Origin of the sequence: Arthrobacter sp. ISL-85 (assembly GCF_018613675.1) — a bacterium.
Classification (GTDB): Bacteria; Actinomycetota; Actinomycetes; order Actinomycetales; family Micrococcaceae; genus Arthrobacter.
Genome location: NZ_JAGGPQ010000017.1, coordinates 112,866 through 170,536 on the forward strand (window position 1 = coordinate 112,866; position 57,671 = coordinate 170,536).

General features: G+C 63.2%; 46 protein-coding genes (1 of these 46 only partly in view). 24 read left to right on the forward strand and 22 right to left on the reverse strand.

The genetic code is table 11. The features are described from left to right. Positions 1-116: 116 nt before the first annotated feature. From J7I84_RS13735 to rpsF, 6 genes are all read right to left on the reverse strand, one after another. Entirely contained in the window at positions 117-743 is a 627-nt protein-coding gene (locus J7I84_RS13735) for an FMN reductase (RefSeq protein WP_214945114.1), read from the reverse strand. Between the two features lie 107 nt (positions 744-850). Further along, positions 851-1,699, reverse strand: coding sequence for a PhzF family phenazine biosynthesis protein (locus tag J7I84_RS13740; RefSeq protein ID WP_214945115.1), 849 nt, complete (start codon positions 1,697-1,699; stop codon positions 851-853). Between the two features lie 81 nt (positions 1,700-1,780). Further along, a complete protein-coding gene (gene rplI / locus J7I84_RS13745; protein ID WP_214945116.1) occupies positions 1,781-2,233 on the reverse strand; it encodes a 50S ribosomal protein L9 in 453 nt (150 codons plus the stop codon). A gap of 17 nt (positions 2,234-2,250) precedes the next feature. Then, the gene (gene rpsR / locus J7I84_RS13750; protein WP_003800144.1) at positions 2,251-2,490 is read right to left on the reverse strand and encodes a 30S ribosomal protein S18; all 240 of its coding nucleotides are present in this window, start codon (positions 2,488-2,490) and stop codon (positions 2,251-2,253) included. 125 nt (positions 2,491-2,615) lie between these two features. Continuing rightward, on the reverse strand, positions 2,616-3,191 hold the full coding sequence (locus J7I84_RS13755) for a single-stranded DNA-binding protein (RefSeq protein ID WP_141158852.1): 576 nt from the start codon (positions 3,189-3,191) through the stop codon (positions 2,616-2,618). 73 nt (positions 3,192-3,264) lie between these two features. Continuing rightward, positions 3,265-3,570, reverse strand: a complete 306-nt coding sequence (gene rpsF / locus J7I84_RS13760; protein ID WP_013602900.1) for a 30S ribosomal protein S6 — start codon at positions 3,568-3,570, stop codon at positions 3,265-3,267. Positions 3,571-3,855: 285 nt separating this feature from the next. Between rpsF and J7I84_RS13765 the strand changes: the two genes are divergently transcribed. The 8 genes from J7I84_RS13765 (at position 3,856) to J7I84_RS13800 (ending at position 11,548) form a co-directional block, all read left to right on the forward strand. Further along, the gene (locus J7I84_RS13765; protein ID WP_214945117.1) at positions 3,856-4,653 is read left to right on the forward strand and encodes a family 16 glycosylhydrolase; all 798 of its coding nucleotides are present in this window, start codon (positions 3,856-3,858) and stop codon (positions 4,651-4,653) included. A gap of 372 nt (positions 4,654-5,025) precedes the next feature. Then, positions 5,026-6,069, forward strand: coding sequence for a hypothetical protein (locus tag J7I84_RS13770; protein ID WP_311381143.1), 1,044 nt, complete (start codon positions 5,026-5,028; stop codon positions 6,067-6,069). Between the two features lie 13 nt (positions 6,070-6,082). Continuing rightward, the gene (locus tag J7I84_RS13775; RefSeq protein ID WP_214945119.1) at positions 6,083-6,901 is read left to right on the forward strand and encodes a glycosyltransferase; all 819 of its coding nucleotides are present in this window, start codon (positions 6,083-6,085) and stop codon (positions 6,899-6,901) included. Continuing rightward, the gene (locus tag J7I84_RS13780) at positions 6,891-8,180 is read left to right on the forward strand and encodes a lipopolysaccharide biosynthesis protein (protein ID WP_214945120.1); all 1,290 of its coding nucleotides are present in this window, start codon (positions 6,891-6,893) and stop codon (positions 8,178-8,180) included. The genes J7I84_RS13775 and J7I84_RS13780 overlap by 11 nt, the downstream gene beginning before the upstream one ends. Next, positions 8,177-9,958 carry a glycosyltransferase gene (locus tag J7I84_RS13785; RefSeq protein ID WP_214945121.1) on the forward strand — a complete coding sequence of 594 codons (1,782 nt, stop codon included), beginning with the start codon at positions 8,177-8,179 and terminating at the stop codon, positions 9,956-9,958. The genes J7I84_RS13780 and J7I84_RS13785 overlap by 4 nt, the downstream gene beginning before the upstream one ends. Positions 9,959-9,984: 26 nt before the next feature. After that, the gene (locus J7I84_RS13790) at positions 9,985-10,296 is read left to right on the forward strand and encodes a hypothetical protein (RefSeq protein WP_251046601.1); all 312 of its coding nucleotides are present in this window, start codon (positions 9,985-9,987) and stop codon (positions 10,294-10,296) included. Then, on the forward strand, positions 10,293-10,499 hold the full coding sequence (locus tag J7I84_RS13795) for a hypothetical protein (RefSeq protein WP_214945123.1): 207 nt from the start codon (positions 10,293-10,295) through the stop codon (positions 10,497-10,499). The genes J7I84_RS13790 and J7I84_RS13795 overlap by 4 nt, the downstream gene beginning before the upstream one ends. Next, the gene (locus tag J7I84_RS13800) at positions 10,496-11,548 is read left to right on the forward strand and encodes a hypothetical protein (RefSeq protein WP_214945124.1); all 1,053 of its coding nucleotides are present in this window, start codon (positions 10,496-10,498) and stop codon (positions 11,546-11,548) included. Before J7I84_RS13795 ends, J7I84_RS13800 begins: the two co-directional genes overlap by 4 nt. 372 nt (positions 11,549-11,920) lie before the next feature. Here J7I84_RS13800 and J7I84_RS13805 read toward each other — a convergent pair whose 3' ends face one another. Both J7I84_RS13805 and J7I84_RS13810 read right to left on the reverse strand, forming a co-directional pair. Continuing rightward, entirely contained in the window at positions 11,921-12,916 is a 996-nt protein-coding gene (locus J7I84_RS13805) for a glycosyltransferase family 2 protein (protein ID WP_214945125.1), read from the reverse strand. Continuing rightward, positions 12,909-13,811 (reverse strand): glycosyltransferase family 2 protein, encoded by a 903-nt coding sequence (locus J7I84_RS13810; protein ID WP_311381144.1) that lies wholly within the window; start codon positions 13,809-13,811, stop codon positions 12,909-12,911. The genes J7I84_RS13805 and J7I84_RS13810 overlap by 8 nt, the downstream gene beginning before the upstream one ends. A gap of 597 nt (positions 13,812-14,408) precedes the next feature. Here J7I84_RS13810 and J7I84_RS13815 point away from each other — a divergent pair. From J7I84_RS13815 to J7I84_RS13885, 15 genes are all read left to right on the forward strand, one after another. Next, a complete protein-coding gene (locus J7I84_RS13815; protein ID WP_214945126.1) occupies positions 14,409-17,096 on the forward strand; it encodes a LuxR family transcriptional regulator in 2,688 nt (895 codons plus the stop codon). A 153-nt stretch (positions 17,097-17,249) separates the two neighbouring features. Next, positions 17,250-18,842, forward strand: coding sequence for a sugar transferase (locus J7I84_RS13820; protein WP_214945127.1), 1,593 nt, complete (start codon positions 17,250-17,252; stop codon positions 18,840-18,842). A 24-nt stretch (positions 18,843-18,866) separates the two neighbouring features. Then, positions 18,867-20,009, forward strand: a complete 1,143-nt coding sequence (locus J7I84_RS13825; RefSeq protein ID WP_214945128.1) for a Gfo/Idh/MocA family protein — start codon at positions 18,867-18,869, stop codon at positions 20,007-20,009. Further along, positions 20,006-20,998 (forward strand): NAD-dependent epimerase/dehydratase family protein, encoded by a 993-nt coding sequence (locus J7I84_RS13830; RefSeq protein ID WP_214945129.1) that lies wholly within the window; start codon positions 20,006-20,008, stop codon positions 20,996-20,998. Before J7I84_RS13825 ends, J7I84_RS13830 begins: the two co-directional genes overlap by 4 nt. Continuing rightward, complete coding sequence (locus tag J7I84_RS13835; protein WP_214945130.1) at positions 20,998-22,164, forward strand: DegT/DnrJ/EryC1/StrS aminotransferase family protein; 1,167 nt, start codon at positions 20,998-21,000, stop codon at positions 22,162-22,164. The genes J7I84_RS13830 and J7I84_RS13835 overlap by 1 nt, the downstream gene beginning before the upstream one ends. Beyond that, on the forward strand, positions 22,161-22,820 hold the full coding sequence (locus J7I84_RS13840; protein WP_214945131.1) for an acetyltransferase: 660 nt from the start codon (positions 22,161-22,163) through the stop codon (positions 22,818-22,820). The genes J7I84_RS13835 and J7I84_RS13840 overlap by 4 nt, the downstream gene beginning before the upstream one ends. Continuing rightward, positions 22,817-24,100 (forward strand): glycosyltransferase family 4 protein, encoded by a 1,284-nt coding sequence (locus J7I84_RS13845; RefSeq protein WP_214945132.1) that lies wholly within the window; start codon positions 22,817-22,819, stop codon positions 24,098-24,100. The genes J7I84_RS13840 and J7I84_RS13845 overlap by 4 nt, the downstream gene beginning before the upstream one ends. A 1-nt stretch (position 24,101) precedes the next feature. Continuing rightward, a complete protein-coding gene (locus tag J7I84_RS13850; RefSeq protein ID WP_214945133.1) occupies positions 24,102-25,601 on the forward strand; it encodes an oligosaccharide flippase family protein in 1,500 nt (499 codons plus the stop codon). Further along, positions 25,598-26,707 carry a DegT/DnrJ/EryC1/StrS aminotransferase family protein gene (locus J7I84_RS13855; RefSeq protein ID WP_214945134.1) on the forward strand — a complete coding sequence of 370 codons (1,110 nt, stop codon included), beginning with the start codon at positions 25,598-25,600 and terminating at the stop codon, positions 26,705-26,707. The genes J7I84_RS13850 and J7I84_RS13855 overlap by 4 nt, the downstream gene beginning before the upstream one ends. Then, positions 26,707-27,813: a glycosyltransferase family 2 protein gene (locus J7I84_RS13860; RefSeq protein ID WP_251046630.1), complete on the forward strand. Its 1,107-nt coding sequence runs from the start codon at positions 26,707-26,709 to the stop codon at positions 27,811-27,813. Before J7I84_RS13855 ends, J7I84_RS13860 begins: the two co-directional genes overlap by 1 nt. Before the next feature lie 331 nt (positions 27,814-28,144). Continuing rightward, positions 28,145-29,080, forward strand: coding sequence for a glycosyltransferase family 1 protein (locus J7I84_RS13865; protein ID WP_251046603.1), 936 nt, complete (start codon positions 28,145-28,147; stop codon positions 29,078-29,080). Then, positions 29,077-30,000, forward strand: a complete 924-nt coding sequence (locus J7I84_RS13870) for a DUF6492 family protein (protein WP_214945136.1) — start codon at positions 29,077-29,079, stop codon at positions 29,998-30,000. The genes J7I84_RS13865 and J7I84_RS13870 overlap by 4 nt, the downstream gene beginning before the upstream one ends. 128 nt (positions 30,001-30,128) lie before the next feature. Then, positions 30,129-31,367, forward strand: a complete 1,239-nt coding sequence (locus J7I84_RS13875; protein ID WP_214945137.1) for an O-antigen ligase — start codon at positions 30,129-30,131, stop codon at positions 31,365-31,367. After that, entirely contained in the window at positions 31,355-32,251 is an 897-nt protein-coding gene (locus tag J7I84_RS13880; protein ID WP_214945138.1) for a chain-length determining protein, read from the forward strand. Before J7I84_RS13875 ends, J7I84_RS13880 begins: the two co-directional genes overlap by 13 nt. Positions 32,252-32,276: 25 nt before the next feature. Then, on the forward strand, positions 32,277-33,596 hold the full coding sequence (locus J7I84_RS13885; protein ID WP_396020071.1) for a hypothetical protein: 1,320 nt from the start codon (positions 32,277-32,279) through the stop codon (positions 33,594-33,596). A gap of 78 nt (positions 33,597-33,674) precedes the next feature. Here the strand turns inward: J7I84_RS13885 and J7I84_RS13890 are convergent, their stop codons facing one another. The 14 genes from J7I84_RS13890 to J7I84_RS13955 all read right to left on the reverse strand — a co-directional run bounded on the left by J7I84_RS13890 (position 33,675) and on the right by J7I84_RS13955 (position 57,450). Further along, positions 33,675-34,511, reverse strand: coding sequence for a glycosyltransferase family 2 protein (locus tag J7I84_RS13890; RefSeq protein ID WP_214945140.1), 837 nt, complete (start codon positions 34,509-34,511; stop codon positions 33,675-33,677). Beyond that, positions 34,499-36,115, reverse strand: a complete 1,617-nt coding sequence (locus J7I84_RS13895) for a WecB/TagA/CpsF family glycosyltransferase (protein WP_214945141.1) — start codon at positions 36,113-36,115, stop codon at positions 34,499-34,501. The genes J7I84_RS13890 and J7I84_RS13895 overlap by 13 nt, the downstream gene beginning before the upstream one ends. 316 nt (positions 36,116-36,431) lie before the next feature. After that, on the reverse strand, positions 36,432-41,948 hold the full coding sequence (locus J7I84_RS13900) for a DUF4082 domain-containing protein (RefSeq protein WP_214945142.1): 5,517 nt from the start codon (positions 41,946-41,948) through the stop codon (positions 36,432-36,434). 297 nt (positions 41,949-42,245) lie between these two features. Next, the gene (locus J7I84_RS13905; RefSeq protein ID WP_214945143.1) at positions 42,246-43,547 is read right to left on the reverse strand and encodes a M18 family aminopeptidase; all 1,302 of its coding nucleotides are present in this window, start codon (positions 43,545-43,547) and stop codon (positions 42,246-42,248) included. A 22-nt stretch (positions 43,548-43,569) separates the two neighbouring features. Continuing rightward, the gene (locus J7I84_RS13910; RefSeq protein ID WP_214945144.1) at positions 43,570-44,976 is read right to left on the reverse strand and encodes an amino acid permease; all 1,407 of its coding nucleotides are present in this window, start codon (positions 44,974-44,976) and stop codon (positions 43,570-43,572) included. 273 nt (positions 44,977-45,249) lie between these two features. After that, entirely contained in the window at positions 45,250-46,149 is a 900-nt protein-coding gene (locus J7I84_RS13915; RefSeq protein ID WP_214945145.1) for an ABC transporter permease, read from the reverse strand. Further along, positions 46,149-47,072, reverse strand: coding sequence for an ABC transporter ATP-binding protein (locus J7I84_RS13920; protein WP_214945146.1), 924 nt, complete (start codon positions 47,070-47,072; stop codon positions 46,149-46,151). The genes J7I84_RS13915 and J7I84_RS13920 overlap by 1 nt, the downstream gene beginning before the upstream one ends. Positions 47,073-47,216: 144 nt before the next feature. Then, positions 47,217-48,713 carry a bifunctional phosphatase PAP2/diacylglycerol kinase family protein gene (locus J7I84_RS13925; protein WP_214945147.1) on the reverse strand — a complete coding sequence of 499 codons (1,497 nt, stop codon included), beginning with the start codon at positions 48,711-48,713 and terminating at the stop codon, positions 47,217-47,219. Between the two features lie 22 nt (positions 48,714-48,735). Next, positions 48,736-49,950 (reverse strand): MFS transporter, encoded by a 1,215-nt coding sequence (locus J7I84_RS13930; protein WP_214945148.1) that lies wholly within the window; start codon positions 49,948-49,950, stop codon positions 48,736-48,738. After that, entirely contained in the window at positions 49,947-50,720 is a 774-nt protein-coding gene (locus tag J7I84_RS13935; protein WP_214945149.1) for a DeoR/GlpR family DNA-binding transcription regulator, read from the reverse strand. Before J7I84_RS13935 ends, J7I84_RS13930 begins: the two co-directional genes overlap by 4 nt. A gap of 49 nt (positions 50,721-50,769) precedes the next feature. After that, positions 50,770-52,452, reverse strand: a complete 1,683-nt coding sequence (locus J7I84_RS13940) for an ABC-F family ATP-binding cassette domain-containing protein (RefSeq protein WP_214945150.1) — start codon at positions 52,450-52,452, stop codon at positions 50,770-50,772. Positions 52,453-52,477: 25 nt separating this feature from the next. Then, positions 52,478-54,466, reverse strand: a complete 1,989-nt coding sequence (locus tag J7I84_RS13945; RefSeq protein ID WP_214945151.1) for a penicillin-binding transpeptidase domain-containing protein — start codon at positions 54,464-54,466, stop codon at positions 52,478-52,480. Between the two features lie 70 nt (positions 54,467-54,536). Then, entirely contained in the window at positions 54,537-55,994 is a 1,458-nt protein-coding gene (locus J7I84_RS13950; RefSeq protein ID WP_214945152.1) for an NAD(P)/FAD-dependent oxidoreductase, read from the reverse strand. Next, positions 55,987-57,450 carry a glycosyltransferase family 87 protein gene (locus tag J7I84_RS13955; protein ID WP_214945153.1) on the reverse strand — a complete coding sequence of 488 codons (1,464 nt, stop codon included), beginning with the start codon at positions 57,448-57,450 and terminating at the stop codon, positions 55,987-55,989. Before J7I84_RS13955 ends, J7I84_RS13950 begins: the two co-directional genes overlap by 8 nt. 163 nt (positions 57,451-57,613) lie before the next feature. On the opposite strand from J7I84_RS13955, the gene J7I84_RS13960 reads away from it, so the two are divergent. Beyond that, positions 57,614-57,671, forward strand: partial view of a hypothetical protein gene (locus tag J7I84_RS13960; RefSeq protein WP_214945154.1) — the 5' portion only. 260 nt of this gene lie beyond the right edge of the window; 58 of the gene's 318 nt are visible here — the first part of the coding sequence; the start codon lies at positions 57,614-57,616; its stop codon lies beyond the right edge, outside the window.

Consider the following 57,671-nt stretch of genomic DNA (forward strand, 5'->3'; position numbering starts at 1 on the left):
CCCCACTCCCTAACCCCCCAAAAGAGCCCCGCGCCCTACCCAGCGGGGCAATGCACCCGGCTGGGTAGGACGCCGTTTCCCTACTGCACGGGACCAAAACCCTATGCTGCAGAGGGTCAGACATTGCCGGCAATGCCGGCGAGCAGCTCCTCGAATGGGAGGGATTGCAGCGGAGCGGACTTCCGGCCCGGCTGTGGGCCCTCCAGCAGGCGGGTGAATTCGCCGGCAGCGCGCTCGATCCGGTCCGCGAGGGACGCCCCGCCCTCATCGCCGGTTCCCCAGTCCTGCGGGCCCGCGAAGACGCCGGTCGCAGCCATGCGCGTCCGAAGGTAGCTGAACAGTGGCCGCAATGCGTAGTCCAGGACCATCTGGTGCCTGTCCGTTCCGCCGGTTGCCCCCAGCAGGACTGCCTTGCCGTCCATCGACTTGGGATCAAGGACATCGATGAAGGACTTGAAGAGGCCGCTGTAGGAGGCGCTGAAGACCGGAGTCACGGCAATAATCCCCTCCGATGCCTCCACCCCGGCGATAGCGTCCGCCAGCCGCGGCGAAGCGTAACCGGTGACAAAGTTGTTGGCGATGTCCACTGCCAGGTCGCGGAGCTCGACGACGTCCACCGCCGCCTCGTAACCGGCCGCCGCAAGCTGCCGCGTGGCGGCGACTGACAGCTGATCGGCCAGCAACCGGCTCGATGAGGGTACGCCAAGTCCTGCGGAAAGGACGGTGATGCGGCGGGTTTCCATGGCAATCTCCTGGTGCTCGGTCAATCCATCATATATGCATTTGCATCTATACCCATGAACTCTTGCCGGGAGCGGAGTATTCCCGGCCGAGCGCTGGCGGGCCGGGATTAGAGCAGGACGGTTCCCCGGATGCAGGTGGTGGACTCGCCGCCCACCCAAATCTCCCCCTCTTCGGTATCAATGTGGATGCGGCCGGCGCGGCCCAGGACAGTCCCCTGCGAGGCCACATACTTCTCCGGCGCCCGGCCGGTTCGAATCAGCCACTCGGCAGCACCGGCGTTGAAGCTGCCGGTTACGGGATCTTCCGCCATTGCATCGCCCGGCAGGAACGTACGGACCTCAAAGTCGGTGGCGGCACCGGGAGCGTGCGGGCCAATGACCCCGATTTTCAGGTTGCCCAAGGCCGCCTGGTCCGGCTCCAGGGCCAGCACCTGCCCGGCGGATTCCAGCAGGACAGCGATCCATTCGGGACCGTTCACCAGCCAGGATGAGTCCAGGATGTCCTCCTCAGGCACGCGAAGAGCGACGGCCAGTTGCCGGCGCACAGGTTCTTCCACCGCTTCGAAGCGGGTCAGGGGCGGTGCGGCAAAGGCCAGCCTCCCGCCGTCGCGCTTTATCCGGACCAGACCCGCGGCGCACTCCTGCACCAAGTAGCCGCCGGACTTCGGCACTCCCCCGCCCTCCAGCCATGTGTGGGCGGAGCCCAGGGTCGGGTGACCGGCAAACGGGAACTCCTCGGTGCCGGTAAATATCCGGACCCTGTAGTCAGCCCTGGGATCCTGCGGAGGCAGGAGAAAGGTGGTCTCCGAGAGGTTGGTCCAGTTGGCGAATCCCTGCATGGTTGCCGCGTCCAGATCCTGGGCGTCAAGCACGACGGCGAGCGGATTGCCGCGATAGGCCTGACTGGAGAAAACGTCTACTTGATGGAAGGGGCGGCTGCGTGGGTTCGGATTCACCGCAGCAGGCTACCACCGCCAAAACGAAAGACCCCCGCCGCCGGAATCCGGCAGCGGGGGTCTTGGCGTGGAGTGGGGAAATTACTTTCCTGCCACCACGTCCAGTTCGATCACAGCGGCAACGTCAGCGTGGAGGCGGACGTTGGCCTGGTAGGAACCAACCGACTTGATGTGGGCGGGCAGTTCAACCTTGCGCTTGTCGATCGTGCCAAGGCCAGCGGCCTCAACAGCGTCGGCGACGTCGCCCTGCTTGACGGTGCCGAACAGGCGGCCGGACTCGCCGGCCTTGACGACCAGCTTGACCGGCTTGGCGGACAGTGCAGCGGCCTGCTTCTGAGCATCTTCCAGGGAAGCGTGCTCGCGGGCAGCGCGGGCAGCCTTGATGGACTCAACCTGCTTCTCGCCACCCTTCGACCAGGTCAGGGCGAAGTTGCGGGGCAACAGGTAGTTACGTGCGTAACCGTCCTTGACCTCGACAACATCGCCGGCAGCACCGAGACCAGTGACTTCGTGGGTCAGAATGAGCTTTGCCATGTTAGTTAATCCCTTCCTTAGCCGCGGCCAGCGCCGGAGTAAGGCAGCAGGGCAACTTCGCGGGCGTTCTTGATTGCCTGGGCGATTTTGCGCTGTTCCTGCACCGTGACGCCAGTGACGCGACGGGCGCGGATCTTGCCGCGGTCGGAGATGAACTTGCGCAGCAATGCTACGTCCTTGTAGTCGATGACAGTGATGTCAGCGGCCTTCAAGGGGTTGGACTTTGGTTTGGGCTTACGGAGTTCAGCCTTAGCCATCGTGGAGCTCCTATTCTATGGAGCCCGTGGATATTGATCCACGGGATGGTGGTGGTCCGACGGCGGCAGTGCCCAGGGTGCGTGGCGCACCCGGACAGCCCCGGCGCCGGGCCGTTGTTTGGGTTTTAGAAGGGAGGTTCAGAATCGGGGCCGTTGCCCCAGCCGCCTGCATTGGACACACCGGGCGTAGCCCAGGGATCGTCCTGTGCAGCCTGCTGGTTGCCGCCGCCCCAGCCGCCACCGGAGTTGCCGCCCTGGTTTCCACCAGAGTTGCCGCCTCCGAAGCCACCGCCGCTGTTGCCGCCACCGAAGCCGCCGCCACCCTGTCCGCCGGAGCGCTGGGTGCGGTTGACCTTGGCATTGGCGTAGCGCAGGCTGGGGCCGATTTCGTCGACCTCAAGCTCGATAACGGTGCGCTTTTCGCCTTCTTTTGTTTCGTAGGAGCGGCTCTTCAGGCGGCCGGTAACGATGACGCGCATGCCCTTGGTCAGGGATTCGGCTACGTTCTCGGCCGCTTCACGCCAGACAGCGGCGCGGAGGAACAGGGTTTCCCCGTCCTTCCACTCGTTGGACTGGCGATCAAAGGTGCGGGGGGTGGAAGCGATGGTGAAGTTCGCTACTGCCGAACCTGACGGTGTGAACCGCAATTCCGGGTCATTGGTGAGATTACCGATGACCGTAATGGTGGTCTCGCCTGCCATCTACTGCCTCCTTGTTCGATCCTGGGTGAAGAGTGCGTTTCCTGCGGGGTAAAGAATGAAGACTGGTGCTGAACTACTCAGCAACAACCTTCTGCTCTTCGGGGCGGGTGATCTTGGTGCGCATGATGGTCTCGTTAAGAGACAGCTGGCGGTCAAGTTCCTTGGCGGTTTCCGGCTTGGCGGTGAAGTTCACCACGGCGTAGATACCTTCGGACTTCTTCTTGATTTCGTAAGCCAGACGGCGACGGCCCCAGATGTCAACCTTTTCGATGGTTCCACCATCGTTGGTGATGACGTTCAGGAACTTCTGAAGCGACGGCTCAACGGTACGCTCTTCGACCTCGGGGTCGATGATTACCATCAATTCGTAAGGACGCATATGTGAACCCACCTCCTTTGGGCTAAGCGGTTACGGCATTTCCGTAACAGGAGGTTCATTTGCGATTCCGTGCAATGCCTGGCCACCGGAACGGAGGCAGGACGCAGCACAGACTTCAACATCTTAGTGCATTTGGACCCGATAGGCGATTCGCGCCTGACCCAAGGCTAAGTGCCATGGCCGCAGGAGGAAGCAGTGCCCGGAGGCTATGTGGAAAACCCGGCGTCGGCAAACTGGAAGCAACTCCCATAGGCACCGCCCGGCAGGGGCCCTATCATCTGACATATGCGTCGACAGTTGATCGCCGTCTCCGTGGCGGCAATGTTCTTGTCCGGCTGCTCCTCCCCTCCTGCGCAACCGGCAGCTACCGGGGCGGCCCTGGGCTCCGGTCCGGCATCAGCCGTGCCGGCGGTTACGCCAGTCGCAGACTCGGCGGCCGCGATGTTGGACTGGGGTACCCCGATCGCCGGCGACGAGTTCGACTACACGGGCGAGCCGGACGCCACGAAGTGGACCGTGTACGACAGTCCGGGGCATGCAGGGAATGGCATCCGCAGCCCACGGCAGGCCAGGGTCGATGGCTCCAAATTGGTCATAACTGGAACACCGAAAGGGACTTCAGCCGGGATGAGCGCCAAGTTTGGCCTCCAGAAATACGGCCGCTGGGAAGTCCGGGCAGCGGGTTCCGGTGACGACGAATACCACATGGTGTCGATTCTGTGGCCCGACACTGGAAACTGGCCGTGTGACGGCGAGGTTGACTACATGGAGACCAGCGGTGACTGGGGCCTCATCAATTTCTTCCACCACTTCGGATGTTCGAACTCCAAGACGTCCGTGTCCAGGGCCCTGGACCTTACTCAATTCCACAACTACGCCGTTGACTGGTCTCCCGGTGCCATAGTCGGTTACGTCGATGGGGTGAAGTGGTTTGAGGACGACGATCCCACGCACCAGCCTCCTGGTTCGATGCACCAGACCCTGCAATTGGACTGGTTTCCAGACAAGACCGCTAACGGGCCTGGCGAGATGCGGGTCGACTGGGTTCGCGTCTATGCAGCAAGTGGTTCTACTCCTCCCTAGCCGCCGTCCCCCAGGTTGGAGCGTCAATCGGCGTAGGTACCCCCTATACCCCACGCGTGGCTGGGGAAAACCCCCAATGCACCTAACACCGCTCTGAGAGCTGTCCCTCCACCCCTATCTCCCGCGTAACTACGAATTTCCCCACGTAGGACCCGGTGCAAAAGCGAGTACCTACTACCGGTGTTTACCTAGCGGCCCTACCCTACGCTCGATTCTGCTGGCGGAGTCACACGCCGGGGTTTTCGAGTCCGCATAGGGGGCACCTGCGGACTTGTAGCCCAGGTAGAGACATCGCGGCTGACACCAATCAGACAGGGGAGGACCATGAGCACCAGGCGAACGAAGGCATTGCACTTCGACATACACGGCCGCGTGACGATCAATGTCGACGCGAAGGCCCCGGCCGCGAGGCAGCTTCAGAGCATGCTGGCATGTTTTGCCTCTGATACTGAACAGCAGGCCGAAATCGTCGTCGACGACAAACCGGAATCCATGCCGAATGCGGGTCATGTTGAGCACGAACTGTCGTACACGGACAACAGCGTGCGTTTCCAGGCCGACCGGGTCCAGGTGGTAAGGGATGCAGACCACTGGCGCATCCACGGACCGGGCGAGCTGCTCACCACCGTTGTGCCTGTTCTTGATGCCGCTATGGTCGCTCGGGGAGCAGCAATGATCCACGCAGCAACGATGGCATATCGGGGCCACGCGATCGCTCTTCCTGCCGCCGGAGGAACCGGTAAGACGAGCACCGCCGCAAAGTTGATGCGGCGCGAGGGGTGGTCGTTCATGGGAGACGACTGGGCATTCCTCGCTGAGGACGCCACGTTGCTCGGCTACGCGAAACCGATGTTCATCAAGCCTCATCACCGGGCCATCTACCCGCACTTGTTTGAAGGTGCCAGGAAACCCCTCGTCCCCTCAAGGTTTTCCGGAAGCGTCGGCCGGCTGACCACAGTGGTGCACCCATTCGTTATCCGCTATCCGCGCCTGGCAGACTTCTCCCGTCGCTGGTCACCGGAGCACCGCATGGTCACCCCCGCGGCCGCGTTCCCGGGGCGGGAAGTAACCACCAAGGCCCCGCTCGCCGCTGCAATCTATATCGAACGCTACGACGGCGCACGGTCCAGGGTTCTCGAGCGGACGAGCGATTGGATGGTGGACCGGATGATCGGAAACTTCCACATCGAGATGGCCGGATTCTCGCAGCAGGTCGTGACGGGCCTGGCGGCCACGTCCGTCCTCCCGTGGCGCGAGCACTTCGCGGCCAAGGGGCTCGTGCTGAACAAGGCTCTGGACGGGCGGCCCTGCCACCTGTTGCAGGTGCCCGCGGCCTACTCGGCGGACCAGGCGTCGGACGACATAGTCCGGCATCTTGAGGAGCTGTTGCCTTCAGTCCTCGATGAGCAGGTCTGAAGGGGGTAAGACCGTGGCCCACAGCACAGCAGACATCACAGCGGTGGTTCCGGCCCGCAACGCGGAGCACCTGCTCCCGGGTTGCCTCGAAGCCCTGCGTCAGTCCGGTGTCGCCGAGATTATCGTGGTGGACGGACTGTCCACCGACCGAACTGTCGATATTGCCCGTGCGGCCGGCGCCCGCGTCCTGAGCGACGAGGGCCGTGGCTTGCCTTGGGCTCGAACACTCGGTGTCCGCAGCAGCACGACGCGGTGGGTCCTGCTCGTGGACGCCGACGTTGTGTTCGGAGCCACCGGCGTTGCGGACCTGCTCATTGAGTTTCTGGAGGACAAGTACGACGCCCTCCAGGCCGGCTTGGAGAGCGTCGCCGGCCCTGGCTACTGGGGGCAGGCACTGGCGCATCACCATCGCACCGGCCGCAGCCGCAACTGGTTCGGGCTGGTGGCAACGCTGGTCAATCGGGACCTGATGATGAACCTGGGCTTCGACGATTCATTCAAGTCAGGGGAGGACATCGAACTGCGGTGGCGGATGAGGCAATCGGGGATGAAGACTGGCGTGTCACAGCGGGTGTTCGTTGAACACAGGTTTGCCGCAGATGACTTCGATTTCGCGCTCGACCAGTTCCTGATGGACGGAACAGGACTTGGACGGATGGTCCGCAAGCACGGCTGGCGCGGTGCGCGGTTGGCGCTCCTGCCCGCGGCGGCGGCAGCCCGGGGCACCGCTTTGAGCCTCGCCGCCGGCCAGCCTCAGTGGTTGCGATACTACATTGCCTTCTGCTGGTACAACTATGCGGGAATGGCTAGGGGTTTAGGTCGTGACGGCTGAACGGGAGATCGCGCCATCTGAGGCCGCAGCCGCCGTTCGGCGGCACTCTCCCCTGCGCAGCTCCATCGGTCTCGTCATAGCCAAAGGCGCCCAGACGGGTACCGGTTTCGCGTTCTGGATCTTGGCCGCACATGCGACCTTCGACCGCGAGGTTGGGCTCACAACAGCGGCCGTCTCGGCGGTGATGATATGCACCCAACTGGCTGTGCTGGGCACCGGTTCTGCCGTAATCGTCTCGGTGGGGCGCGGGGAGCCTCCGGCCCGGGTGCTGGATGCAGCCTTTGGCATAGTGGGAGTAGCCGGCACGGTGCTGGCCCTCGGCTACCTCCTGCTGGAGACGTTTGCAGCGCCGGAGACGACCTCGCTGTCGGTTCTCTTTTGGCTTACGTTCGTCGTAGCCGCCGTAACGGGGACCATGTGCACAGTGCTGGACCAGGCGCTTGTAGCCTTGGGACGCGGCGGCAGCGCGACGTTGAGGTACACGTTGGGCGGCCTGGCTTCACTCGCGGTGACAGCGCTGGTGGCTTGGCAGGCCCACGGGGCCCCTGCCGACGTGTTGATGGCCTGCTGGACCTTCGGGTCGGCCGTGTCATGCATCATCGGTGCCGTCCAGTTGCGGAAATTGGTCGGCTATCGGCCGCGTCCCACACTGCACCCCGCACACGGCCGGCCGCTGCTGATGCTGGGCATTCCGAACCAGCTCCTCACCCTCACCGAACGCGCCCCCGGACTAGTGCTGCCGCTCCTGCTCGCGCACCTGGTGTCTCCGGAGGTGGCCGCCTACTGGTACCCGGCCTGGATGATGGCCTGGGCCGCCTACACCGCTCCGATGCTGATAGGCATCGTCCAGTTTTCCGAGGGGGTCCGTGACCCGGGCCGCCTGGCGGCGACTACGTGGACAAGTTTCCGCTGGTCCCTTGTCATCGGAAGCCTGGCCGCCGTCGTCCTCATTGTCTTCGCTCACCCTCTGCTCCATCTACTCGGGGACAGGTACGCAAACGAGTCCACCGTCGCCCTCCGGCTGTTGGCAGCTGGACTGGTGGCATACGCAGTGTTGCAGGCCTACAACTCCGTCTGCCGCGTCCTCGGACGCTACACAGAGGCCATTGTGGTCGGAGTGCTGCTCGGAACCGCGCTCTGTGTCTTCGCGTTGGTGTCTGCTGAAAGTGGCTCTACCGCTATGGCCTTTGCGTGGACGTTGGTGCTCTACATCGGGGCCGTCGCGGTCGGCATCCGACTGCTCGCTATTCTCCGCCGCGCTCAAAAGGAGGCGTCATGACCAGCACGCTAAAACAACCGGGCAGTACCCACGCACGCCTCTGGGGTGCCCGTGACATCTGGTGCGCAGTCGCGGGCGCCGTCTCACTGGCGCTTGCAGTGGGTGCGGCAACCACGGTGGCAGTGCCCGTGAACAGCGACCTGGGGCTTGTAGGTGTATTGCCCTATCCATTCTGGGCAGGCGTTCTGCTCCTCAACGTCACCTTCGTGGTGGCGCTGCGGGGGGATGCCACAGGCCCCGCGCGCCGGCCGGTCATGTTGTGGCTCATCGTGGTCCTTGTGCTTATTCTTTTCGGCACGGCAGCGTTCGTAACGGATGCGCCGCGGGGTGAGGTTGCGTTCCGCCACCTTGGTATTGCTGATGCTCTCTCGAACTCCGGCGGAATCGACCCAAACATCGATGCGTACTTCAACTGGCCGGGCTTCTTTGCCCTCCTGGCAACGGTGCTCCGGGCGACCGGTGTTGATCCGGTGAGTGTGGCCTTGTGGGCGCCGGTGCTCAACATGGGCCTGTGGCTCACCGCCTTGAGCGTGCTGACCCGGTACCTTACGAAGGATCCGCGCCGACGGTGGCTTGTGCTCTGGATCTTTTGCCTTGGCAACTGGCAGGACCAGGACTACCTGTCCCCCCAAGCCTTCGGTTTCTTCCTCTACCTGGTCGTCGTCGTGCTGCTCATGGGTCCCCTCGCCGCCAAGGCGCCTGCTTTCCGCGGTTTCAAGCGCGCCGATCTAAAGGCGTGGTGGCTGGCACGGACGCCAGCCGAACCCCTGCCGGGGCGCAGGATCAGCGCCCTTGTTGTGACCCTCCTGCTGGTTGCGGTCATATGCGCAAGCCATCAACTGACGCCGTTCCTGGTGCTGATAGCGATGACTGCCCTCACTCTCAGCGGACGTGTCTGGCCCAGCCGGCTGCCCTTGATCACCGGGATCCTCCTGGTGCTCTGGCTTGTCTACCCCGCCAGCACATACCTTTCCGGACACCCGCCCCTGGCCGACGCAGGGTTGCAGACAGCGATCGCGGCAAACGTCGTCGACCGCACTACGGGAACAGCGGGGCATGTACTCGTGGTCCAGGTGCGGATAGCTCTCACCCTCATTCTCTGGGCCCTCGCCGCAGTCGGATCGATCCGCGACTGGCGCAGGCGGCGGCTTGATATCCGGGTGGTCCTCCTCGCCGTCACTCCACTGTTGCTCTTTCCCGTGCAGGCCTATGGCGGGGAGATGCTCATCCGCGTATCGCTGTTCGCGTTGCCCTTCATTGCGATGCAGGCGAGCTCGGTCCTGCTTCCCACGAAAGGCAGTGTGCGTCCCTCCACCCGCGGCGCTTTGGTCCTTGTGCCCACCTGTTTCCTACTGGCTGCGCTCACCGTGACAGGCCGGTTCGGCAACGCACAGTATGACGTATTTGCTGACGATGAGATCGCCGCTGTCGCAGCTGTCGATCGGCTCGCTCCCCCCGGCTCAGCGATCATATCGGCGGCCCACCCGACGCCCTGGCGCAGCCAGGACTACCTCGCCCACCGGTACCGGACCATTGAGGACCTATGCCCCTCCGACCTGTCGGCCGCGACATGCGGGCCACTCATTTACCGCTATGCAAAGCACAATTCCGCCGGCGGCTATCTGCTTCTCATGAGCTCGGCGGAGTCGAGTCTCGTCGTGCAGGGCCAGACCAGTCAACGCAATTTCGAGGAGTTGGAGAATTGGCTCAAGATTCAAGACGGCGTAAACCTCGCGTTCAGCAATGGCGACGCACGCGTGTACCGGGTGGCGCCATGAACGTCCGCGGGGTAAGCCGCCCCACAATGGCGCTCGGATTCGGTGCTCTCGTCCTGTCGCTGGCGACACTCCTTGGGCTGCCCACACCACTCCAAACAGTCGCCGCGCTCATCGTGCTAGTCCTGCTCCCAGGCCAGGCACTCACACGGCTTATGCGGGTAACAGATCTCGGTCTGGGCGCGCTGCTGGTCCTGGCACTTGGCCTCGCCGCGCTTACTGCGGTGTCCACCGCCATGTTCTACCTCGCTGTATGGTCGTGGCAGGCATGTGTCATCACCATGGGCGCCATCACCATCCTTGCGTGCATTGCACGCGCACGGCAGGAGGCCACGTCATGATTGATCTTGCTGGATTGCTTGCCGCTGCCGTCCTGCTCATCACCCTCGTAGCGCTCGAGGTCCGGCACGTCGGACCAACCCCTGCGCAGCACTCGAGCCCGCGACCCTCCGGCCGAGCCACGAACATCAGAGTCGCAGTCGCCGTCATGTGGCTGCTTTTCGTGATTCTCCTTTTCCCGCGTGTTCTAGGACTGCTCACTTGAGCCGGGCGGCGCGATGGGTGCTCCTCAGCGACCTCCACCTGGATGTGTCGGACAGCGACCCCCGGCACCCCGGCAGAATCCTGCCGGAGTTCCTCCGCCGCGAGGTGCCCCCAGCCCCAGGTCTGCAGCAGCACATCATGTTTCTCGGTGACACCTTCGAGCTGGTCGGGTTGGACGAGGCCGATAGCGTGGCCCGGCTCGAGTCCATCCTCAACCGACACCCCGAAACGTTCCGGGCGCTGCAGGCGTGTGCCGCGGGCGGTGTGCAGCTGCACTTCGTGTGCGGCAACCATGACGTCGAGCTGGCGCGGCCCTCGGTGGCCGCGCGGCTGTCAGCCCTGCTGTCACCTCTCGATGCCACGCGGGTCAGCGTGCACCCTTGGTTCATTTACGTCCCCCACGTGCTCGTTGCCGAACACGGGCACCTGCACCACGCGCTGCACCGGATACCCGAGGTACTCCGCACCGCGATTAACGGCACTGACGAGCTGGACCTGCCCCCGCTGGCGGCCTGGCACGCAAACCCCATGGCATCACGACTGAGCCGTGTCGGGGCCGTTGCCCGGGCCTGCCTGGCTTCGGAGCGGGCGGAACGCCGTGTCCGGGGACCCGCCTATGACGAGCTGTTGCAGACCGAGTCGCTGCGGCTCACGCTTAATGGGACGGCAGTGCGGGAACTCGCACGCTTGTCCCGGTTCCGTACGGTATCAGCGCTCCCGCTGACCGCCACCCGCATGGTGCTTGCGGCCAGCGGACACAACGTAAATGGAGGGCAACCCCCTGCTGCGGCAGCCCGCGTCGCGGGCATTCTCGAGACGCACGGCTCCAAGGTGGCGTGGTACATCTCCGCCCACACCCACCGCGCCCTTGAGTCAACGCTCGAGGCTTGTCCAACCCGGTACATCAACACCGGCACTTGGTCATCCGACATCCGCGGCCAGGGCCCCGACCAATCGGACCGCCAGGCCTTTCCCTATGCCCTGATCGATGTCGCCGACGACGGTGCCACCAGCGGTGGACTGCGGTACTGGCGGCCGGCCCTGGGCTGAGCCATACAGGCCCCACAGGCAATGGCCATTGCATTCCGCAAGCTGTGGCGAAGGTTTTGGGCATGAGTCCAGGGCCGTGCATCTTCTGCTTGAGGTCCCTTGTGTTTCGCCGCACCCACGCCTGGGCCCACTTCCCCACCCCGCTCAAGCCAACACCGTCGCGGGCGGCGGGTTCTCCACCAGCTGTGCACCACTTGCCGGTTTCACAGCCATAATCCATGAGTCCTGCGGCGTCCGGGCGTAGGTTGACGGACCGTCAGCAGTGCTGCCGCGCAGATGCAGGCAACCAACTGCCGGACAGCGCTGTGCCGGGCCTTCCGCACAGATGAAGGCCCGGCAACTCGCGTCAGATGCTGATTTGGACACTTCCGTTCACTGGACTTGCCGCCAGGGTGCATCCTCGATGCTGAGCTCACCCATCTGTGTCGACACGTGGGCCATTTGCCGTCCACGTATATAACCGGCAGATGTGAAGGCCAGAACGGCGAGGACTGACCCTGCCCGTCCCAGTCCTTGGGGGTTCGCACCCCGGCTCCAGTCGCGGATCCCGGAGAACACCGCACGCGGTAACGTACTGCTGACGTATCGCCGTTCCGGGCCAAGGGCACGCTTCTGGCCGACAATGTGGCTGACCTGGGCTTTGGAGATGCCCTCGGACCAAGACCTTGAGAGCATGTAGCGTACTGTGCCCCTTTCTGCCGGCACATGATGCCGAACCAAGGCCGCGGGCTCGTACACGATGCGGGAGCCAGGCGATCCCATTGTGGACCGGATGCAAATCTCTGTCTCCTCGCAGCCCAGGGGCAACGTGCCCTTCCTGCCGAGGGATTGGTTGAAGCCACCCACTTGGCGCAGCACCTCAAGCCGGAACGACATGTTGGCTCCTATGACGTTGCGGACTTCGGACGCGACCCGAGGCAACCCGCGGTGACTGCATCCCACAATCCAGTCCAGTTCCTCCGCGAAGTAGCCCGGCCGGCCGGATTCCCACATAGGAACAACCTTCCCGCCCACGGCAAGGACATCGGGGTCGTCGTACAACGCCACCAGTCGTTCGAGCCAGTCTGGTGCCGCCTCGGCGTCGTCATCAAGGAAGGCAACGATGTCAGACTCGGCGAGCCCTACGCCTGTATTGCGGGCACCGGACAGACCGGGCAGTCCCGTGCTTTCAACGATAGTGACGTCGTCGACAATTTCGAGGAGCCTCTCATGCAGGTCTTCGTTGTGGTCGATGACAACCAGCACCTGGTCCGGGGCGAGGGTCTGGTTGCGGACTGACTCGATGACGTCCAGCAGCATGCCCCACCGTTCCGAAGTGTAGGCGCAGATCACCACTGTCACGGACAGGGACTTGATGCGGTCAAGCATGCCGGATCACCGCCGGTGCAAGGATGTTGTCATGTGCGCTCACGGCCGGCGGGAGGACGCTGTACGGATCCACGGGCAGCCGGGGGAAGCGGACGTTGGAGTAGGTGTACTTCACACGGCGGAGAGCCTCAGGCCGGGCGCCTGCGGTTGGCGCCTCCCAAACCGTGCACTCCCTGGCCAGCGTGTGCAGGACCCGCCAGCCATCGCGGAACGTCTGGAGGTTGGATGCTCCTGAAATCCGGTCCAGCTCAAGGCTGGGGACCTCCGCGATCCGCAGGCCCGCTTTGGCAGCCCGGACAATGAGTTCTGTCTCGATCTCGAACCCGTCGGACTGCAGTTCCAGGATTTCCAGGCATTCCCGCCGGAAAGCGATGTATCCGTAGCAGAGATCCGAGTAATTGCTGTGCAATACGGCATTCGCAAGTCCGGTCAGCGCCTTGTTGCCGGCTTTCCGCAACCGGGTCAGGTCTTCGGAGCCACCACCAGTTACGTGCCGGGAGCCCTTCACGAAATCGAAATCATGCTGGAGTGGCGCAACGAACCACCCGATTTCCCGGGGGTCCATACTCCCGTCCGCATCCAGCATCACGATGATGTCCCCGGATGCTGCCGCAAAGCCGGAGCGAAGGGCTACACCCTTCCCTTTTCGGGTTTCATTGACCACCACGACATCGGCACGCACTGCCCTGGCCACTTCAACTGTCTTGTCCTGGGAGCGGCCATCCACGATGATCACCTCATCGACATAGGAGGGCATTCGGCGCAAAACCCAGGGTATGTTCTTTTCCTCATTCAGCGTGGGAATGATGACGCTGATTGACGCTTGCGGAGATAAAAGTCCCGGCTCGGAAAACAGAGCTGGAAGTTGGGGCGAAATCGACAATTGCCTCACCACTTCATGACAGTTCGGATTCTTGACAATGCAGCCGACAGTTATGACGGCGGCACTAACGCTTAATCCGGTCATGGTCTGGTCGCTGTCCCCCAGCAACCCATCGCCAATCCTCTGGCCGTTCCAGGAAGACTATCCCCTACCTAATGCAGGTATCACGAGTAGTAGGTACTCGCTTTTCACCTACTGTTCACCCCCTGTTAGGCAAGTAAGGGGCTCTCGGTTTTCGGAATTCGTTAGGTATAGGGGATTGCTGTCCCGCCAAAAAGTCGGGCAGGGGGAGGGCATGCTCCCGGAGCGGGGCCTCCAGTGGAACGAGCTGTGCAGCCGGAAACCCAACGACTCCGGCAATTATCTGGCACATGTGGGATGGAATCCGGCTTCTCGTTGTGTCCCCCGCCCCGCCAGGGGGCCCCTAATTCTGGGCCTGGGGCTTGCGCTGGCTTCAATCTTGATGAAATCCAGCGGTAACGATGTGGAGCAGTTGCTGGGTGCGGCGCTATATTCGCTTCTACCGGCTGAATCCGAACTGGGGTGAGGATACCGGGATGACCTGGTAGTGCAAGAAAGCGGTCTCCTTCTTCGAGGAATGGGGACACCATGCCACTTATCGGCCGACGCAAAGAACTGGACCGCATCCTGTCGGTCATCCGCGGTCCCAAAGACGCGGCGCTGGCGTTGATTGGCAGCAAAGGCACAGGCAAATCCGCCCTTTTATCAGAAATCCCCACGCTCTCCGATTACCGGACCGTATTCCTGGCAGCCACGGCTGCCGAATCGGACTGGCCATTGTCAGGTCTCACTGCCCTCCTGAATGACATGGACGATCCTGTCCTGAACCGGATCGCAGATGAGCTCCTGCGTGATGCAGCGGGAGCCATGACCGTGCCGGCAGTTACCAGCATGCTGCTCAACGGCCTCCACCAGCGCTCGTCATCCCGCACCATCATCGTGATCGACGACGCCGACCAGCTGGATCCCAGCAGCCAGGCGGTCATCGGCTTCGTGGCCAGGCGTTTGACGGGCACGGACATCGTCCTGTTTGTCGGCGTCCGGGAAGACCGCCCGGAAAGCCCCTTCAACGGTCTTTCTGCCCTGCAGCTTGGTCCCCTCAGCTATAGTGACACCGTGCGGATGCTGGAGAGCATCCCTGCAAAGCGGACCACGACGGCGGCCGCCCACGCGGTTGCCGCAGCTACTGGCGGCAACCCGCTTGCCGCCGTCGACCTCTATGAGCGGTTGCTGGCGAGGCATGCCGAGGGGAAGTATGCACTCCCCGTCCCGTTGTCCTCCGGGGGCAGTTTTGATGCGGACTATGCGTCCGCGGTGGGCGGGCTGACCCCCGGGGCCCGTAACGTCCTGGACCTGCTGGCACTTTCCTTCCGCAGCGACATTTCCACGCTCGAGAAAATCGACCGCGATGTTTGGACGGGCGTGGATGAGCTGCTGGCCGCAGGCCTGGCTAAACGAACCGGGCCGCACCTGGGAATCGGTGACCAACTGCTGAGGGGATACGTCTTTACTGCCATGACGCCTGCCGTACGTACCGCCAACCACCGGGCCCTTGCTGAAGCAGCCAGCGATACAGACCCGTACGCCCGCAGGTGGCACCTGAGCTTCACTGCCCTGGAACGGCAAACCCCGTTCCAACTGCTCCGGCATGCCGTCGACCTGATCCGGGGCGGTGAAGTGAGTTTTGCCGTGGAGTACATCGAGCGCGCCCTCACCATCAACCCCTGGGAAGCGGAAACGGCGGCGCGCCTCACCAGCGTGGCCGAACTGCTGTTCAACCGGGGAGAGTTCGTTTATGCACGCCGCTACCTGGAATGGGCGCAACGGGTAACCCGCAACCCTGCACTGATCCTCCGGTTGACCGGCCTGTCTTTCGAAATCCAGTTCGCGCAAGGCGCTGCCGTGCGTTCCAGCACTGTGCTGCGGCTCGTGAAGGAGTTCGGCCAGCATGATCCGGCATATTCCGCCAGCCTCTTGGCCATCGGCGCCCTCTACTTCGCCGAGCGGTGGGAACTGCAGGAGGCCTCTGAGCTGCTGCGGCACAGCAGCGCATTTCATGGATCTGCATCCGCACAGTGCCTCGGCATCGCCGAGCGCGCCAAACTGCTCATCGAATCAATCAGCGGTGATACCACCAACCTTGGCCGCAAGCACGAGCAAACCGGCACTGCCCGGATAGCTGGCCTCCTGATGCACGGCCGGGCCCTCACCTACGCGGAACACTACGAAAAAGCCCATGAAGTCTTCGCCCTGCTCCACAATTCCGCTGAGCCGGCCCACATCAACTGGCAGGAAACCGCAGCCTTCATGGCAGTGGACAATGAGATCCGTGCCGGAAACGTGCGCGCGGCGGTCAGGTTGATCGACGAGCTTGAGGCTTCCGAACCCGAAATCAAGTACCACCGAGGCACACGGCACCTCTTCCGTTTGTGGCGTGCGCATTCCCTTGGCGATGATGCCCAGGCCCGTGCTCATGCAACGGAGGCGCTCCGCTATGCGGGCACGGACGGCCACCCTGCCATTACCGCCCAGCTTGCCGCCTGCCAGGGCCACTTCGCGCTGCTGCGCGGTGACCTTGCCGAGTCCGTTGCCCAGCTGTCCCGCGCCGCCGATATCGGCATGCGGTTTGGCAACCCCACCCTCCTTCGCTGTGAGGCGGACCTGGTGGAGGTATTGATCCGCCTGGGCAGGCACCACGAGGCCACGCAGGCACTTCTGCGCCTTGAGAGCCGCTCCGTGGGGCTGCGCTCACCCTGGCTGATGATGGCTGTTGCCCGGAGCCGCGCCATGCTTGCGGACGGCGAGCAGTCGCTGCAGCTTTTCAGCCGGGCACTCGAAGGCAGGAACGGCCATGCGCTCGAAAGGGCGAGGACCCTCATGTGCTACGCGGAGCGGTTGCATGCCTTTGGCAGGCTGCGCGACGCCCGGGATACGCTGCTCCGGGCCAAAGTGATGTTCGACGAGGCGGGTGCGGATGCATGGACCCAGCATGTGGATGCCCTCCTGCTGGACGAACGCGTGGAACCGGTCCGCCCGCAGGGCAATCCGGCGATGCTGTTGCTCGCCGACCATGAGCGGTCCTTGGCCACAATGGTGGCCCGGGGCATGCGCAACAAGGAAATTGCTGCCACCTTGTACGTGTCCGTGCGTACCGTCGAGGTGCGCCTCACTGCGATCTACCGCAAGCTCGGCGTTGAGTCCCGGGCGCAGCTGACCGCCCTCGCCGCGGGCAAAGGCACCACCGGCGCCGAGCCGTACGTCCTGCCCGTCCTATAGGCCAAAAGTCCTGCAATTTGCAGGTACCGCAGTTTCCACATCCTTCTCTTGCAGGATCCACAAAGGACTTGCCGGCCCAATAGAAACCCCCGCCTCTGCGGCTAGTTTTGCTTCACAGCCAGAGAACAGGCGGCTACGCCGGAAAGGGGCATCATGGCAGAGATACCAGTAGCCAAAACCCGGCAGCCTGCGTTTGCCTGGCCCGTTGCGCCCGCTGCTGCACAGCGGGTGGCAACACAGCCGTCGGCGGCGGCGGAGACCGTAGGAACCCGATTTCCGCTGCCGCGGGCGGCATCAACCTTTCACGGGGCGAAAACCAGGAGCAGAAAGGCAACCGCAACCTGGATTTCCTTCCATATCAATCTCCTCAGGGGCGCTGACGCCGCAGTGGTCGCCGCTGCCGTCTACACCGGCTTCCTTCTTTCCGAGGATCGGTTCTCACCTGTTGGGCCGAAGGACGTTGGAGCAGCAGCTGCAGCAGCTGCACTTACGGTCACCTGGCTGGCGGCACTGGAGCTTTACCACACGAGGGACGCCAAAGTGCTTGGCATCGGGGCCGACGAATATAAAAGGGTGGCATCAGCCACCCTGCGCATCTTTGGCCTAATGGCCCTCGCCGCGGTGGTCTTCTCCATCCATGGGGCCAGCGCATTCGTAACAGTGTCCCTCCCCCTGGGCCTCGTAGCCCTGACGGCCAACCGCAAGATGTTTCGCCGGCGGCTTGCAGCCGAGAAGGCAAAAGGCCGGCATCTCTCGCGCGCGGTAGTGGTGGGTGATCCGGAGGACGTTCGCTACGTGGTGCAGCAGGTCCGCAAGTCAGGGGCAGTGTACGAGATTCTTGGGGCCTGCCTTCCAGGGGCCCGGCGGGGAGCCTGCCTGCGGATGGACGGCCGAACGGTACCGGTACTCTCCTCCACCGATGACATCGCCCGTACCGTGCGCCTGGTCGAGGCCGACTCGGTGATCGTCGCCGGGCCCCTGCCGGGCGGAAACAGGTTCATTCGAGAGCTGGGATGGAAGCTTGAGGAGTCCTCCGCCGAGCTGATCCTGGCCGCAACCCTCACCAACGTTGCCGGTCCACGCATCCACTGGCGGCCAGTGGACGGATTGCCCCTGATGCACGTGGATATTCCGCAGTACGCCGGGGCGAGACACGCCTTGAAGCGGGTCCTGGATGTCACCGCTGCGCTGGTTGCCCTCCTGATGCTCTCGCCCGTACTCCTGGTGCTCGCCTTGATCGTCCGGCTGGACAGCCCCGGCCCCATCCTTTTCCGGCAGGACCGGATCGGCAAGGAGGGCCGCGTCTTCGGGATGTTCAAGTTCCGGTCCATGGTGGTCGACGCCGAAGCGCGGCTGGCGGCCTTGGACCAGCAGAACCAGGGGGCCGGGGTGCTGTTCAAGATGAAGGACGATCCCAGAGTCACACACTGCGGACGCTGGATGCGTAAATACTCGCTGGATGAGCTCCCCCAGCTCTGGAACGTGGTGCTGGGCGACATGAGCATGGTAGGGCCTCGGCCACCGCTGGACCGCGAAGTCAGCGCCTATGAACGCCATACCCACCGCAGGCTCCTGATCAAGCCAGGCATCACTGGCCTTTGGCAGATCAACGGCCGCTCGGACCTTCCCTGGGAGGAAGCGGTCCGGCTGGACCTCTACTACGTCGAAAACTGGTCCCTTGCAGGTGACCTGCTGATTCTTTGGCGGACATTCCGGGCGGTCACCCGGCCGTCCGGCGCCTACTGACAGAACCACGGGAAAGAAAGTGACATGAGAGCATTCTCCAATCCATTCCATGCCCCCACCCATCCTCAGCCTGTGCCCAAACTCCGGATCGCCGTCGTCGGTGCCGGCTACTGGGGACCGAATCTGGCGCGCAACCTTCACGCCAGCCCGGACTGGGACCTGGTGGCCATCTGCGACCTGGACCTCGAAAGGGCCCGGATGCTCGCCGCCACGCTCGGTGAAATCCCCTGCGTAGAGTCCTTGGACGAATTGCTGGACACCTTTGACGTGGACGCGGTGGCCATCGCGACGCCGGCCCGCACCCACCACGGAACTGTCATGACGGCCCTGCGCGCCGGGAAGCACGTCCTGGTGGAAAAGCCACTGGCGGACAACAGGGAACACGGGCAGGAGATGGTGAGCGAAGCCCAGGCAAACGGGCTGGTCCTGATGGCAGATCACACCTACTGCTACACGCCCGCCGTGCTGAAGATGCAAGAGCTGATTCAGTCGGGATCCCTTGGTGAAATCCTGTTCGTGGATTCCACCCGGATCAACCTGGGATTGGTGCAGCCCGACGTGAACGTCTTCTGGGACTTGGCGCCCCATGATCTTGCCATCCTGGACTTTATCCTCCCGGGCGGACTCAACCCGGCCGAGGTTTCCGCTTTCGGCGCGGACCCGCTGGGAACGGGCCGGGACTGCGTGGGACACCTCAACTTCCGGCTTCCCAACGATGCCACTGCCCATGTACACGTGAATTGGCTGAGCCCCACCAAGATCCGGCAAATGGTCATCGGCGGATCCCTGCGGACACTGGTGTGGGACGACCTCAACCCCCAGCAGCGTCTCAGCGTGTATGACCGTGGGGTCAGCCTGGACAGGCAACCCAAATCGGCGGGTGAGAAGGCGTCCACGGCCGTTTCCTACCGGCTGGGCGATACCTGGTCGCCCGCGCTGCCGGAACGGGAAGCCCTTAGCCAGGTGGTGGCGGAACTCGCATCCTGCATCCGCACCGGCCGCGAGGCCCGGACAGGCGGTGCCTCCGGGCTCAGGGTGCTGTCCGTCCTCGAAGCAGTCACCCGCAGCCTGACCATGGACGGCCGTCCAACGTCCGTTGCCGGCGCCGACCTTGCGGGGACGGATGTTGAATTGCCAGGGACTGGCGAATTGGAGGGGGCGCGGTGAGTGCGCTGGAGGGAGCCAATGTCCTGGTTACCGGCGGGGCAGGGACCATCGGATCAACCCTGGTGGACGCCCTGCTTGACGCCGGTGTGCAACACATCGATGTCCTGGACAACATGGTCCGCGGCCGGCTGGACAACCTCTCCGGTGCTTTAGCTGGTGGGCAGGTTGACCTGGTGCGCGGCACCATCCAGGACAGGGACCTGGTGCATGACCTCACCAAAGGCAAGGACCTGGTGTTCCACCAGGCCGCCATCCGCATTACCCAGTGCGCCGAGGAGCCGCGGCTGGCCCTCGAGGTGCTGGTGGGGGGAACATTCAACGTCCTGGAAGCCGCGGCCGAGCATAAAGTGGACAAGCTGGTGGCAGCATCCAGTGCCTCCGTTTACGGGATGGCCGACGAGTTCCCCACTCCGGAACGGCACCACCACGCCAACAACGATACGTTTTACGGCGCCGCCAAGTCCTTCAATGAAGGCATGGCCCGCAGCTTCCGCGCCATGACGGGCCTGGACTACGTGATGCTCCGCTACTTCAACGTCTACGGGCCCCGGATGGACGTCCACGGCCTGTACACGGAAGTCCTGGTGCGGTGGATGGAGCGGATCATGGACGGGGAACCGCCGCTGATCTTCGGCGACGGCCTCCAGACCATGGACTTCATCCACACCGCGGACGTGGCGCGTGCAAACGTGCTGGCTGCATGCAGCGACGTCGTTGAAGGGACCTACAACGTGGCCAGCGGAACGGAAACCAGTCTTCTGGAGATGGCGCAGGCACTGCTCCGGGTCATGGGCTCCAGCCTCGACGTGGAGCATGGGCCGGCGCGCCAGGTGAACAGCGTGGTCCGACGGTTGGCTGACACCTCCGCTGCCGCACGCGACCTCGGTTTCAAGACCGGGGTGGAACTGGAAGAAGGCCTGCGGCAACTTGTCAACTGGTGGCTGCCTCTGCGTGACCAGATCGCGGCTACACGGAAGGTTAGTGCGTGATGACTGCTGAACCACTTCTTGACCGAATCAACGTCATGAAGCCCTGGCTGGGTGATGAGGAAGCCCGGGCGTTGGCTGAGGTAGTGGCATCCGGCTGGGTGGCGCAGGGACCCAAGGTCAAGGAATTTGAGTCGCGCTTCGCCGACTTCCAGGGAGTCCGCCATGCGGTTGCCACTTCCAGCTGCACCACGGCCCTGCACCTGGCCCTGGTGGTTGCGGGAATCGGGCCTGGAGATGATGTGGTTGTGCCGTCCCTGTCGTTCATAGCTACTGCCAACGCCGTGACTTACGTTGGGGCGCGCCCTGTGTTCTGCGACGTGGACCCGGCCACCGGAAATGTGACTGCGGAAACCATCCACGCTGCGCTCACCTTGGACACCCGTGCCGTGATTGTGGTGGACCAGGGGGGCGTACCGCTGGACATGGACCCCGTCCGCGAGCTGTGCGACCGCCACGAAATCACCGTGATCGAAGACGCCGCATGTGCTGTGGGGTCAACGTACAAGGGACAGCCGGTGGGTGTACGCGCGGATGTTGCCGTGTGGTCTTTCCATCCGCGCAAGATCCTCACCACCGGTGAGGGCGGGATGCTGACCACCAACCGAGCCGACTGGGCTGCGAGGGCCAGGACACTGCGTGAACACTCCATGAGCGTGTCCGCCGCGGACCGGCACGGATCGCTGCTGGCACCACCGGAATGCTACCTCGAGGTCGGGTTCAACTACCGGATGACGGACCTGCAGGCCGCCGTCGGGATTGTCCAGCTGGGCCGGCTGCCGGAAGTGCTTGCACGGCGGCGGGAGATCGCAGCGCAGTATGTTGCCGGCCTCTCCAGGGTGCCGGGCCTGCGGCTGGTGTCGGACCCGCCTTACGGCACCACCAACTTCCAGTCGTTTTGGGTGGAGGTCCTGCCCAGCTTTGGAACCACGCGGGACGGACTGATGGAGCTCCTGGCTGAAGCCGGCATCTCGGCGCGCCGCGGCATCATGGCGGCGCACCGCCAGCCTGCCTACCGGTGGCGCGACTCGGGCCGGGCCCTCCTGCAGCACACGGAACGGCTCAACGACAGGACGCTGATCCTGCCGGTCTTCCACGAACTGGACGCCGAAGGACTGGCCAGGATCATCAGCACCATCCGCGCAGCGGCTGCGGGGATGCGCACATGAGTGAGCTGATCCTGATAGCCGCCAGCGGCTTGGCCCGCGAAGTACTGGCGATGGTGCGCAGCAGCGGCCAGTACGACGTCGTCGGTTTACTTGATGACGATAAGGAAATGGCTGGCGTGACCGTGGACGGGGCACCCGTACTGGGGACCATCGATGACGCGGCGAAGTACACGCATGCGTTCGTCCTGGTATGCATCGGCTCCGGGCGGGTGCGCGAAGCGGTGGTGGAGCGGCTGACGGCGCTGGGCCTCACCGAGGCCCGTTATGCCACCGCTGTGGATCCCTCCGTCCAGTACCCGGAGGGATGCCGGGTAGGCAGGGGCAGCATCCTGCTGCGGAACGTCACGCTCACAGCCTCCGTCTCCCTGGGTTCGCATGTGGTTGCCATGCCGTCGGTGACATTCACGCACGACGACGACGTGGCGGACTTTGCGACGTTCGCTGCGGGAGTGTCGCTGGGCGGCGGAGTCCGGATTGGCCGGGCAGCCTACCTGGGCATGAACGCCAGCGTGCGGGAACGGACATCCGTGGGGGCGTACGCAACGGTGGGCATGGGAGCTGCGGTGCTCAGCAACGTGCCCGACGGGCAGACCTGGGTTGGGGTGCCTGCACACGAGATTGACGGGGAAAGTTTCCGGTTCGGGGGGATGTCATGAGCACCGGCACGGCAAGCAGCGGAACCCGATCAGCGTGGACCATCAAGACGCCAGGAGCACTCCGCGGCACTCGAAGAATGAGGATCCTGGTGCACCCGCACGAACTTGCCATGGGAGGCAGCCAGATCAACGCCTTGGAACTGGCTGGCGCCGTCCGCGATCTGGGCCATGACGTTACGATCTTCGCCACGCCTGGTGTCCTTGAAGACAAGGTGAACGAACTGCGGCTTCCCTACATAGAAGCACCGGCGGCCCGCTACGCCGCCGACCCCGGCACGATTTCCAAACTTAACGGCATTGTTCGAAGCCTGGACGTTGACATCGTGCACGCCTATGAGTGGACCGCGGTGCTCAATACCGCTTTCGGCCCCTGCCTGGGATTCCGGACACGCTCCATCATGACGGTTCTGTCCATGGAAGTCCCGGGCTTTCTTCCCCGCCATCTTCCGCTCATAGTGGGCACACCCGGCTTGGCGGCCCGTGAAATGCAGCGCCGCTGCAACGTCCACGTCATCGAACCTCCGATCGACACCGACTACAACAGATCCCGCGGCACCGCAGCCTCCCGCCGGGAACTCGGCATCAACGAAAAGGATCTCGTGATAGCCATCGTAGGACGGCTGACCACAGATCTGGGAAAGGTTAATGGCGTCCTTGCAGCCATCAGGGTCGTCGACCACCTTGCCGTCCGGTGGCACGGCTTGACCCTGCTGGTGGCGGGAGACGGAGAAGGCGCCACAAAAGTCCATGAGCTTGCGGCGGGGGTGAACAGGCGCCATCAGCGGCCCGTAGTCCAGGTACTGGGCAACATCCCGGATCCACGCCCCGTTTATGATGCCGCGGACATCGTCCTGGGCATGGGAAGCTCCGCCCTCCGAGGCATGGCGTACGCAAAACCACTCATCGTCCAGGGGCAGTCAGGTTTTTGGGTAACAGCAAGCCCGGAAACGGCAGGGCAGTTCCTTACGGACGGGTGGTTCGGGACAACGGGCAAAGGTGATGCGGAGCTGGAACAGGCCCTGCGAAATCTCCTGGACGATCCTGATCGTCGGGCAGAGCTGGGGGCATACGGACGGAGTCTGGTTGAGGAACGGTTCAGTTTGAACAGGGCGGCTGAACGGCTCCTTTCGCTTTACCGCGGAGAACTGTCCAAACCGCACCGGCCCGTAGCCACCGCGGTGTCGCTGGCCCGCACCGCAGCCGCAACTGCCAAGTTCCGTGCTGTGGTCAATTGGCAGGGGCGCCTCCCGGCCACACGCACAGCTGGGAACGGAAGCTGACGTGGCGGCACGCAATGATCTCGCCAGCCAAGTCCGCCGTGGACTGGCATGGAGCAGCATCAACAGCCTGGTCCTCAAGCTGGGGACCTTCGCCGTCGGGATAGTTCTGGCACGCCTCCTTGCTCCGGAGCAATTCGGCGTCTTTGCCGTCGCTTTGACGGTGCAGCTTGTGCTTATGTCACTTGCGGACCTAGGTATGACGGCCGACTTGGTGAGGTCCGCTGATCCCGCGAGAATCGCCCCCACTGTGGGCACGCTGGCCCTGGCCACTAGCACCGTCCTTACCACAACGCTGGTGTTGTCCGCCCAGGGCCTGGCCGATCTTCTCGGCAGCCCCGACGCTGGCCCGGTCATCGCGTTAATGGCCTTTACGCTTCTCCTCGCCGGGGCAGGAGTGGTCCCCTATGCAGCCCTCCAACGGCGTTTCGCTCAAAAAGAGCTCTTCGTCATCTCTGTAATTGACTTCACGGTGAGCACTCTTTCTACGTTGGCTCTGCTCGCCGCAGGGTTTGGCGTGATGGCTCTGGCCATCGGCCGGCTGACCGCCCAGCTGACCACACTCATTTTGCAGTACGCCTTTTCCGGCGAGCGGGTGCGGCTGGGGTTCAACAGGAAGGCCGCTCCCGAGGTCCTCGCCTTCGGCCTGCCCGTTGCCGGCGCAAACGTGCTCTCCTGGGCTCTCCTGAACGTGGACAACGTGGTGGTATCACGCCTGGCAGGTCCCGTCGCCCTGGGCTTCTACTTCCTGGCCTTCAATATTTCGAACTGGCCGATCAGTGTCCTGGGCCAAGTTGTCCGTTCAATATCGATCCCCGCTTTCGCCAGGATGGCAACCGGACGGTCGGACAAGAGTTTGTCCGCCATGATGGGTCCGGTGTGGGCCGTCTCTCTGCTGGCCGGACTCATGCTGGCCCTCCTTGCTACACCCCTGATCGAGCTGGTCTACGGTGACCGCTGGCTCCCTGCAGCCCCCATCCTCGCCTGGCTTGGAATCTTTGGTGCACTGAGGACGCTTTTCGATCTCTCCGCTTCCTACCTCCTCGCCCGTGGGGCCGCCAAAGCCACCTTGGTAGTGCAACTCGCTTGGATCACCGGCCTCATTCCGGCGGTCATCGGGGGGATGTACCTCGCCGGGACAACGGGAGTCGCAGCTGCGCACTCGATTACCGGGGTGCTGGTGGTCTGCCCCGCCTACGCAGTCGCACTCCACAGGTCCGGTGCAGACACCGGCACGCTCGTCGGCAAGATGTGGCCGCCCCTGGCGGCTGCAGTTCCCGCAGCCGCAACAACCCTGGGAGTAATGGCTTTCACGCCTGGTCCGTTGCCGGCACTGTTGGCCGGCGGGAGCGCAGGAAGCGCAGTCTACATCCTGCTCCTCGCCCGCTGGTTCCGCAGCCAGCTCGCCGGGGCCGCAGCGTCACTCCCCCGGAGTGGCGACCAGCCGCATTCCCCGCTTTCGGCGGACCAGCCGCTCCCAGCATCTTCAGGAGGTAAGTCATGACCCAGCCCACCATTCCATTGGTTGACCTGTCCAGCCAGCAGGAACAGATCAACAACCTTATCCGCGAGGGTTTCAACCGTGTGATCGCCGAGTCGAGTTTCATCATGGGGCCGCAGGTTGAAGAGTTCGAAGAAGCATGGGCTGCCTATTGCGGAGTGCCTTTTTCCATGGGTTTGGGAAACGGTACCGACGCGATCGAAATCGCCCTGCGCGCAGCAGGCGTTGGCCGTGGCCATGAGGTCATAATTCCGGCAAACACTTTTGTGGCCACGGCAGGCGCCGTGAAACGGTCCGGAGCTGTGCCGGTCTTGGCCGACTGCAACGAAAACTTTCTTCTGGATCCGGCAGAGGTGGCCCTCAAGGTGACAAAACGGACCAAGGCGGTCATCGGCGTCCACCTCTACGGCCAGGCAGCCCCCATGGAGGCAATAAGGAACGCAGTACCACATAGCGTCACCATCGTCGAGGACATGGCCCAGGCCCAAGGCGCCAGGCGACATGGAGTCCGGGCCGGCGCGCTCGGTGATGTCGCCGCTACGAGCTTCTATCCTGGAAAGAACCTCGGCGCATACGGAGATGCAGGCGCGGTTATGAGTGCCTCCAAGCCCATCGCCTCTCGAGTCCGGAAGCTTCGTAACCACGGTGGCAACGCCCGTTACGAACACCTGGAAGTGGGCTTTAACTCCCGGTTGGATACGCTGCAGGCCGTGGTGCTAAATGCGAAGCTGAACTTCCTTGATGAGTGGAACGGGCAGCGGGTTCGGGCGGCCGAGCGCTACGACCAGTTGCTGGCCGACCTTCAAATGGTGAAGTTGCCGCGGGTGGCAGCCGACAACGAACACGTATTCCACCTGTACGTCGTGCGCGTTCCTGATCGGGACCGGGTGGTTAGAGAGCTCAACGCAGTAGGTATCGGGGCAGGAATCCATTACCCGCGCCCCATCCATTTGCTGCCGGCTTACTCCCACTTGGGACACAGACGGGGAGACTTTCCCACCGCCGAACGGCATGCCGCTGAAATCATGTCATTGCCCCTGTACCCCGGAATCACGGCGCAGCAGCAGGAACAAGTGGCTTCTGCCCTTGGGAAAGTCCTGGGAAGATGATGACAGTCCAGGAAATCAAACGGAGGGCACCCAAGCCCCCCCGGCTGAAGCCACTCGAGACGCGCGCGTACAGGCCCACGGTGTCGGTGGTGATCTCGTGTTACAACTACGCACGGTTCCTGCCGCAGGCGGTACACAGCTGCCTCTCCCAGCAGGACGTCGATGTGGAAGTCATTGTCGTGGACGATGCTTCCACTGATGACAGCGCATGCGTGGCAAGGGAACTCAGCCGCAACCACGGCAATGTGTTCTTCATTCAGCACTCAGCCAACGTCGGACCGGTGGGATCCTTCAATGATGGGGCGCGGACTGCCACAGGGGAATTCCTGGTACGCCTGGATGCGGATGACCTGCTCACCCCCGGGTCCCTGGCCAGGTCCACCCTCGTCGCGCAGTCGTTCCCGTCTGTTGGTCTCGTGTATGGTCATCCCCTCCATTTCTCGTCGCAGCGGCTTCCCCGCCCGCGGCTCAATGCCAGCGGGTGGACCATCTGGCCCGGACGGGAATGGCTTGCCGGCCGTTGCCGGTCCGGAAAGAACGTAATCACTTCACCCGAAGTGTTGATGCGCCGCTCCCTTGTTGCCCAGCTTGGTTATCTCTCCCCTTTGGCACACAGCCACGACATGGAACTCTGGCTCCGGCTGTCCTCCTTCTCCGATGTTGCCTACATACACGGAGCGGACCAGGCCTGGCACCGCGAACATTGCCAAAGCCTGTCCGCTACCTCCGTGGATGAAGTCGTCGACTTCCGCGAAAGAGTCGCTGCTTTCGATGTCCTGTTTTCAGGTCCCGCCGGCGGACTGGTGGATGTTGCCCACCTGCGGGATACGGTGCGACGGACGCTTGCCATGGAGGCTCTGCGGACTGCCCGCCACGAGCTTGCCCGCGGATCTCGTTACGCGGCGCTGTACAAGCAGTGGCTGGACCTCGCGGAACAACTCGATCCCCGCGCTGCGGAAAATGCGCGCTGGGAGCGGCTTGAACCCAGCGCGCGCTTCCAGTCACTGCCCCCCTGGCTAAGACCGGAGTCCCTTGCCCTGCGGCTGCACGGGCGCATCAGATCTGAACTGGAATGGCGCCGGTGGCACCGGACAGGAGTCTCTTGAGATGCATTCAGCGACTGCTTTGCACAATCATCCGCAACCGGTGGCCCCGGGCCAGCCGTGGATCGGCACGCGGGAAGTTCTCCGCCGCCTTCGTGCCCAAGGGACCCAAGACGTCAGCCGCAGGGTAGTCCGACGTCTTGCCCGGCGCGTATGCGAATTCTTCGACACCGCTGCGCTTGACTTTCCTTTGCTGGAGCGTGACATCGCCGATTCTGTGAGACTCCGGCTGGAACTTCCGGAGCAGTCCAGGCGCCCAGGCACAGCGCTCAACCTGGCGTGGCTTTGTACCCCTCCAGGTCCCGGATCGGGCGGGCATACCACGCTGTTCAGAATGGTAAAAGGACTCGAGGACCGGGGTCATGCGTGTTCGTTGCTCCTCTATGACCGGCATGGTTCTGATATCTCACAGGCAAAAGCCATTATCCGCCGGCATTGGCCGTGGCTGCGGGCCGATGTCTCGACCGTACCCAATGTCATCGAAGGCTACGATGCCTGCGTTGCGAGTTCGTGGGAGACCGCCCACGTACTGGCTACCCGCAGTGCGGAGGCAGCCGTTCACAGGTTCTACTTCATTCAGGACTACGAGCCGTTCTTCTATCCGCGGGGAAGTCTCTACAGCCTCGCGGAGGACAGCTACAGGTTTGGCTTTACGAACATCAGCTTAGGCAACATGGTGTCAGATGCGTTGCGGGAAAACATAGGGATTACCGCGGCCACAGTTCCCTTCGGCTGCGATGGCGGCACTTATCTCTTGGAGAACCTCGGCCCGAGAGAAGGGGTGGTCTTTTACGCCAGGGAGGCCGTGGACCGTAGGGGCACCTTCTTGGGCAAATTGGCCCTGGCGGAGTTCCATCAGCGCCATCCGGAGCAACGGATTCATGTCTACGGGGACCCCCTACCGTCATGGACGGTGCCGCATCAGCATCACGGAAAGCTTGCTCCAGCGCAGCTGAACTTGCTTTACAACAACAGCGTGGCAGGCCTTGCCCTGTCCTTCACCAATATCTCGCTCGTGGCGGAAGAAATGCTTTCCTGCGGGACGACCCCAATTGTCAACGATCATCCTTTGGCACGAAAGGATTTGGCGGCGCCAGGGGTGCTGTGGGCAACAGCCACCCCCGCGGGTATTGCGAATGCCCTCTGTCGTGCCGTGGAGAAGCCTCTCGCCGCACGGGAATTATCCCTCGTTGCAGCCGGAGCACGCCGGGATTGGGTCCCGGCCCAGACAGCCACGGCGGCAATCATTGAAGAGGAGGCAACGGCATGAACACCATGGCCATTTTGACACCTTCCTATTCGCCCGACCTCCCCAGTTTCATTCGATTGCACGAATCTGTCCTGCGTAATACGGGGGAAAGTACGAGGCACCATGTCATTGTCCCGAAGCGGGATCTTTCCGTCTTCCGGGCCATAAGCTCGCCGCGACTTGATGTTTGGAGTGAATCCGAGTTCCTGCCCAAGGGATTCGTGACGACCGATGGAGTCGCTGCACTCTGGCGGCGGATCCCGATTGCGCCGCGCTCCATCAACTGCAGCGCAATCAACCTTCAAAAGCCCTGGCCGCCGGTCCGCGGCTGGATTCTCCAGCAAATCCTGAAACTATCCGCTTCTACAAAGCTGAACTGTGACGCTGTAGTTGTCATCGATTCAGACGTCGTACTAGTTCGCCCAATGCCTGTGGAAACCTTTATCCGTGACGGAGTGGTGCGTCTCTACGAGAAACCGGACGGGATTACCGCTGACCTTTCACGCCACGTGCTGTGGACAAAGACGGCTTATGACCTTTTGGGTCTCCCCTGGCGCCCGCAGTCAACCTTTCCGGACTACGTGGGCGGGATAGTGTCTTGGGACCCTCAGGTGCTTCAAGGCTGCCTCGACCGGATACAACAGGTTTGTGGCTCAGACTGGGCCAGTGAAGTGGCTGGCCGCCTGCACTTCAGCGAATTCATTCTTTACGGAACGTACCTCCGGCATTTCGGCACCGAACGCCAAGGTTCATTTGGAGCAGCCTCAACACTGTGCCACAGCTACTGGTCCCCCAGCCCGTTATCCGAAGAGGATGCTGAAACTTTCGTTGCTGCTTATCCTCCCGAAGACTTGGCAGTGCACGTCCAATCGAATTCCGGCACGCCCTCACATGTAATTGAATCGGTTGTGGCTGGTCTTGCAGTGCGGTCCCGCCCATGACATCTCCGGCCGTCCCAGGACGGAGACACCGCCCGCCGGCAGTCCTGTATATCCTGCTGGTCACCACCCTCATTCTGCCTTCCTACATGGTGCTGCCGGCACTCGGCGCAAGTGGGAGTGTAAGCCAAATGCTGGCCGTTGGAGTGTTCTTCCTATGGCTCGCCGCGTCAGCCTTTGGCCTGCACGACCCCATGGCATTCGGCCACCCGGGCAGGGGCGCCATGCTTTTCTGGATTGTTGCCTCGTGCGCGAGCTACGCAGCTATGTTTGCCGGTTTCAGTGGAGGTAACGACGCCGCCGAACGCGCTGCAGCAGACCGCTGGCTGGTCCTGGTCGTCGCAGGGGCAGGTGTCACCTTGGCTACCACCGAGACGATCAGGACGATCGATTCGGTCAAGTCCGTTACGCGGTGGGTTATGGCAGGAGCGGCATTTTGCTGCGTGGTGGCTCTGATCCAATTTTCATTCCGGATCAACCCGATGGAGTGGGTGGCGTCCCTGATGCCTGGTTTCGAAGACAATGGCGCGGGCACAGCATTCCAAGGCCGCGAGGCTTTCATGCGTGTGGCCGGTACTACGATGCATCCAATTGAATTAGGCGTGATCTGCTCAATGCTTCTGCCTCTGTCGATCTGGTGGGGCCTCTATGACACTGCAGCCCGGACATGGGTCCGTGCAGCATTGCCGGTACTGCTCTTCAGTGGAAACGTCATTACCGTTTCCCGCACAGGCCTGATTGGTCTGGCAGTCGTCGCGCTTATTCTTATTCCCTACCTACCGACCCTGTGGAGGCAGTGGGCCGTGCTAATAATTCCGGTTGCCATTGCCGGAATGTTCCTCTTTGTGCCGGGAATGGTGTCCACCTTTTTCTCCTCTGCAACAGCTGGCTCATCCGATTCCTCCATCACCTACAGAACCGATGACTACCCGCTCGCATGGCAGCTTTTCTTCGAACGGCCCTGGCTGGGCCTTGGCCCGGGAACATGGATGCCCACGAACGCGAAAGACATCTTTGACAATCAATATCTGCTGACTGTGGCAACGATGGGTGGGATTGGACTTACTGCGTTGCTGGCATATTTCCTCGCGCCATTCTTCGCGAGCCTAACCGCCGCACATCACGCCCCGACGACTGAGATCCGCAGTCTAGGGGGTGCCGTGGGCGCATCAATGCTCGTCGCGGCGGTATCGGCGGGGACCTTCGATGCCCTGTCGTTTCAGACCTTCGCCCTCATCTGCCCATTCTTCATAGGCCTCAGCGGAGTGGTGTGGCTGCTGGTCAAACAACAACTTTCCACATCGCTGCCGGTGGTGCTTCCGCCGGCCGCCCACAAACGTATCCGGGAAGGAAAATCATGGACCCGCTGACCGTCCTGACCACCGTATGGCGCCACAAGTGGGTCACTTTGCCAATAGTGGTATTGACCATGGCCGCTTGCCTGTACGTATATCTCTACGCTCCGCGCACGTACGAGGCGGACGTTTCGTACGCCTTGACGGCGCCTGACGTGCCCTCAAACCTTGAGCTGGAAAGAGACCCGGACCTGGCCAAGCTCAACTCCAATAATCCTTACCTGCGGAGCAACGATAGTTCTTTGCTAGCTCAGGTAGTGATTACGAAGCTTTCGGACCCGGCTTATCTTGACCAGCTTAAGGAGGCAGGATTCGGCACAGACTTCAAGATAGCGCCTGTTGCCAGCCTTGGAATGGGACTGGTCACCGTTACGGCGACTTCGCCCTCGGAGGCTGAGGCCGTTGGCACAGCCAAGCTTGTGGGCGAACAGTTCACCTCCACGCTCAATTCTGTGCAGAAGGTGAACGGAGCAGACGATCGTTATCTTTACTCACCCATCCTGGTTAGGGGACCGGGGCCGGCGAAGGAACTGTTCTCCAACCGGCTGCGGTCACTGATTATGGTTGGCATCGCCGGAAGTGTTCTGCTGTTTGGTTCGGTGTCCGTTGCAAGGGCAAGAATGGTGCGGCGCCGGCAAAATGCGGATAGCGCTGATGGTGACAACCCAAGCAGGACTTCCCGCATCCCTTCCGAAACCGGCCCCACTGGGCCGGAAGCTCCGGTAAGGCAGCGGAAAGGCCGACGAGCCAATACAACAATCTCTCCGCCAGAATCAGGCACCCCCTACCCGGAATCCCCATCTGTGCCGGGGGGAACAACGCCCCAAGGGAACAACGACAAGAAAGACAACCCAGACAACCATCGTTTGATAACAGCCGGAAGAACTCCAGGCGACTAGGCCGGAAGAGGTGTACGTGGAAGCCATGAAAACAACACGCACAGCAACGGCGGTCCTTGCAGTCGTCCTCGTTATTACCGGATGCCAGGCCATGCCGGCTACAACGGGAGTGAGCAGGCTGGCGACGGAAAGGAATGCAGGGGCCCCGCCACGATACCTGCGAAACGTTGATGGGGGTGCAGATTATTTTAAGAGGTTCAGCAAACCACTTCCTTTATCGCCCACCTTTTTCCCGGTTGGCGTATGGCTGGAAAGCATCACCAGCATGGATGAGATACACCGGGACGCCGACGTAGGAATCAACGTTTATGTTGATCTGACAGCCGACTCAAATCTTTCTCTTTTGGATGGATCCGGCCCCTTTGCATTGTCCAGTTCTCCATCTTTAAGAGATAACGGCGCGGTCCTGGCAGATGAGCCGGACATGTGGGCGGGTCCAGGTAATGACAAATGGACAGGAAAATGGCCCGGTCAAGGAGCTGTTTGCGAACCAGAAGCGGGCCGCTGTGGTTATACAGTTCAAGGCCAACTGGCAAAAGGAGTCGAAAACTCCAAAATGGCCTACGCGAATTACGGTAAGGGCGTCACCTTTTGGGAATCAGACGGGGAAGCAGCACGTTTCGTCAATGAGTATCAGGATGTGGTGTCTGCGGACAATTATTGGTTCACGGACCCCAATATCTGCGGCAAAAGTGAGGGCGGCTCCTTGGTCAAGGGGGAGCGGTCTTTGACCGAGTCCGAATGCCGGTTGCCGGCCAACTATGGCTGGACTGTGGACCGTGTCCGGTCGCTGGTCAGCCCGGAAGGAAGCAAACCGGTGTGGTCCTTTGTTGAGGTGGGACAACCCTTCGATGCGTCCACCGAAGCCGTCACGGGACCGCAAATCCGTGCCGCGGTCTGGAACAGTATCATTCACGGAGCGCGGGGAATCGTCTACTTCAACCACAGTTTCGGTGGCGGTTGCCGTTCCTTCCACGTCCTTCGGGAGGGCTGTGCCCAACAGACAAGGGCTGAAGTCACTGCGCTCAACCGGCAGCTTGCGGAGCTTGCGCCCGTACTCAACGCGCCATTCCTAGACAATGCCGTTATTCACAATGAGACTGTCCAGAGCGCTGTCAAGGTTTACGACGGTTCCCTGTTCATCCTCACTTCCTCTGCCCGCGCCGCTTCCCAGGACGCTGTGTTCGAACTTCCATGTCTTGCGAACGGGGGTGGAAACGTAACAGTTCTGGGCGAAAACCGAAGCCTAAATATGGAGAAGGGCACCTTCCAGGATTCCTTTCCAAATGGAAATGCCGTCCACCTATACCGACTTGACGGTGCGGCCCCGCTCTGCATGCCGTAGACGACATATACGAGTAACTAAGGCGAGTGGAGCGCCCTTGGATCCTAAGGGACAGAACGGCCGCTCCACTGCTCTTGTCTAGGGCCTGGTGTCCGTCCTACTGGTTTCGTCCCGTTCCCAAGTCGCGGTTCGGGAGGCACCACCCTTGCCATCCGGGCGACGACCCAGCAAGGCAAAGACACCGTAGACTACGGCATCGAACGCGGAGAGCAGACTGTGGACTGACCCTGCCAGTTCGCGTACTGTGCGCACGGTATGCGACCCCTGAAGGTGTTGAAGCTCACCATTTCCACGATAAATTCTCTTCAAGGTCGCAATTAGGGCGCGGGCGGTCCGCGGAGTGTGCACCGTCACGGGATGGCATGGCACCACGGCCTTCTCGTGAGCGCGATAGAGCCGGTCAATCAGGCAATCGTCCGCTGTGACCGGCGGAAACTCCCCGAGCCTGTTGTGGCCCTTCTCATTGACCCCGTAAACACCCGCTCCCCACATCGACGCTGCCGATTGGGGCAACCGGGTCCTGGCGCGGTAATAGGCGCGGACAGGCCAGGTTGCTCCCGAATAGTCATAACGAAATGCAGGACGGGCGCAGTAAACAGTCTCACTGCCTGCCAAAAGTTCCAGCGTGGCAAACAGCGCATCCAGGGTAAGTTCGATGTCGGCATCAAGATAGAGCCGAGGCCAGTGGCTTGCGGTCCTGTCTGCCGCGTTCAAGGCCGCCGTCTTTGATGCTTCACCAATTTCGATCACCCGCACCCGCGGATAGGATCTGGCTACGGCGGCTGTCTGATCAGTACAGCCGTTGCATGCCACTATGACCTCAACCGTTCCGCTGGAAATCGCTTGGGCCAGGCTGTCAAGAGTGCGGGGGAGTACGGCCGCTTCATTGTGCGCCGGTATGATCACTGTTCCCACTGGGACGCCCCTCTCCTTAGCGGCCTATTCCCGTAGTTCTCCGCGTGAGGGAGGTCCACCCACTTGCGTTCGCGGGTCACAGCGGCCAAGATCAACTGTTGCCCGTGCAGAGGTGATCTCAGCAGGGCTGAGAGAACGACAGCTGCACGGAATGCCCGGGCGTAGCTCCTGGTGTGGAATTTGCGGACGTACCTGATTCTGTTGGCCGCCATCAATGCCGCCAATGCTGTCGAGGTCCCCGATCCTGCCCTTGAATGAAACATACGTGCCTGGGGTTCGAACCAAACCTCCATGCCCGCACTCCGGACCCGGTGCATGAAATCTGTTTCCTCCGAATACAGGAAGTACTCCTCATCCCAGTCGCCCGCCATTTGTGCCGCGTCTGGACGAATCATCAACGCAGCTCCGGTTGCCCAGTCCACCCTGTGGGGATGCAGATAGCTTTCTCTGTCAAATTCGGTTTCGGCCAGCCACTCCGGCCGGCCGGGGAGCCTGCTTCCCAACACTGCATCACCAAATGCCCTGCACACGCTGGGTTCGCGGCGCAGGGAATGATAAACGGTCCTATCGTCGTCCATGAGGAGTGGGACCACTACGCCTGCCCCGCAAATCGCCATTCTTCTGCGCATCGCCCGGATGGCACCTCTCTCAAGACGCATATCCGGGTTAAGGATTAGGAATGAATCTGCAGATCCAGCCTTCTTCATTGCAACATTAATTGCTGCGGAATATCCCAGATTTCCACCCGTTGGAAACGCATATACCTCCGGAAATTTTTCCAGTTCGTTGAGTGTGCCAGGCCCGGGAGAGTTGTCCGCGACGATGACTTTAATGGTTTGGTCCCTGGTCTCAGCCTTCAGGCTGTTGAGGAGCGCCGCGACGTCGCGTTCGTTGTTGTATGTAACTACGAGTGCAGCCACATCCGTTTTCTCCCCCTTGGCAGAGAAACCCTCGCTCCGCAGTAACTCATTTTCCGTCGAGGTGCTTCGGTCCGGTTTAGGAAGCGCCTCCGCCGCCCCGCAACTCTGAGTCCTGAGCTTAAGATAGGCCTCGGGTCCTTGGACCAAGTAGCGGTTGGCCAAACGTCGTGGCTCCAGTGCAAGCCGCCACGCCCACTCCATTCCAAGGTTTTGTGCGAGTTCGGGGGCCCGGGGAACTCGGCGCGCCAAGAAATCCACGGCCGCACCAAAGGCAAGCAGAACCTTGGCGCCTGTGAACTGGCCGAATTCCGATATCCAAAGTTCCTGCCGGGGCTTACCTAGGCAAACGAAAAGAATATCTGTTTGGGCTGCGGCGATATCAGCGGCCAGTACCGCCGACGCCGACTGGTCCGTCAACTCAGCTCGGTCAGGGGCCCACCAGCCCGCTACCTGGAGGTTCGGGTGCGTCGAGGACAGGCTGGAGTGAACCAGCCGGTGGGCTTCTTCGGATCCGCCAAGGAAACCCACCCGGGTGCCTTTAGCCTCCGCCGCATCAAGCACAGGTCCTATTAGGTCGCTGCCCGCAAGCCTGGGCCACGTCCGTCCCGTGAGTTTTCCAGCCCGGGACACCAAAGGCGAGCCATCCAGCAGCGGTAGCCACTCGACTGCCGAGGGTCGCTCCATAACTTCGGCCCAGCGACTGCCTGCGCCAAAATGCTGCAGGTGGTCCAGGTTCACGGATGCGACAGCAAGAGGGACACCATGTGCGTCCTGCGCGCGGTCCATAACCGTGCGCAGGGCCTCATCGATTTCCATGAGCTTGACCGAAGCCCCGCCCAGGCGAAGCCATTGGCTACAACCTTTCTCCGGGGGGCGACTTCCTTTGTTGTTCGGCTCGCCAATGAGGAAAACGGAGCTGAGCGTTGCTGGCGGCTGGATGAAGTTACGGAAAGAACCAGACACTGTCACGATGGCTAACCTTTCGTTGGATCTTGTGGTGCTAGGAACGGTTGAAGACCACGTCAACCCAGTAATTTGTGCTTCTGAAACTGCTCGCCGGGAATCCGCTGGCGCCGTAGGCGTATACACCGTTGGGCCCGTCAAAGCCGTCTGCCAGGGCGTGCAAGGGTGCGCTGTCCACTCCTGCTGTGCTGAAGTAGTCCCGCGTGGACGAGTAGAACCCGACGGGCGCGTAGTACGACACGACGTAAGTGGTGTTCGCCGTGATGGCAACGGGAGCATCAAATAGCGCCTGCTGCCATCCCGAGGAGGATTCATTTACGAAGGTGACCGTCGCCAGCAGTGCCCCACCGCCGGACCACAGGTGCCCCACATGCGTTCCCGTATTAGAGGTGCCCTTGTAAAAACGGATTCCTGAAACAGTCCCGGCGACGTCGGACCGGAACCTCATGCCCACTTCTGTGGCCTTGCGGTCATTGGTATTGGCGGTCGCGGGAACGGACGTTGGGCTGAAGACGCTGCAAGGGCAAGCTGCCGGCGCGGCTTTGGTCGTGAACGTCCATGAATACGGTGATGCCATGGGAGTTCCTGCCGAATTTGTGGCGCCCGAAACCGTTGCCGTGTAATTGGTGCTGAAGCCGAGGAGCCCAGACGGCGCGAAGGTGGCGGTGTTGGTCCCTGCATCGTAGAAAACTGAGCCTGGTACGTCCGCGCCGGTGGCGCTCTTCACGGTGAAGACGACCGTGGACGCGGTTACTGGTTGGTTGAATGTGGCTGTGGGCTGCACGCTCTCCGACACCCCCGAGGCGCTGGGAGCGGGTGACACGGACGCTACCGCCGGTGCGGTCCCTGCATTCCCGCCGCTGAACACCACATCAACCCAGTAATTGGTGTTGTTGTAGCTGTCGGAAGGGAAAGCGGAGGAGCCGTAGCGGTAAACGCCGTTCGGGCCGTCAAAACCGGATGCAAGACCATGCAACGGCGCGTTATCGGCAGCACTGTTGAAGTATCCGCTGTCTGAGGAGTAATACCCGTTGGACGAAAAGTAGGACACCACATACGTCGTGTTCGCGGCGATTGGAACCGGTGCTGAGAAGAGTGCCTGCTGCCAGCCTGTTGCCGTCTCCGTCCCGAAGGTGACCGACGCGAGGAGGGTTCCTGTCGAGGACCAAAGGTGCCCGGTGTGAGTTCCCGTGTTGGAGGGGCCTTTGTAAAAGCGGACGCCGGATACAGTCCCCGTCACATCGGAACGGAACTTCATGCCAACTTCCACGGCATTGGGATCATCCGTACTGGCTGTGGTTGGCACGGATGCGGCGCTGAAAACACTGCAGGGGCACGCCGCCGGCTGCGCTGCAGTGGTGAAACTCCAGGAGTAGGGCGTACTCATAACCTGTCCAGCGGAGTTGGTTGCCCCGGAAACAGTGGCGGTGTAGGTGACACTGAAGGCCAAAGCACTGCCCGGACTGAAAGTCGCAGTCCGCGCCGTCGCGTCGTAAGCCACCGAGCCTTGAACGGACACGTTCGCCGAGTCTTTCAAGGTGAAGGCCACGGATGAACCAATGACGTCCTGGTTGAATGTGACTCCTGGTTTCACATCCACCGCAACAGCGGTCGCGTTGTTGGTGGGCGAAGAACTGGATACCGCAGGCAGCAATGGAGCGGCCGTCGTTGCGAATGTCCACGTATAGGGGGCGTCCATCGTGGCCCCCGCGGTGCTCGTTGCGCCGCTCACACTCGCTGTGTAAGTGGTGTTGTAGGCAAGCGCTGATGACGGTGTGAAGGTCGCCGTGCTGGTTGTCTGGTCATACGCTACGGAACCGGCCACGGCAGCATTCGCAGAATCCTTGACGGTGAAGACCACAGATGTGGCAGTCACCGTCTGGTTGAAAGTAGCAGATGGTTTGACCGCTACGTCGATGCCGGTTGATCCATTTACCGGGGCGACGGAAGTGACCTTCGGCGCCGAAGAGGTCGTGGAAGTATTGAAGACTACGTCCACCCAGTAGTTGGTGCTGTTATAGCTCTGGTTTGGGAAGCCGGAAGCCCCGTACGCGTACACGCCGTTCTGCCCATCGACGCCGCTCGCCAAGCCATGGAGCGGTGCATTGTCTGCTCCGCTGCTGAAAAACCCACTGCTCGCTGAGTAGAAACCGTTGGGGGCGTAGTAGGAGACAATATAGGTTGTATTGGCGTTGATGCTTACCGGGGTGGAAAAGTTGGCCTGCTGCCACCCGGCCGCCGACTCATTTCCAAAGGTAACTGTGGCCAACAGTGTCCCAGTGCTGGACCAAAGGTGTCCGGTGTGGGTGCCCGTGTTGGTACTGCCTTTGTAGAACCGGACGCCGGTCACGCTTCCGGAAACGTCGGATCGGAACTTCATGCCCAGTTCGACGGCAGCGCTGTCGTTTTCGGAAACGACGGCAGGAACAGCTGTCGGAAGGAAGACTGAGCAAGGGCAGCTGCTTGGCGCAGGGCCGGTGGAAAAGGTCCAGGAATACGGTGCGGCCATGCTTTGTCCCTGGGAGTTGGTCGCCCCGCTCACCGTTGCCGTATAGGTAGTGCTGTACGCCAGCGTTCCTGTCGGGCTGTAGGTTGCAGTGTAGGTGGCGCTGTCGTACGTCACGGATCCTGGGACATTATTGTTCGCCGCATCTTTGAGGGCGAAGACAACGGACGTGCCGCCAACAGCCTGATTGAAGGTTGCCGTGGGTTTCGTGCTTACCGCTACCGATGTCGCATTGCTTGCAGGGGTCACGGATGAAACTGCCGGCGCTGGCGGGGGCGCTGCCGTAGTGAATGACCAACTGTAGGGGGTGCTCATGGTTTGGCCGGCGGCATTCGTTGCCCCGCTGACGGTCGCGGTGTAGCTGGTCGAGTAGGCCAGGCTGGCCGCCGGGGAGAAGGTTGAAGTGTTAGTTGCGGAGTCATAGGCGACAGACCCTGCCACAGCTTCTCCGGCTGCGTTCTTCCGTGTGAACGCTACCGATGACGGCGTGACCGGCTGGTTCAGGGTAGCGGAGGGTTTCGCCGCCGTGGTGATATCCGTTGCTCCGTTCAAGGGGGAGACGGAGGAAACAGCCGGCGGTACTGATGAGGACGGGGAAAATGACACGTCTACCCAGTAGTACTCCGCGTCATAGACCTGGTCAGGAAACGCGGAGCTTGCACCATAACGAAATAGCCCGTTGGGGGTAGCGGGCAGGCTTCTCGGGAAATGCAAGGGAGCGCTGTCCAACGGGTTTGTGGCACCAAGCGGGGACGGGTTGTTGTAAAAATAGCCTGCGTCCTCCGAGTAGTGGCCCGAGGGCGCGAAGTACGACACCACGTACATGGTGTTCGCGGATATCGCGAGCGGCGGCGACAACGTCGCAGTCTGCCAGCCACTCCCAGACTCATTGCTGAAGGCGGCAGTGGCAAGCCTTTGCCCGGAGGCACTCCAGATGCTGCCTGTATGGGTCCCCGTATTTTTTGAGGCTTTGTAAAAACGGACCGCACTGACCGTTCCTGCAACATCAGAGTAGAACTTGGCACCAACTTCGATTGACGCCGTATCTGCCGAATCAGCAACTGCTGGTGATTTGTTGGTACCTGTGAGTGAGCATGGGCAGGACACGTTCGTAGTGACTCCGGCAGCGGGTGATTCGAGATTCCCACTGTCATCCACAGCGCGGGACCGCAGGACTGAACTGGGACTTCCGTGGACAGTCCAGCTGTATGTCCAGCTGCTGGTTCCGTTGGCGGGGTGCCAGGTGGTGCCGCCGTCCGTAGAGACTTCCACCCCTGCCACCACACCGCCTGCATCAGTTGCTGTGCCGGAAACGGTCAGGACTGTCCCGTCGGCAACTGTTGTCCCCACGGCCGGGTCCGTCACCTTGGATATCGGTGCTGTGGTGTCTGTGGATGCCTGCGCCGCAACCAGCCCCGAAATAAGCGTTGTGGGCTGCACGGACATATCTGCGAACAGGTTAACCGTCGCCTGCTGCATATTTCGGTCCACGGCCTTGCCCGTGGTGAAGGCATCAAGCCCCCAAGACCATTGGACCGTCCCGGCGCCGAAGACGAGCGCGCCGCTTCCTGCTTTGTAGATTGTCAAGCTGTGCGTGGCCGTCCCGCCCTGCTTGGTCGTGGATCCGTAATCAGTGAATACCTCAGCGGAGGTGCTGGTGGTTTGGGACAGCCGTAATGACCCCACCGGCCGGAAGCCGTCATCAGCGTCGACGTCCCATTCGTACCCGAGCGTGCCCAAGCCTGCGCCCAAGGTTATGGCCGCGTTGGAAGCCATCCCTGGTATTGAGGTGTTTCGCCACATCCTCAACTGCTTGTATGCCGCGGGAACAACTATGTCCGTGGTGCCCGAGTTGACCATGAAGTATTGGCCTGTGAGCGAGTTTTCCGGGTTTCCGCCGCCGGTCGCTGTGCCGTAGCGGGGATCCCGCCACGTTCCGGTCCAAGACACGGGGTCGGTAGGCGCATTGAAGTGGGTGTCTTTGTAGGAAACTAAGGTGCGTCCCGCGGTGTTGGTGCCGTCGGCACTGGGCTCCCACCGTGTCTTCCAGAACATTTCATTGCCGCTAAAGAAGGCCAGGTTTACTCCTGCGTCACGGGCTGCCGTGACATTGCTGCGCTGGTCGGCGGACCAGTATTCGTCGTGTCCCACCGACAGGAATGTTTTGTGGTTCAGCAACAGCGCACCCTGGGTCGAAACATCAAGGGCTGCCATGTAACTGACGTCGTATCCGTTGGCCTCCAGAAAGCGAATCATCGGGTACTCGGAATACATCAGCCAGTTCTGCCCCTGTGCGTCACCGCCAGTGATAAATGGTCTGTTGTACGACACTTTGAAGGCGGCTTTGTACGCCGCAGGATTGCCGGCCGGACAAGCTACTGAGCAGGAGTAGAGGCTGTTGCCGCCGTACGAATTGTAGGCCTGCCAGGTCGTATCAGATGTTTGAAACAGCACAGCAGACTTTGCGGCGTCGTCACGAACCACGAACGGAATGACGCTCGCACCCCCCGTGTCCGTACGCACCAGGCGGGCCAGGTAGACGCCCGAGACGGCCGTCGGTGGTATCGCCCAGGATGCGGACACGGCCCAATTGCCGCAGTCGACCAGTCCGGTTGCCGAGAAGGTGGCGCAGCTTGGTTGTGTTTGCGGCAGCGCAGCTGAAGGAAGAATATTGGCTGCAATTTTGCGAGCACCGGAGCCTTGGTAGTAGCCCAACCGGTAAATATCGATCCGGTACGCCTTTGCATTGGTTTTCACCTTGAAGGTGACAGTTTGCCCCAAATTGGCGCTGATCGACGTCGCGTAGCCCTGGATAGTGCTGTCCCCGGCACCGCTGACCTTCCACTCGCTGGCGGGATTGCCGGGCTGTGTATTCTCGCAGGCCACCTTGCTCACCACAGGGGCGTCGCAGGGGGTAACGGCCCGTGCCGGGAGAATCCAGCCCGGCCCTGTAACGACCGACACTGTGGAGGCAACCAGCGCAAGGATTGCGGCAAGGACCCAGTGACGCAGGATCGGCCGGAACGGGACTTCAGGTGCAGACAGCATTTGGGCTCCAGGCTCACTGCGCCAGGAGCCCGTCGGCTGGAAAGGGGTCTGCACTCCCCGTTTCAGCCACGCGCCGGTCACCCGGCACCGGCACCTGTCGCATCGGTCAGTTGTCACGGCGCCATCAGTCTGCAGGCCTGGGAGGACCTGGCATGCCGCCCGGAACCTGGGCCGCATGCCCAACGGCATCCGTGTTTTTCAACCGTAGGGGTTTGAAATACCCCCACCAGGAGAATAGGGGCTACCTATGTGGGTCCCCACACCAACTTTGTGGGGTACCTACCGGAGGCCCGGGAACTACGCCCCAGTCCCGAAAAACAGCTCCGTCACGGCGGCCAGGCGAAGCGGATCCTCCACACCGCACAGCTCGCGGGCGGAGTGCATGGACAGCAGCGGCACGCCAACGTCGACGGTGCGGATCCCGAGTCGGGTGGCGGTGAGCGGACCGATGGTGGAACCGCAGGGCACCACATTGTTGGAAACGAATTCCTGGTAGGGCACGCCCGCTTCGCCACAAAGCCTCGCCCAGAAGGCAGCACCGAACGCGTCCGTGGCGTAACGCTGGTTGGCGTTGATCTTCAGCAGCGGCCCGCCGTTCAGTACGGGGTGGTTGGCGGGATCGTGCCGCTCAGGATAATTCGGGTGCACCGCGTGCCCCGCGTCGGCAGAGAGGCAGAACGACGCCGCCAGGGCCTGCCGCCGCTGGCTCACCGTTGCGCCGAGGCCGTCAGAGATACGCACCAGCACGTCCTCAAGGATGGGTCCGCACGCACCGGAGCGCGAGTTGGAGCCGATTTCCTCGTGGTCGAATGCGGCGAGCACCGCAATGGGGCCGCCCGTAGCGGCGGAACCGCGGTGGGCGATCAGTGCCGCCAACCCGGCGTGGGTGGCCGAAAGGTTGTCCAACCGCCCTGATGCGAAGAACTCCCCCTTGCCCCCGAAAACCGCAGGTGGCTGCGTGTCCGCAATGACGACGTCGTATCCGCCAATCTGCCCCGGATCAACGGACGCGCCGGGAACCGAAGCTGCCAGCACTCCCAGAAGGTCCGAATCCGTTGGATTCCCCAGCCCCCACACCGGGTTCATATGGCGCTGTTTGTCCAGGGTAAGCCCGTCATTCACGGCCCGGTCCAGGTGGATGGCCAGCTGCGGGAAGCGGAGCAGCGGTCCTGTGGCGGTGAGGTGCTCGGTGCCGTCGAGCATCACCAGCCGGCCCGCGAGCCGCAGCTCGCGGTCCAGCCAGGAATTCAGCAGCGGCCCGCCGTAAACCTCAACGCCGGCCTGCAGCCAGCCGTGGGCACCGGTGGTGGGCTTGGGCTTGAGCTTGAACGACGGCGAATCGGTGTGCGCGCCGAGGATGTTGAACCCCGTGGCCGGTCCCGCACCTTCCGGGACCACCCAGGCGATCAGCGCACCGTCGCGGATCACGAAGAACGATCCAGCGCCGCCCTCCCATGGCTGAAGCTCATCCAGCCGGACGAATCCGGCTTCCTCCAGCCGGCGGCCCCCCTCATGCGCGGCGTGGAAGCTCGACGGCGATGCGCTGACATAGGCGCCCAGGTCCTGGATGTGGTCTGCGGCAGAGGAAGGCAAAGGCATGGTCCCGAGTCTAGTGCCGCGCCTACTCTGCCGGTGCCGGGGCCGCCTCGGTTGCCAGTGCGGGCTGTCCAGCGGCTGCGGCGTCCTTCCGCCGGTAACGGAGGACGCCCACTGCTACCACCACGGCGGCCAGCGCGAGCGACAGCAGGAGAGATTCCCGCGTGGACTCAACGATCACCATGCCGATGAGCAGGGCCACGATGCTGATGATCGCTGCCCAGGTGAGGTACGGGAAGAGCCACATCTTTAGCTGCAGGTCCTTGGCCGCAGCACCCATCCGCCGGCGAAGGACCAGCTGCGAGGCCGAGATGACGAGCCACACGAACAGGGCAATTGCACCGGAGGTGTTGACCAGGAAGAGGAAGACGGTGTCCGGGGCAATGTAGTTCAGGCCCACCGTGACGAAGCCGACCACCGTGGAGGCAAGGACTGCAGCAGCCGGGACGCCCCGGCGGGAGATGCGGGTCCAGGAGCGTGGTGCGTCACCGCGGGTGGAAAGCGAGAACAGCATGCGGCTGGCGGTGTAGAGGCCGGAGTTCAGGCAGGACAGCACTGAAGTAAGCACCACGACGTCCATGATGGTTCCGGCGCCGGGAATGCCGAACAGTTCGATGACCGCCACGTACGGGCTCTTGGCAACTGAGGCGGAGTTCCAGGGGAGCAGGGTGACCACAACGGCGATGGAACCGATGTAGAAGACCAGGATGCGCCACACAGTGGATTTCACGGCCTTCTTCACTGCATCCACCGGGTTTTCCGATTCGCCGGCTGCGATGGTGGCGATCTCGGCACCGAAGAAGGAGAAGACCACTACAAGGATGCCGGCCAGCACAGCGCCCGGGCCGTTGGGCATGAATCCGCCGTTGTTGACCAGGTTGCTCAGGCCGGGAGCGGGGACTCCGGGGATAAGGCCCAGGATGGCGGCAGCGCCAAAGATAAGGAAGAGGACGATGGCCGCCACCTTGATCGAAGCGAACCAGAATTCGAACTCGCCGTAGGACTTCACGGAGCCGAGGTTGGTGAGCGTCAGCAGCACCATGAGGGCAAGGGCCCAGACCCACTGGTCAATGCCCGGCACCCAGCGGTGCATGATGGCGGCGCCCGCGGTGGCCTCGATGCCCAGGACGATGATCCAGAACCAGGCGTAGAGCCAGCCGATGCTGAATCCCGCCCAGCGGCCCAGCGCCTTGTCCGCGTAGGTGGAGAAGGAACCCGTTTCGGGGTTCGCTGCGGCCATCTCCCCCAGCATGCGCATCACCAGGATGACCACCAGCCCGGCGGCCGCGTACGCCACGAGGATGCCGGGGCCGGCCTGCTGGATGGCTGCCCCCGAGCCGACGAAAAGACCTGCTCCGATGACGCCGGCGATGGCGATCATGGATAGGTGCCTGGGTTTCAGGGACTTTGAAAGTTGCTGGTCAGCATGCATGGAAGCGCCGTCCTGTTGGGAAATAGCATGGGTAAAGCGACGTGCCTTGGCGGATCACCGGCGAACCGTGTGATGCACCACATCGTCGTTTCACCCTAGATCCGCCATTATGCGCCCTGCTTTGTGCAGTCCAACAGAACTGTCTCTGCCCAACAGGACGGCGCTCCAACCGGAAACAGCTGTATGCAATAAAAGTTTCCCTGCAGGCAAATTTGTAATGTGCCGGAAACCACGCACACCGCCCGGCGGTGCGGGGGAAACGTGGCCCTGGGACTACACGTCCCGCCGCTTCAACAGCACGGCTGCGAGCAGGACGGGGATCACCACCCAAGCGCCCAGGACCAGCCCGGCCTGCCATGCCTCCAGGGTATCCGGAATGTGCTGGGCCGCCGTCAGCGGTTCCACGGTGTTGCCGGGCAGGTACTTACGGGCCTCCTTGAAGAAGTCCCCGGGAATGAGCTGGAAGGCAATGGGTGCCACAAAGAAGATGCCTACCAGGCTCATGATGCCGCCGGCCGAATTCCTGATCAGCGTACCCAGGGCCATGCCGATGGCGGCAACTGCTGCCACATAGATGCTGTTGACCAGGAGGAGCTTCACGGACTGCGAACTGCCCAGGTCCAGCTTGAGTCCGTAGTTGTCAAGGATGGGCACCGCCACGAGTCCCGCCACCCAGGTGGAGACAGCGGTGACCACGAATGATGTCACCATCACCACCACCAGCTTGGCAGCGAAAGCAGGGAGGCGCCGGGGTACTGCTGCAAAGGTGGATCGCGCCATGCCGGTGGTGAATTCCGAGCTCATCAGGAGCACGCCAAGGGACCCGAGGATCAGCTGGGCGAACGCGATGCCTGAAGTGGGCACGCTGACGGTGAGGTCTCCGCCCTGGGCCGCCACCCGCGCGGCGGCCTGCGGGTCCCTGTTGGCCGCATCCGCGAACTGGCCCGTCCCCCATGCGGACAGGGCGCCAAAACCAACCATGACCACGGCGGTGGAGGCAAGCAGGATGAGCGTGGAGAGAAGGCTGCGGAACTTAATGACTTCAGAGTTGAGGACCCGGATGAAGGTGGGGCCGGGACCGGCGAGGGACCGTCCGGCGTTGCTGGAGCCTGGCCTGGCGGGGGAGGAGCCCGGCTCGCGCGGGGACATCGATTCAGTGGTCGTGGAGCTCATTACTTGCTTACCTCCGCAGCGGGCAGGGAGTGGTATTCCACGTCGTCCTTGGTCAGTTCCATATATGCCTCCTCGAGGCTGGCAACAAGGGGCGTGAGCTCGTACACCATGACCTGGTTTTCCAAGGCCGTGGCTGCGATGGTTTTCGGTTCCAGGCCCGTTACTTCAAGCATCTCCCGCTCCGGAACGTCAATGGACGCACCCCGTCCGGCAAGCAGCTGCTGGAGTCGTTCAGGCTGGTCGGTGCGGACGCGGACACGCGCCTGCCCGTTGCCGGTGATGATGTCCCGGATGGGAGCGTCAGCAATGACCCGGCCGCGGCCGATGACGATGAGGTGGTCGGCCGTCTGCGCCATCTCGCTCATCAGGTGGCTGGAGAGGAACACCGTGCGCCCCTGCCCGGCGAGGTACCGGACCAGGTTGCGCACCCACACCACGCCCTCAGGGTCCAGGCCGTTGACGGGTTCGTCGAGGATGAGCGTTTGCGGATCCCCCAGCAGGGCCGCTGCGATGCCCAGCCGCTGGCCCATGCCCAGCGAGAACCCGCCGGCCTTTTTCCGCGCCACCGCGTCCAGTCCGGTCATCTCGATCACCTCGTGCACCCTGGTCTTGGGGATGCTGTGGGTGGCTGCCATGGCCAGCAGGTGGTTGTAAGCGCTGCGGCTGGTATGTACGGCCTTGGCATCAAGCAACGCGCCCACAACCCGCAGCGGTGCCTTGTGCTGGACGTAGGGCAGGCCGTTTACAGTGGCAGACCCCGAAGTCGGCCGGTCCAGCCCCATGATCATGCGCATGGTGGTGGACTTTCCTGCCCCGTTGGGTCCCAGGAAGCCGGTGACTTGGCCTGCCCTGACGGCGAAACTGACACCAGCCACGGCGGTTTTGGCGCCATAGACTTTGGTCAGCCCGTTTACCTCGATCATGAAGCGTCCTTTGAACGGCAGCGCGGCTGCAGACGTTGTGGGTGCGGATACCTTCCCCACGCTACCGATGCCGCCGCCGCTTTTCGCTGCTTTTCAGGGATGATTCAGGGGAGAATCAGGGTAGCCCTGCACCCACCGGCCGCGCTACCGGCGGGGCGAGTAGTAGGTCAGCGCCCTGGGCCGTACTTTGTAGGCTACTTTTCGCACCCCGGCCAGCGCTTCCCCGTCCACTGCCAGGGCCATGGGCGCGCCGCCTGCGTCAATCCTGACCTCCGTGGCCTCCCGCAAGTGCGTGATCCCGGAACTCGCCACCGTCCCCGTCAGCACGGACCACAGCAGACGTAGCCGGGCAAAGGATTCATCAGCGGTGATCAGCCGGACATCGAGAACGCCGTCATCCATCACTGGCCTGATCAGGGGCGCGTGGTCCCGGGGGTAATAGCGGCCGCGCCCCAGGTAGGCGATCCACACCTTGTGCCGGATGCCGTCCACGGACAGCGTGATGGGGCTGCCGGCGGCGAAGGTCCGGAACATGGCCACCACGCCGGCCAGTGGCTTTCCCAAGGCCGGCTGCAGGTGTTCCCGCCGCCGCACCAGGTTTGGGTAGAGGCCCACGCTGGAGGTGTTCAGCATGATCAGCTCCGAAACTTCCGGGTTTCCGGCCAGCCCGCGCTCCGCGGTGACCACACCGATGTCTGCCAGTGCGGCTTCCCCCTTGCCCGCCGCTTCCACCGCATCCTTCAGGCTTCCCGTACCTGCATCACGCGCAAAGTGGTTGAGGGTTCCGCCTGGAAGGACCAGCAGGGGAATGGAGCGTTCGACGGCGGCAGCGGCGGCCGCGCCCACAGTCCCGTCGCCACCCCACACACCCAAAGCCCGGGTCCCCGGAAAGTCCGCAGTGGCGCTAATACGCTGCACCAGGTCTTCGTCAGGTTGCACGGTGTTTATATGCGCTTTTGGAAATACTTCCCGGAGCGCGGAGGCGGTTTCCTCCTTGAACGAGCCACCCAGGGTGTTCACCACGATGCTGAGTCCCTCGCCGCCTGGAAGCGCAGGCGCGCTGGTCCACGCACGGGATGTCTGCGGGATGGGCGGGCGGGCCGGCCACCAATGGCGGGTTACCAAGGCGGCTCCGGCACCCAGGGCTGAGCCGAACAGGACATCCGAAGGCCAGTGCGCACCCGTGTGGACCCTTGAGTAGGCCACGCCCAGGGCGGCGGGCGCCAGGACCACACCGAGGGCTGGGCGGACCAGGCCGGCTCCGACCGCAAACGCCACAGCCGACGCGGAGTGTCCGGACGGCATGGAGGAGCTCGTGGGCTGCGGATGGACGAAACGGAAGACGGGCAGATGCTCGGGCAGCGGACGCGCCCGGGGGAGCAGCGTCTTGAACACCGCGTTGGTGACGGCGGATGCGACACCCTGGGCGATCAGGCCATGGAGCGCTGCCCTTCGTGTTTTTCCCGGGAAAAGCGCCAGGACCGCCGCCGTTCCCATCCAGAGCTTGCCTTGGTTGGCCGAGGCTGAGAGGCGGCGGAAGAAGACATCATAATCTCCGCCCGGCAGGTTGGAAACATGCCCGAGAAGGTATCTATCGAGGCGGCTGATCCAACTCCGGCTGTTGGGCCTGGTGCTTTGCATGTGATCACCCTAACCTGCAGGCCTATTCCTGCTCAGCAGGCTCCTGCTCTACGCGCAGGGGCCGGGCGGCTCCGGCGAGCAGCAGCGCCAGCAGGATGGGAGCCAGGATTGCCAGAAGTGCGGTGTGGATGCCGGTGAGGTCGCCGAGATAGCCCAGCAACGGCGGGCCTGCCAGGAACGATATATAACCCAAAGTGGATACAACCGATACGCGGGCAGCGGAGTGTTTCGGGTCATCCGAGGCAGCGGACATGCCCATGGGGAAGGCCAGGGCGGCACCCACACCCCAAAGGGCTGCCCCAACGCCGGCCAGCCAGATGTTGGACGCCAACACGAAGAGGCCCAGCCCCGCGGCCGCCGCGGCCATGCTGGCCCGGAGCACCGCGACCCGTCCGTACTTGTCGATGACCCGGCCGCCGAGGAACCGCATGGCCGTCATGGCCAGGACGAACAGGGCGAACATGAGGGCGCCGGTGGACTCGGAGGTGGCCAGACCGTCCACCGAGGCCTTGGCGATCCAGTCGTTGCCGGCTCCTTCGGTGAGGGTGGCACCCAGGACCACCAGACCGATGAGCAGGGTCCTGCTGTCCCGCCAGGCAGATGGTCCTTTGGCTGGTTTCGGCTCCCCTTCCACAAGGGCAGTCGGGATGTGGGGAAGGAAGTACCGTGGCACGCTCAGTGCCACCAGCACCACCACGGCTGCGATCACCAGGAGATGCAATGGCAGGTCGACGCCCATGGTTGACAGCCCCGCCCCCACGAGAGCGCCTACGAAAGCGCCGCCACTGAAGGCCGCGTGGAACTGCGGCATGACAGTGCGCCGGAGCTTGTGCTCAACGTCCGCTCCCTCGATGTTTTGTGCCACGTCCCAGAGACCGATCCCAATGCCAAAGAAGAACAGCGACACCGCCGTCCCGGGAATGGACGTGGCCAGGAGGGACATGGCGATGCCCACGCCTGCGGCGGCGGCAAGGAGGCCGGCAAAGCGCACAGTGCTGGCGGTCCCGATCCTGCCGACCACCAAGCCGGCGGTGGGAAGCGCGAGCAGGGAGCCGATGGCCGTGCACAGCAGCAGGGTGCCCATTTGGCCGGAAGTGATGTGCAGAGTCTGGGTGACAGCAGGAATCCTGGCCGCCCAGCTGGCAAAGACCAGCCCGTTGATGCCGAAGACCACGAACGTTGCTGCGGCCGCGGCCTTTAATCCTGTCTGCTGTTCCGTACCGGTGTTGGTACTCATACGCTCACTACTTCCACAGAGTATTTTTCAAGTTCGGACATGTCCTGCACACTGAATTTCCGGTCCGTGACAATGAGGTCCACCCGGGCCAGGCCGGCCACGAGTACCCGGGCGTGCGCCTGCCACTTTGCAGCTGTGGCAGCCACCACCACCCGTGCTGCCGATTCCAGGCCCGCTGTCTTGACTGCTGCATCTTCAAGGTCGTGGGCCAGCAAGCCGTCCTTGAAGTCCACGGCACAGGGCGTGAGCACGGCGGTGTCAAAGCGCAGGGACCTGATATTGGACTCGGCCAGGGGTCCGCGGAAACAGAGTTCACCGGGTACCACGCTGCCTCCGGGCAGCAGCAGCGCCGGGCGCGAACCCTCTGCACCGTCCCCTTCAGCTGCCGCGTTTAGCGCTTGAAGGGACATGGGCATGAGCGTCAGTTCCCTGCCTGCCACGGCCCGTGCCACCGCAGTGGCCGTGCTTCCACTGTCCAACCAGACGTGTTCGCGTTCAGCAAGGAGGCCTGCGACGGCTGCCGCGATCCGCCTCTTGCCGTCCAGCTCTTCCAGTTCCCGCTGTCCGTAACCGGGGTTCTGCCCCTGCCCAATCAGGCTCCGGGCACCCCCGTGGACCCTTCGAAGCACGCCATGGCCGGCAAGCACCTCGAGGTCGCGGCGGATGGTGGCACCGGAAGCGCCGCACGCCTGGATCAGCTCCTCAACGCTCACCTCTGGCTGCCGCCGAAGGACCTCGGTGATGGTGCGCTGCCGCTCCGCCGTCTTCATGATCAAATGCTACCAAAAAATGATTATTTGATCACTGAACGTGAGTGGTTCAGCGAATCCGCTCTACCCGTTGCTCGTCCCACACCGGTTCCGCGGACTCGTACACTTTGCCGTCGGATCCAAACACCAGGAACCGGTCGAACGTCCGCGCGAACCAGCGGTCGTGGGTAACCGCCAGGACGGTGCCTTCGAAGTGGTCGATGGCCCGTTCCAACGCTTCGGCCGAGTGCAGGTCCAGGTTGTCCGTGGGCTCGTCCAGCAGGAGCAGGGTGGCACCGCTGAGCTGGAGGAGCAGGATCTGGAACCGGGCCTGCTGGCCGCCGGAGAGGGACTCGTACTTTTGTTCCGACTGTCCGGCGAGGCCGTAGCCGTCCAGCGCGCCGGCGGCGGCCTCCCGGCCCAGCCCGGACCGGTGCTCATCGCCGCGGTGCAGGATCTCCAGCAGGGTCTTGCCCAGGAGGTCGGGCCGGACGTGGGTCTGGGCGAAGAACCCCGGGCGGATCCGCGCCCCGAGCTTCACGGTCCCTTCGTGCGGGACCTCCGCTATCTCCACATCGGATACAGGAAGGTGCTCCCGTTCCGGGTCCGTCCCGCCGGTGGCGAGCAGGCGCAGGAAGTGGGACTTGCCGGAGCCATTGGACCCGAGCACGCCCACGCGGTCACCGAACCATACCTCGGTGGAGAACGGCTTCATCAGGCCGGTGAGCTCCAATTGCTCCGCCACGATGGCGCGTTTGGCGGTCCGGCCGCCCTTGAGCCGCATCTGGACGTTCTGTTCGATGGGCAGCGCCTCGGGCGGCCCAATTTCGAGGAACTTGGCCAGCCGCGTTTGCGCTGCATGGTAGCGGTTGGCCATGTCGGAGCGGAAGGCGGCCTTGTTCTTGTACATGTTGACGAGTTCCTTGAGCTTGATGTGCTCCTCGTCCCAGCGTTTGCGGAGCTCCTCGAAGCGCGCGTTGCGGTCGTCACGTGCCTCCACGTAGGAGCCAAAGCCCCCGCCGTGGATCCAGGCCCCTGCCCCGTTGATGCCTGGTTCCAGGGTGACAATGCGGCCGGCGGCGTTGTTCAGGAGTTCCCGGTCGTGGCTGATGAAGAAGACCGTCTTCTTCGAGTCATTCAGCCTTTCCTCGAGCCAGCGCTTCCCCGGGACGTCCAGGTAGTTATCCGGCTCGTCAAGGAGCAGGAGATCATCCGGGCCGGCGAACAGTGCCTCCAGCACCAGGCGCTTTTGCTCGCCGCCGGACAGGGACGACGCCGGGCGGTGCTGCGCGCGGTCAAAGGGCAGGCCCAGCGCGGCCATGCAGACCTCGTCCCAGACGGTTTCGACGTCGTAGCCACCGGCATCCCCCCAGTCCACGATGGCCTGGGCGTACCGCATCTGGGTGGGCTCGTCGTCGTGCTCCATCATGGCCAGCTCTGCCTCATCAACCTCGCGGGCAGCGGCCGCCAGGGACGGGGGAGCGGCGGATACCAGGAGGTCCCGGACGGTGGAGCCGTCCCGCACCTGGCCCACGAACTGGCGCATGATCCCCATGGTCCCGGAGCGGCCCACCACGCCCTCGTCCGGAACCAGGTCTCCGGCGATGATCCGGAACAGTGTGGTCTTGCCGGTGCCGTTGGGGCCGATCAGGGCCGTTTTGGTGCCGTCCGGGACCTTGAAGGTGACCCCGTTCAGGAGCTGGGTGCCGTCGGAGAGGAAGTAGTCGATGCCGGAAACGTCAATATGGGCCACACCGTCAATCCTCCCACGGCTGTCCTTAGCCTGCGGCGGTGAGGAACTGCTTCAGCAGCGGGCCGGAGGTGGTGGCGCCCAGGCCGCCGTCCTCCACGAAGACGGCTACGGCCAGGTCACCATGGACGGCAACGATCCAGGCGTGCGTCTTGGGAGGATTCTCCGTGCCGAACTCGGCCGTTCCGGTCTTGGCGCCCACCGGGGCACCGGGGACGCTGGAAAGGAAGCCCGCGTGCCCGGAGGTGACCACGGCGCGCATCATGTCCGCAAGCGATGCCGCCTCCGCTGCGGTGATGGGCTTGTCCGACGCCGTGGAGGGCGCCTCTGCCGTGGCTGTCGCCGATGCTTCGGCTGCTGGAGCGGTGGATCCCGCCGTTGTCCCGGCGGCGGGAGCACCGGCGTCGGGATTCAGGACCAGCTGCGCCGAGACCGGGGCGCCCTTGGCGACCGAGCCGGCCATGATCGCCGCAGCCAGCGGGGACAGCAGCACCTTGCCCTGGCCAATCATGGATGCGGCGTGTTCCGTGCCCTGGGCTTCGCCGGGAACGGAGCCCAGGAAGGCTTCCGCCCCGAGCTTGGGCGCCTCAACCGCAACACCCATGGATGTGGCGGCAGCTTCAAGCTGGCCCTGCGAGACCGAGTCGCGCTGCGAGATGAAGGCAGTGTTGCAGGAGTGCGCAAAGGCGTCCCGCAGTGTGACCGCGCCCAGGGAGGTCTCGGGGTAGCCTTCGGAGTTCTTGAAGGTCCGTCCGTCCACTGTGAGCGTCGGGGTGCACTGGACGGTGGAGTCCGGCGTCATCCCGTTGCGGAACATTGCGAGGGAATCCACCATTTTGAAGATGGAGCCCGGTGCGTACTGTCCCAGCATGGCGGTGTTGTAGCCGTTGCTGCCGGGCCCGGAGGCCGCTGCCAGCACGGCCCCGCTGGAGGGGCGAAGCGCCACGATGGCTGACGCAGGCCCCACTTTTTCCAGGGTGGTTTCAGCCAGTGACTGCAGCCGCGGATCGAGCGTGGTCTTCAGTGGTGTCCCGGGCTTGGGTGCAACCTGGAAGAGAACGCGACGGGGGTCCGTTCCTGCGGACTGGATCTGTTCGCGGGTCAGGTCCGCCCGCTGCGCGCGGATGACGACGGCGTCCGATCCACGAAGCTGTTTGTCGTACTGCTGCTGGAGCCCGCCGATGCCGGTGACATCGCCTGCGGCCAGGGCACCTTTCGACGCGTCGATCTGTTCGGCCGTGGCTTCGCCAACGGAACCAAGGACTGCGCGCGCAAACGTCCTGCTCGGGGCCAGGGGAATCGACGCCGGAATTCCCCGGGCGCCGGGAATGGCCTGGATTTGCTCATCAGAGATGGTCCGGCCTTCTTCACGCAGGGTGATCGCGGGAACAAAGGCCTGCGCCCCGGCGGACTTGACCTGCTGCACGTAAGCGGCCGGGTCCACCCCTACCAGTGCTGCCAGCTTGCCTGCGGAATCGGCCGGGTCTGCCGCGCCCAGCTGGGGCTTGTCGATGCCCACATTCAGCACGGGCCGGTAGGTCACCAGCGGGACGTCACCGGCACCAAGGATGTCGGCGCGTTGGGGGGACTGGGATCCTTTGGTCACGATCTCGCTGTCCGCAAGGCCTGGTGCCAGGATGGCCGGGTCCCAGACGGTGAGCCATTTGTCGCCGGACTTCTTGAAGTTCGCCGCGATGGTGTATTTCCACTCAGCATCGCCGAGCTTCCATGTGTAGTTCAAGGGGGCGGACGCCTTGTCGCCGTCCAGCGTCAGGCCGCCGGCCTGGACCTCGGGCTTTTGCGGGTCCAGGGCCGCAAAGACCTGGTGCAGCTGGTCGTTGGCCGACGCCGCGTCCTTGCCTTCGAAAGCTACGGACCCTACGTCCAGCGCCGAGACCGCGGCGGCCAGTTGTTGTGCCGCGGTTTCTGCCCCGGATTTTCCGTCATCGCAGGCCACCAGGGAGGTTCCGAGAATGAGCGCAGCTACGGCAAGCGAAAGTTTTGTTGATTTCCCCATCGCGCCATTATCCCCCGGGCCGGACGCGGGCAATGCCAACCGGCCGCCAGGACGTGCGGACCCCGGGAACTTAGTGCCGGGGAACCTGGGAGAGTCCCAACTCCGGGACCGGCAGCCTGAAGATGTCCTTGAGGGCATGCTTTGCCGCATGCATCCCCGGCATGCCTGTCACCCCCGGCCCCGGTGGGGTCGACGACGAGCAGAGGTAGACGCCCAGCAGCGGCGTCCGCCACGGGACAGGGGAGACGACCGGCTTCTGGATAAGCCCCCGGACGTCCATCACGCCCGCACTGAAGTCGCCCCCGACGTAGTTGCGGTTGTACTCAGCCAGCTCCGCCGCGGTGATGACGTGCGATTCCACCACCAGGTCGCGGAACCCCGGCGCGAACCGTTCCAGCTGCGCCACCACCTGGCTGGTCATGTCCTTTGTTGAGCCGGAGGGAACATGGCAGTAGGTCCACAGTATGTGCCGTCCCGCCGGAGCGCGGCTGGAGTCGAAGCGGGAGGGCTGGGCGACGAGAACGTACGGCCGCTCGGGATGGCGTCCGGCACTGACCTCGTTTTCCGAGCGCGCCAGTTCCGCCCGTGTACCGCCCACGTGCACCGTGCCGGCGTCGGAAAGCCCGGCGGCCTGCCACGGAACCGGCCCGGAGAGGATGAAGTCCACCTTGCAGGAGCCGTTGCCGTAGCGGAAACGCTCCAGTGGCCGCCGGTAGTGGCCGGGGAGCGAGTCCCCCGCCATGTTCAGCAGTCCCTGGGGGGCCACGTCCAGGAGGGTGGCCCGGGCGGCAGGAAGCTGCTCCAGCCGGTCGATCGGGGTTCCAGTGTGGATGACCCCGCCGTGGGCGCGGATGTCCTCGGCCAGTGCTTCGGCGATTGATGCGGAGCCGCCGCTGGGGATGGGCCACCCACCGGCGTGCCCCAGGGCACCGAGCATGAGCCCGGCCCCGGCGGCTGCGAGGGAGGGCAGATGGGAGATGGCGTGCGCGGCCACACCGCTGAGGAGAGCCGGCGCAAGTTCTTCCCGGAACCTGGCGTTCCACAGTCCGGTTCCCTGTTCCAGGGTCCGTAGTCCGTAAATTCCGGCCACCAGGGGGTTCCGTGGGATCCGGAGTAGCTGGTTCTGCGTAAAGTCCATGACGTCGTCGATGTGCTGGACCAACGGTTCCATGAGCCGTCGGTAGGCGGGGCCGTCCTGTCCCAGTTCCGCCGCGGTCCTGTCCAGCGATTTGTAGGCCAGCGCTGCGCGGCCGCCGTCCAGTGGCGAGCCGAAGGACACTTCCGGGGTGACCAGATCCACCCGCCGGGGCAGTTCGAAGGCACGGAAGAAAGGGGATGCCACGGCCATTGGATGCACGGCGGAGCAGACGTCATGGAAGTGCTCCGGCTGCATCAGCTCGGTGGTCCGGGTTCCGCCGCCGATTTTCGTGGCTGCCTCGAAGACCTCCACCGAGAGTCCGGCGCGTGCCATGACTGCTGCTGCCGAGAGCCCATTGGGACCGGAGCCTACTACCGCGACATCAGGCATGGGACCTTGCTTTCGAATGAGCGAGCGAAACGGCAGGCCGGCGCGGGTTCGGACGGAACCGGTCGGGTGCGTTGGCGAAAGGGCCGCCGTGCGGGTCATCAAGATGGTGGCGCCGGATGGGGTCGTACGTGGGGTTGTAGATATCCCAGACGACGCGTGCCATGAGGTAGCCCACCGCGGCCATGTGTGCGGCTACGGCGAGGACGTAGTAGGGCATGTCCAGGTTGTGCTGGGAAGAACCTGCGCTGGTCACCTGACCAAGGTACATCCAGATTGCGGCCCAATGCAGGGCTTCGATGCCCTGCCAGACCAGGAAGTCGCGCCACCGCGGCCTGGCCAGGGCCAGCAGCGGAATGAGCCACACCACGTACTGCGGCGAATAGACCTTGCTGGTCATGATGAAGGCAGCCACGATAAGGAATGCGAGTTGGGCCAGGCGCGGGCGGCGGCGGGCCGTCAGGGCTACAGCGGCAATGCCGGCGCAGGCCGCCACAAAGAGCCCCGCGGACAGGACGCTGACCCCTTCGGCACCCAGCCCGGACCAGCCCAGCCTGTCCGCCACAAGGTTGTAGGCGAACCAGGCCGAGCTGTACCCGGCACCCCGTTCGGCGCTGTACTGGAAAAAATAGGTCCAGCCGGAAAAGTTGGCGAGGGCGAACGGCAGGTTGACCACCAGCCACGTGGCACCCGCGCTGCCGGCGGTCACCAGCAGCGGGCGCCATCTTCCCGTGCGCACCGCAAGCAGCAGGATGGCCCCGAGCACCAGCACCGGATACAGCTTGGTAGCCGTGGCCAGGCCGATCAGCACCCCGGCGGGAACAAGGCGCTGCCGGGCGAAAAAGTACATGCCCAGCGCCAGGAGGAACACCGCCCAGAGATCCCAGTTGATGGTTCCGGCCAGCACGATTCCCGGCGCAACCGCCACCATGGCGGCGTCCCAGGGGCGGCGGCCGGGCATGCGGGCGATCACCAGAACGGTGAGCATGGCCACCACCGCCAGCAGCACGGTGTTGATATCGAAGTAGGCCAGCGCCCGGGCGTTGGCATCTCCGCCAGGCACCAGCCATGCCGTCAGCCCCGCAATCAACCCGAGGAGCACCGGGTATTCGAATTGGCTGCCGCTGCCCAGGATGGGAAAGATTCCTGCCGCCATGCCACGGTTCCGGAACAGCTCGGGGAAGTCCGAGTAGCAGGTGGCATAAAACTGCGTGGGCGTCTCCCACCCGTTGACCCTGCAATATCCCTTCAGCAGGATCCCCAGCAGGGCGGCCAGCGCCGTGAGGACCACGAGCACCCGCTCCACAGTGAAGATGCCCGGGGTGACCACGCCGGGATCGGCCCTGGTGCCCAGCGGGCCGCCGATCACCTCCGTGAATTTCCGCAACAGGGCATCACTGCGGCTGGGCACCACGATGCGGGGCCGTCGTCCATCCTCCGGCGGCTGGGTCTCGTGCATGGGATCGAGCTTACAGCCGGCCCCTTCCCCCAGGACCGGGACCGGCTGTCAGCGCAGGCCGCCTACCTGCTGGTGCATCAGCACGAAGACGTCATTCCGATGCTGCTCCAGCAGCTCAATGTTCAGGGAACTGCGGCGCAGCAGGGGGCGGGACAGAAGTCTCATGATTCTTTGCATCAAAGGAAACCACCTCCTTTCTTCAAACTTCAGGCAGGAAAAAA

Coding starts and splice junctions, on each gene's coding strand:
- J7I84_RS13735 (WP_214945114.1), bottom strand. CDS start 743: ATGGAAACCCGCCGCATCACCGTCCTTTCCGCAGGACTTGGCGTACCC.
- rplI (WP_214945116.1), bottom strand. CDS start 2,233: ATGGCAAAGCTCATTCTGACCCACGAAGTCACTGGTCTCGGTGCTGCC.
- rpsR (WP_003800144.1), bottom strand. CDS start 2,490: ATGGCTAAGGCTGAACTCCGTAAGCCCAAACCAAAGTCCAACCCCTTG.
- J7I84_RS13755 (WP_141158852.1), bottom strand. CDS start 3,191: ATGGCAGGCGAGACCACCATTACGGTCATCGGTAATCTCACCAATGAC.
- rpsF (WP_013602900.1), bottom strand. CDS start 3,570: ATGCGTCCTTACGAATTGATGGTAATCATCGACCCCGAGGTCGAAGAG.
- J7I84_RS13765 (WP_214945117.1), top strand. CDS start 3,856: ATGCGTCGACAGTTGATCGCCGTCTCCGTGGCGGCAATGTTCTTGTCC.
- J7I84_RS13785 (WP_214945121.1), top strand. CDS start 8,177: ATGACCAGCACGCTAAAACAACCGGGCAGTACCCACGCACGCCTCTGG.
- J7I84_RS13790 (WP_251046601.1), top strand. CDS start 9,985: ATGGCGCTCGGATTCGGTGCTCTCGTCCTGTCGCTGGCGACACTCCTT.
- J7I84_RS13795 (WP_214945123.1), top strand. CDS start 10,293: ATGATTGATCTTGCTGGATTGCTTGCCGCTGCCGTCCTGCTCATCACC.
- J7I84_RS13805 (WP_214945125.1), bottom strand. CDS start 12,916: ATGCTTGACCGCATCAAGTCCCTGTCCGTGACAGTGGTGATCTGCGCC.
- J7I84_RS13815 (WP_214945126.1), top strand. CDS start 14,409: ATGCCACTTATCGGCCGACGCAAAGAACTGGACCGCATCCTGTCGGTC.
- J7I84_RS13820 (WP_214945127.1), top strand. CDS start 17,250: ATGGCAGAGATACCAGTAGCCAAAACCCGGCAGCCTGCGTTTGCCTGG.
- J7I84_RS13825 (WP_214945128.1), top strand. CDS start 18,867: ATGAGAGCATTCTCCAATCCATTCCATGCCCCCACCCATCCTCAGCCT.
- J7I84_RS13835 (WP_214945130.1), top strand. CDS start 20,998: ATGACTGCTGAACCACTTCTTGACCGAATCAACGTCATGAAGCCCTGG.
- J7I84_RS13840 (WP_214945131.1), top strand. CDS start 22,161: ATGAGTGAGCTGATCCTGATAGCCGCCAGCGGCTTGGCCCGCGAAGTA.
- J7I84_RS13845 (WP_214945132.1), top strand. CDS start 22,817: ATGAGCACCGGCACGGCAAGCAGCGGAACCCGATCAGCGTGGACCATC.
- J7I84_RS13855 (WP_214945134.1), top strand. CDS start 25,598: ATGACCCAGCCCACCATTCCATTGGTTGACCTGTCCAGCCAGCAGGAA.
- J7I84_RS13860 (WP_251046630.1), top strand. CDS start 26,707: ATGACAGTCCAGGAAATCAAACGGAGGGCACCCAAGCCCCCCCGGCTG.
- J7I84_RS13865 (WP_251046603.1), top strand. CDS start 28,145: ATGGTAAAAGGACTCGAGGACCGGGGTCATGCGTGTTCGTTGCTCCTC.
- J7I84_RS13870 (WP_214945136.1), top strand. CDS start 29,077: ATGAACACCATGGCCATTTTGACACCTTCCTATTCGCCCGACCTCCCC.
- J7I84_RS13875 (WP_214945137.1), top strand. CDS start 30,129: ATGCTGGCCGTTGGAGTGTTCTTCCTATGGCTCGCCGCGTCAGCCTTT.
- J7I84_RS13880 (WP_214945138.1), top strand. CDS start 31,355: ATGGACCCGCTGACCGTCCTGACCACCGTATGGCGCCACAAGTGGGTC.
- J7I84_RS13885 (WP_396020071.1), top strand. CDS start 32,277: ATGAAAACAACACGCACAGCAACGGCGGTCCTTGCAGTCGTCCTCGTT.
- J7I84_RS13895 (WP_214945141.1), bottom strand. CDS start 36,115: ATGGAGCGACCCTCGGCAGTCGAGTGGCTACCGCTGCTGGATGGCTCG.
- J7I84_RS13900 (WP_214945142.1), bottom strand. CDS start 41,948: ATGCTGTCTGCACCTGAAGTCCCGTTCCGGCCGATCCTGCGTCACTGG.
- J7I84_RS13905 (WP_214945143.1), bottom strand. CDS start 43,547: ATGCCTTTGCCTTCCTCTGCCGCAGACCACATCCAGGACCTGGGCGCC.
- J7I84_RS13910 (WP_214945144.1), bottom strand. CDS start 44,976: ATGCATGCTGACCAGCAACTTTCAAAGTCCCTGAAACCCAGGCACCTA.
- J7I84_RS13915 (WP_214945145.1), bottom strand. CDS start 46,149: ATGAGCTCCACGACCACTGAATCGATGTCCCCGCGCGAGCCGGGCTCC.
- J7I84_RS13920 (WP_214945146.1), bottom strand. CDS start 47,072: ATGATCGAGGTAAACGGGCTGACCAAAGTCTATGGCGCCAAAACCGCC.
- J7I84_RS13925 (WP_214945147.1), bottom strand. CDS start 48,713: ATGCAAAGCACCAGGCCCAACAGCCGGAGTTGGATCAGCCGCCTCGAT.
- J7I84_RS13930 (WP_214945148.1), bottom strand. CDS start 49,950: ATGAGTACCAACACCGGTACGGAACAGCAGACAGGATTAAAGGCCGCG.
- J7I84_RS13935 (WP_214945149.1), bottom strand. CDS start 50,720: ATGAAGACGGCGGAGCGGCAGCGCACCATCACCGAGGTCCTTCGGCGG.
- J7I84_RS13945 (WP_214945151.1), bottom strand. CDS start 54,466: ATGGGGAAATCAACAAAACTTTCGCTTGCCGTAGCTGCGCTCATTCTC.
- J7I84_RS13950 (WP_214945152.1), bottom strand. CDS start 55,994: ATGCCTGATGTCGCGGTAGTAGGCTCCGGTCCCAATGGGCTCTCGGCA.
- J7I84_RS13955 (WP_214945153.1), bottom strand. CDS start 57,450: ATGCACGAGACCCAGCCGCCGGAGGATGGACGACGGCCCCGCATCGTG.